The following is a 40,487-nucleotide window of genomic DNA, read 5'->3' as shown; positions in this document are numbered from 1 at the left end:
GGCGTGGGGGGGGGGGGCCGCCCCGCGGCGGCCACTACCGGTCAGTGCGCTGACGACCAACGGTCGTCAGCTACCGGGCTGACGTACGTCAGCTGCTGCACCATTCGCACTCAGAAATATCGATGTCGTTCGAGCGCACGTAGTAGGTCGTCTTCAGCCCTTCGCGCCAGGCACTCATGTGCAGCGCGAGCAGGGTGCTGGCGCGGATGGTGCTCGGCACATACAGGTTGAAGCTGATCGACTGGTCCACGTGGCGCTGGCGGCGGGCGTTCTGGCGGATGCTGGCGAACTGGTCCACCCGGTAGGCGCCTTTCTCGTAGTACGGGTAGGTCTCCAGCGACAGCCCCGGTGCGGCGACCGGGCGGCGGAAATCCTTCTTTTCTTCGTAGTAGAACGCGCCGTACACCGGATCGATCGAGGCCGTGGAGCCGGCGATCTGGGCGGTGCTCATGTTCGGTGCCACCGCCATCAGCCAGCCGTTGCGCAGCCCGTTGACGCCCACCTGCGCCGCCAGTTCCCGCCAGGCCGGGCTGTCATAGCCACGGGCGCGGAAGTACTCGCCGTTCTGCCACTCACTGCCGACGAACGCGCTGTAGCGCCCCTTTTCCTTGGCCAGGGTCATGCTGGCCTGGATGGTCAGGTAGTTGATGCGCTCGTAGAGGCTGTCGGCGTAGTCCTCGGCTTGGGCTCCGTTCCATTCGATCTGCTGCAGGGCCAGCAGGTGATGCCAGCCGAACGTGCCCAGCCCGATCGCGCGGTACTTGCGGTTGGTGATGGTCGCCTGCGGCACCGGCAGCTGGTTGAGGTCGATCACGTTGTCCAGCATCCGCACCTGGATCGGCACCAGCCGCTCAAGTACATCGCTGCTCAGCAGGTCCGGGGCGGCCGTCACCGCGCGGCCCAGGTTGATCGAAGACAGGTTGCACACCACGAAATCGCCGGCCTGTTTGGTCGTCACGATCTGGTCGCCGCTGATCATCTCCTGGATCATGCGGGTGGGGCTCATGTTCTGCAGGATCTCCGTGCACAGGTTGCTGGAGTAGATGCTGCCGGCATGCTTGTTCGGGTTCATCCGGTTCACTTCGTCCCGGTAGAACATGAAGGGATTGCCGGTCTCCAGCTGGCTGACCATGATCCGCTTGAACAGCTCGATGGCCTTGATCGTGCGCCGGCTGATGCGCTCGTCGGCCACGACCTCCTCGTACTTCGCGCGGAAGCTGCCCTGGCCGCGTTGCTCATCGTGGAAGTCCTGCAGGTACCAGCCCTTGATCCGCTTCACCTCATACGGGTCGAACAGGTACCAGTCGCCGCGCCGCTCCACCGCTTCCATGAACAGGTCCGGCAGGCACACCGAGGTGAACACATCGTGCGCGCGCAGGCGCTGGTCGCCGTTGTTCAGGCGCAGATCGAGGAAGGCTTCGATGTCGCGGTGCCAGACATCCAGGTACACCGCGATCGCACCCTTGCGCTGGCCCAGCTGATCTACGCTCACCGCGGTGTTGTTGAGCTGCTTGATCCACGGCACTACACCGCCGGAGGAATTGGCCACGCCGCGGATCGAGGAACCCGCCGAGCGGACATAGCCCAGATAGGCGCCCACGCCGCCGCCGTGCTTGGAGACCCGCGCCACGTCGGTGTTGGAGTCGTAGATGCCCTGCAGGCTGTCGTCCACCGTGTCGATGAAGCACGACGACAGCTGGCCGCCCACTTTGCCGGCATTGGCAAGCGTCGGCGTCGCCACCGTCATGTACAGGTTGGACAGCGCCCAGTAGGCCTCACGCACCAGCAGCATGCGCCGCCGCCGTGAGCGCTCGCCGTGCTCGTGTTCGTGCTGCATCAGGTACAGCGCGATGGTCAGCCAGCGCTCCTGCGGCAGCTCGTAGACGGCGCGCGAGTGATCGGTGGCGAGGTAGCGGGTGGCCAGCAGGTACAGGCCGTTGTAGGCGAACAAGGTGTCGCGCTCGGGCTCGATCATCTGCCCGGCTTCCTCCAGTTCGTCCTTGGAATAGGCCTTGAGGATGTCGATCGAATACACGTTGCGGTCCGCCAGGCTTTCCTGCAGGCCCACATACGAGCCGTACTTCAGCGTGGCATCGTAGAAACGGTTCTTGCTGGCGCGCTTGTACAGGCGGCGCAGATAGAGGCGGGCGGCGAAGTGCTCCCAGTCCGGCGCGGTCAGGTCGATGCGCGATTCCGCCTCGCGGATCAGCAGGTCCACCATTTCATCGGCGCTGAGCTGCTGGCGGCGTGCGATCTGCCCCAGCACGCTGCGCAGGTAATCGGCCACGTCCAGCTGCGCGAACTCGCCATGCACGCTGTGCACGGTGCGCTCCAGCCGCGCCTGGTCGAACGGCATGCGTCGGTTGCCGCCCTCCTTGGTGATCCACAGCGTCTCACTGCAGGTGGCCGCATCAACGGGGGTGTCCGTGGGCGGGGTGAGGGTCGAAGCGACGGTGTCGTCGGTGTTCATGCGTTCTCCATGCATGGCGCAGAGCCCAGCAGGCGGCGCGGCAGAGCCGTGCGGCAGCCGGACAGAGGGCGTGATTGGTGGGCAGGCCCTGCGTGTGCAGGAATACGTCGCCGCAGGCTCACATCGGTGGCGACGGGCCATGCTTCCAGGCGCCGGTCAGGTGGGCGCAACGGGGCGTTCAACAGCAACGCGGCGTTGCAACGGTGCACCGGGCCTGGCGGAAGCGGGGAGCCGATGGACACAACATAGTGGGGTGGTGTGAGCTCGTCAACCGTATATGTAGTGTCTTTTTGTCGCAGGGGTGGGGGGGGCTGCGCACATGAACACCCCATACAGATTGCACTATCAAACGCAAATGCGAGCCGTTATCATTTGATGAATCACAGGGCGGTGATGCGTTCGCAACCGGATGGCAGAACCGCGCGCGCGTCGGCGCACCGCGTGGTTCAACTTCTTATTGGCTGTGGTGTTCAATGTCTTCACGTCCTGTCGTTTCCGGTTTGCCCGCCCTCGTTTCCGCCGCGTTGCTCGGCACCATGGCGATGATGGCGTTCGTATCCGTGATCGGCCCGGTGGTGCGGGTGTTGGGCCTGGCCGAGTGGCATGCCGGCCTGTCGGTCACCGCGGCCGGTGTGTTGTGGATGCTGTCGGCGCGCCGCTGGGGTGCACTCAGTGATCGCATCGGGCGCAAGCGCGTGCTGCTGATCGCATTGGCAGCCTACGCGGTGATCTACGTGGCGCTGGCGGTGTTCGTGGATGTGGCGCTGACCTCACCGCCAGCGATCTGGCTCTCCGTGCTGGTCCTGGTCGGCACGCGTGCCCTGGTCGGGCTGTTCTACGCCGCCGTGCCGCCGACCGCCGCGGCCATCATCGCCGACCAGGCCGCCCCGGGGCAGCGCGGCAGCGTGATGGCCAAGCTTGGCACCGCCAATGCGCTGGGCATGGTGCTGGGCCCGGCCGCCGCCGGTTGGATCGCCTACCAGAATCTCTCGCTTACCCTGTATGTGGCCGCGTTGTTGCCGTTGTTGTCGCTGCTGATGATCTGGTGGCGCCTGCCGAATACGCCGCCCGTCGCGCCGACGCACACCGGCCCGAAACCAACGCTCGGCCTGGGCGATGCGCGCCTGCGCCTGCCATTGCTGGCGGTGTTCGCCGCGATGATCTCGGTCACCGTCGCGCAGGTGACGGTCGGCTTCTTCGCGATTGATCGGCTGCAGCTCTCCCCGGCAGACGGCGCACGCATGGCCGGGCTGGCCCTGACCGCCGTCGGTGTCGGCCTGATCTGCGCGCAGGGTCTGGTGATGAAGCTCAAGGACATCCGCCCGACGCGCTGGATCCTGGTCGGGGCGCTGATCTCCGGACTGGGCTTTGCGTCGGTCGCGCTGGTCAGTGTGCCGTGGCAGCTGCTGGCCAGTTATGCGATCGCCGCGTTCGGCATGGGGTTCGTGTTCCCCAATTTCCAGGCGCTGGCGGCCGATTCGGTGGAGGCGCATGAGCAGGGCGCTGCGGCAGGTACGGTAGCGTCGGTGCAGGGCATGGGCATGGTGGTCGGGCCGATGATCGGCACACTGTTGTATCGGTGGTCGCCGAGCGCGCCGTACCTGCTGGTGGGCGTGGTGCTGCTGATCCTGGCGGGCTCTGCCGCCCTGCATCGTGCGCGGGGTGCGGCATGAACGAGATGCTCGCCAGCGGCGTGGCCGATGAGATGACCGACACCGCCACCGCTGATGCGGCCGACGCCCCGTACTTCCTGCTGCGCAGCCCGCAGCAGGCGATGGAAGCGCACGGTGTGCGTGCGCGGCTGCCGTCCGGTGCCACCGCCACCTTGGCCGGGCGCGTTGCCGCGTTCTTCGCCGCGCCGCGCTCCGGCCCGCGCCTGCTGGTGGGGGCGGTACCGTTCGATCCCGAGCAGGGCGATGCGCTCTACCAGCCGGATCAGGTGTCTGGCCAGCCCACCGTGGTCCGCGTGGAAACGCCGACCCTCGTTGGCGATGTGCTCGCCGAACCGTCTGCCGATGCGTATGCGCAGGCGGTGGCGGCCGCCGTCACGGAACTGCAGCGCACCGACGGCCCATTGGAGAAAGTCGTGCTCGCGCGCAGCCTGCGGGTCACCACCGCGCAGCCGCTGCATCCGCGCGTGCTGGCCGCACGCCTGGGCAAAGACCCCAGCGTGGCGACCTACGTCGTCCCGGTGCCCGCAGCAGGCACGAACGACGCGGCCTGGCTGGTCGGCGCCACCCCGGAGCTGCTGGTCTCCAGGCGCGGTGACCGTGTGCTCTCGCATCCGCTGGCCGGCTCGGCCCGTCGTTCGGCCGATCCGGCCGAGGATGCACGCGCCGCGGAGACGCTGCTGGCCTCGGCCAAGGATCACGACGAGCATCGCCATGTGGTCGAGGCCATCGTGGCCGCGTTGGCACCGCTGTGCCATCACGTCGAGGCACAGCCGCGGCCGACACTGCACGCCACCGCCACCATGTGGCATCTCGGTACCCGCATCCACGGCACGCTGAAGGATCCTTCGGTGTCCTCGGCCGCCCTGGTCGCGCTGCTGCATCCCACCCCGGCGGTGTGCGGCACGCCGCGCCAGCCGGCACTTGAACTGATCCGTCAGGCTGAACCGGTCGCACGGGGCTTCTATGCCGGCGCCGTCGGCTGGACCGATGCGCAGGGCGATGGCGACTGGTATGTGGCGATCCGCTGCGCACGCGTGCAGGGCACCGAAGTGCGCCTGTATGCCGGGGCCGGCATCGTCGCCGAGTCCCAACCCGATCTCGAGGTGGCCGAAACGGCTGCCAAGTTCATGGCCCTGCTGACCGCGCTCGGCGTCCATGACGTTCGTCCTTTCTGATGTGCGGGAGCTGTCCATGAACGCATCCTTCTCTTCCGCCCGGGTGCCGCTGCGCCAGGTCTGGCCGCCGGCCCTGGCCGCGCGCTATCGTGCGGCCGGCCATTGGCGCGGCGAGACCTTTCCGGGCTTCCTGCGCGAACGCGCCGAGCGCTTCGCCGGCGATATCGCGGTGGTCGGCGGCGATACGCGCCTCACCTATGCCCAGCTGTGGCAGGAGGCCGGCCGCATCGGCGCCGGCCTGCTCGCGCAGGGCTTGATCCCGGGTGACCGGGTGGTGGTGCAGCTCGGCAACGTGCCGGAATTCGTGACCGTGGTCTGCGGGTTGTTCCGCGCTGGTTTGATCCCCGTGTATGCACTGCCCGCGCACCGCATCACCGAGGTTGCGCACTTCGCGCGCAAGGCCGAGGCCAATGCCTATATCGCTGCCTCCAGCTACGAGGGGTTCGATTACCGCACCCTTGCGCGCGAACTGCAGGCGCAGGTACCCGAGGTGCAGCACGTCATCATCGCCGGTGACGCGGCCGGGTTCACCGCGCTGGAGGTGCTGGCGGGCGATCTTGAACAGCTGCCGCTCGATCCCGACCCGCAAGCGGTCGCGTTCCTGCAGATCTCCGGGGGCAGCACCGGCCTGTCCAAGCTGATCCCGCGCACGCACGACGACTACCTGTATTCCTTCCGCGCCAGCAACGCGATCTGCGGCATCACCCAGGACAGCGTCTATCTCGTGGCGCTGCCGGCTGCGCACAACTTCCCGATGAGCTCGCCGGGGTTCTTCGGCACGCTGTACGCTGGTGGCCGTGTGGTGCTGAGCCCGGGCGCGGGCCCGGAGACCGCGTTCGGCCTGATCGCGCGCGAGCGGGTGACCTGTGTCGGCCTGGTGCCGCCGCTGGCGCTGCTGTGGGCGCAGGCGGCCGCCACGACCACGCACGATCTCTCCAGCCTGCAGGTGGTGCAGGTCGGCGGCGCCAAGCTGGTGCCGGAGGCCGCGCGCCGGGTGATCGCCGGGCTGGGCTGCACCCTGCAGCAGGTGTTCGGCATGGCCGAGGGCCTGGTCAACTACACCCGCCTGCACGACAGCGAGGAGATCACCGTTTCCACCCAGGGCCGCCCGATCAGCGAAGACGACGAGGTGCTGGTGGTCGACGACCACGGCAACCCGGTTGCCGACGGTGAGACCGGCCATCTGCTTACCCGCGGCCCGTACACCATCCGCAGCTATCACAACGATCCCGCCGCCAACGCACGCGCCTTCACCGAGGACGGCTTCTACCGCACCGGCGACAGGGTGCAGCGCCTGCCGGGCGGCTATCTGGTGGTGCAGGGCAGGGCCACCGATCACATCAACCGCGCCGGTGAGAAGATCTCCGCCGAAGAGATCGAAGACCATCTGCTGGCGCACCCGAGCGTGTTCGATGCGGCGGTGGTCTCCATTCCCGATGCCTACCTTGGTGAACGCAGCTGCGCCTTCATCATTGCCCAGGGCGAGCCGACCAAGGCCGCCAGCCTCAAGGCGTGGGTGCGCGGCCGTGGCCTGGCGGCGTTCAAAGTGCCGGACCAGATCGTGTTCGTCGATGCCTTCGGCACCACCGCGGTCGGCAAGATCAGCCGCCGCGAGCTGCGTGCCCAGCTGCGCGAACGTTTCATGCAACAGACAGGAGAAACGCGCTGATGGCGCTGCCCAAGATCCAATCGTACCCCCTGCCGACCCAGGCCGAACTGCCCGCCCCGCGCGGCGCGTGGCAGCCGCAGAGCGAGCGCCTGGCGCTACTGGTGCATGACATGCAGCGTTACTTCCTGGCCGCGTTCGCGCCGGATGCCGCGCCGCTGGCACCGGCCGTGGCCAACATCGCCCGCCTGCTCGCGCATTGCCGCGCCCGTGGCATCCCGGTGTTCTACACCGCCCAGCGGGGCAACCAGGATCGCCGCGACCGGGGCCTGCAGGCCGATCTGTGGGGCCCGGGCATGTCCGCCACCGAAGAGCACGAAGCCATCGTCGAGGCCGTGGCCCCGGCGCCGGGCGATCACGTGCTGGTCAAGCACCGCTACAGCGCGTTCCAGCGCAGCAATCTGGAGACGATGATGCGTGCGCGAGGCCGCGATCAGCTGCTGGTCACCGGCGTGTACGCGCACATCGGCTGCACCGCCACCGTCGCCGAGGGCTTCCAGCGCGACATCGAGAGCTTCATCGCCGCCGATGCCGTGGCCGATTTCTCGCGCGCCGATCATGACCTCGCCCTGCACTGGATCGCCCGTACCTGTGGCGTGCCGATGACCACCGATCACCTGCTGGAGACCCTCGCATGACCGCACTCACCCTGGCGCGCATGCGCGCCGATATCGCCGAGATGCTCGGCGAAGCGCCCGAGGACATCAGCACCGAGGAGAACCTGATGGACCTCGGCCTGGATTCGATGCGTGTACTGGGGCTGGTGTTGGCCTGGGGCAACACCGGCATCGCGCTGGAGTTCAGCCACCTGGCCGAGCACGCCACGCTCGGCGGCTGGTGGACGGTGGTGCAGCGCCTGCAGGCACAGGCGGCGGCCAGCGCATGAAGGCCCGTGCGGTACCCGGTGCGGCCGAGCCTATCGTTCGCGGGCTGAGCGAGGCGCAGGCTGGCCTGTGGTACGCGCAGCGCCTGGCGCCGGACAACCCGGCCTTCAACACCGCCCATGCGGTATGGATCGAAGGGGCGCTGGACGTCGCGGCCTTCGTGCGCGCCGCCGATCAGGCCGCGCAGGAAGCCGAGGCACTGGCGCTGCGCATGGTCGAGAGCGCAGAGGGCTTGCCCGTGCAGTGGGTCGATCCACAGCACACGCCGTCGCTGCAGGTGATGGATCTGTCCGATCAGCCGGACCCGGCCGCGGCGGCGCGCGAGGCGATGCAGCGCGACCGCCTCAACCCGGTCGATCCGGCCCGCGACCGGCTCAGCCAGCAGCGTCTGTTCCTGCTGGGCCCGGCACGCAGCGTCTGGTATCTGCGCGTGCACCACCTCGCCACCGATGGCTATGGCATGGGCCTGCTCACCGAGCGGGTCTGCGCGCTGTATGCAGGCAACGCATCACACGCCGCATTGGCGCCACTGGCCCCCGCGTTGGAGGAAGACACCGCGTACCGTGCCAGCGAGCGCCGCACGCGCGATGCCACCTACTGGCGCGAGCTCCTGGCCGATGCGCCGGCCGCCACCGGTCTGCAGGCCGGGCTTGCTGCCGCCGCACCGGATGCACTGCGCCACGTACAGCCGATGGCGCCGGCCCTGCGCGAGCGCCTCCACTCTGCCGCCGCCGCGATCGGCCAGCCCTGGCCGGACCTGTTGACCGCGCTCGGCGCAGAATACTGCCGCCGGATCAGTGGCGAAGCCGAGGCCATCATCGGCGTGCCGTTCATGGGCCGGCTCGGCAGCGTCTCCGCCCGTGTGCCGGCGATGGTGATGAACGTGTTGCCGCTGCGGGTCACGGCCGGGGAAGGCGGCGTCGATACCTTCGTGCGCGATGTCGCCCTGCGCCTGATGCGCGGCCGCCGCCACGGGCGCTATCGCGGTGAGCAGCTGCGGCGTGACCTGGGCTTGATCGGTGGCCAGCGCCGCCTGCATGGCCCGCTGGTCAACGTGCAGCCGTTCTATCGGCCGCTGCAGCTGGCCGGCGTCCATGCCACGCTGGAGGTGCTCTCCACCGGTCCCGTCGATGATGTGACGCTTGGCTTCCGTGGCGACGGCAGCGCCGTGCTCGATCTGGAGATCGAGGCCAATCCTGCGCTGTATACCGCCGCGCAGGTGCAGGCGCACGCCGCACGGCTGCTGCATTTCGTGTCGGCCGCGCTGCAGGTGCAGGCCGCTGGGGGCGACATCGCTTCGGTGCCGCTGTGCACGCCAGAAGAAGCGCAGCGCTATCTATATGACATCAACGCCACCGCGCACCCCGTGCCCGAGGTCAGCCTCGCCGCACTGATCACCGCGCGCATGCACCGAACGCCCGAGGCCGTCGCCGTGGTCTTCGGCACGCAGCAGCTCACCTACGCTGCGCTGGAGCAGCGCAGCCGTGCCTTGGCGCTGCAGCTGCAGGCGCAAGGCGTCGGCCGCGAGGCGAGGGTGGTGGTCGCGCTGCCGCGCTCGCTGGAGCTGATCATCGCCCTGGTCGCGGTGCTGCGGGCCGGGGGTGCTTACCTCCCGGTGGATCTGGCCCACCCGGACGAGCGCCTCGCTCGGATCCTGCGCTCGGCCGAACCGGCGTGCGTCCTGGCCCTGGAGCAGGACCGCGTCCGCTTCCCGGGCACCGCCGTGCTCCCCCCCTCGCAATGGCAGCACGCCAGCGACGCGGCACTCGGCACGGCACCGGCGCCCGCAGACGCGGCCTACGTCATCTATACCTCCGGCTCCACCGGCGAGCCCAAGGGCGTGTTGATCGAGCACCGCGCCATCGTCAACCGCCTGGAGTGGATGCGCGAGCACTATGCCTTCCAACCGGACGACCGCATCCTGCAGAAGACCCCGGCCACCTTCGATGTCTCGGTCTGGGAGTTCTTCCTGCCGCTGATCAGCGGGGCGACGCTGGTGGTGGCACCGCCCGAGGCGCATCGCGATCCCCTGGCGCTGGCCGCATTGATTCGCGAGCACGTCATCACCACCCTGCATTTCGTGCCGGCCATGCTGGCCGCGTTCCTGGCGGCCCCGGCCGCACGTGGGCTGCAACTGCGACGCGTGTTCACCAGTGGCGAAGCACTCGATGCCGCGTTGCGTGACCGCTTCCATGCCACCGTCCACGCCGAGCTGCACAATCTCTATGGCCCCACCGAGGCGGCCGTGGATGTCAGCTTCTGGCCGGCCAGCCGCGACGACACCTCCGCGCCGGTGCCGATCGGCCATCCGGTCTGGAATACCCGCCTGTATGTGCTCGATGCCCGGATGCAGCCGCTGCCGCCCGGCGTGGCCGGTGATCTGTATCTCGGCGGCGTGCAGCTGGCACGTGGCTATCTGGGCCGCGACGACCTCACCGCCGAGCGCTTCCTGGCCGATCCGTTCGTGCCCGGGGGGCGCCTGTACCGCACCGGCGATATAGCGCGCTGGCGCGAGGATGGGGCCGTGGAGTACCTCGGCCGCAATGACTACCAGATCAAGCTACGCGGCCTGCGCATCGAACTCGGCGAGATCGATGCCGCACTGCGCTCTGCACCCGGCGTCACCCGCGCCGAAGTGCTGCTGCGTGAGGACCGCCCGGGCGAGGCGCGGCTGGTGGCCTACCTCAATGCCGGTGGCCCGGAGCAGGAAACGCTGCGTACCCATCTGGGCGCGCGCCTGCCGGACTACATGGTGCCCAGCGCCTTCGTCGCAGTGGAACGCTGGCCGGTCACCGCCAACGGCAAGCTGGATCGCGCCGCGTTGCCGGCGCCCACCCAGGCAGTCTCCACGGGCGTGGCGCCGGTCACTGCAACTGAGCAGGCGTTGGCCACGCTGTTCGCACAGACCCTCTCGCTGAGCGCGGCGGTGAGCGCCGACGCCGATTTCTTCGCGTTGGGCGGTGACTCGCTCAGTGCCGTGCACCTGTTGCTGGCCATCCAGCAGCAGTGGCGCTGCGACCTCGGCCTGGGCGCGGTGTTCGCCACCCCGACCGTGGCCGGGCTCGCGGCACGGATCGATGCGCCGCCGGCTGCTGCCGATCATGGCCTCGCGCCGATGATCCGGCTGGCCAGGGGCGATGCCGCGCTTGCGCCGCTGTTTGTGATCCATCCCGCAGGCGGCATCGCCTGGAACTATCGTGACCTGGCCCGGGCGCTGTCTCCCACGCGCGAGGTGCAGGGCCTGCAGTCGCCCGTGCTCGATCCCGACCCGCCGCTGCCCACCAGCATCGAGGCCTTGGCCGCGGACTATGCAGCGCGCATTCTCGCGTTGGGTCGGCCCGGCCCGGTCCATCTGCTGGGCTGGTCGGTCGGCGGCATCCTCGCCCAGGCGATGGCGGTGCACCTGCGCGGCCTCGGCCATGAGGTGGGCGTGCTGGCGCTGCTCGATGCGTACCCCAGCGAGTGCTGGCGGGCCGAGCCCGAGCCGGACCCGATCGCCGCGCTGCGCGCCTTGCTCGCCATCGCCGGCCACGATCCGGATGCACACCCCGAGCTGGACACCCGCGCGCGCATCCTGGCCTTCCTGCGCCGCGGCGACAGTGCGCTGGGCAACCTGCCGGATGTCGTCCTCGATGGCGTGGTCCGGGCGGTCACCGGCACCAACCGCCTGATCCGCGCCCATCACCACACGCACTACGAGGGTCCGCTGCTGCACGTCCGGGCCGGCCGCGACCACCTCAACCGCCCGCAGTTGCAGTCGGCCCTGTGGCAGGCCCATGCAGCGCAGGTGGAGGCGATTGAACTCCCTTATCTGCACGCCGAGCTCACCGGGCGCGATGCCGTGGCGCAGATCGCGCCGTGGCTCGATGCGCACCTTCAGCGGCACGACGCACTCAGGACATCGGCATGAAACTCACCGGATTCGACGGCACCATCGCCCTGGTCACCGGCGCCAGCGGCGGCATCGGCGCGGCCCTGGTCACCTTGTTGCGTGACAGCGGCAGCATCGTGGTCGCCACCGATATCACCGCGCCCGTGCTCGAGCAGCGGGCAGGGCAGCCGCCCCTCCACGCCCGCGCACTGGATGTCACCGATTCCGGCGCGGTGGAGGCGCTGGTCGAGTGGATCGAACGCGAGATCGGCCCGATCGGCTTCGGCGTCAACGTGGCCGGCGTACTGCAGGTCGGCACCGTCACCGGCATCGATGATGCGCAGTGGCGGCAGGTCTTCGCGGTCAACACCGATGGCGTCTTCCACGTCTGCCGGGCACTGGCCCGGGTAATGAGCCCACGCCGGGCCGGTGCCATCGTCACCGTCAGCTCCAACGCCGCAGGCGTCCCGCGCCACGGCATGGCCCCCTACGCCGCCTCCAAGGCCGCCGCGACCATGTTCACCCGCTGCCTGGGGCTGGAACTGGCACCGCTGGGCATCCGCTGCAACATCGTCGCCCCGGGTTCCACGCTCACCCCCATGCAGACCGGCATGTGGGCCGACGACCACGGCGCGGAGCGGGTCATCGCCGGCTCGCTGGAGACTTACAAGGCCGGCATTCCACTGCGCAAGCTGGCCACCCCGGACGACATTGCCCAATCGGTGATGTTCCTGCTCTCCGACCAGGCCGGGCATATCGCCATGAGCGATCTCTACGTGGACGGCGGCGCGACGCTGCGCGGGTGACCGGCAGCCGCCGTCCTCCTTCCCGAGGCAGGGCGTTCAGGCGCAGACCGTAGCGCTGATCGTGGCTGGCAATAGTGATAGCCACTGCAGAACGCGAATTATGCAACTCGAGTCATAGAGGCCGGGCAGCGACTTCTCCTATCCTCAAGGTGTCCCCGGTCCTCGGGGAACGCGCTGCCTGCTGCGTCGTTGAGCGCCCCGCGACAAGGTCGCCCGCTTGACCCACACCGCAGTTACCGCCGCAGGACGCGGCGTGAGCAATCAATGCGCGCGCACCGATTCCAACGACGAGGTCTTTGCCATGAAACGCATCCTGCTGGCGGACGACCATCCCGTCGTCCGCACCGGTCTCCGCTCGGTTCTTGCTCACGTACCGGAGTGGGCGATCGTCGGTGAGGCGGCCGACGCCGCGCAGCTGGAGGATCTCCTGCTCCTGCACCCCTGCGAACTGGTCATCACCGATCTCTCGATGCCCTTCGGGCAACGGCCGGACGGCGTTCGGATGCTGGCCGATATCCGCCGCAATCATCCACGGGTGCGCCTGCTCGTGGTGACCTCCTTCAGCAATCTTGTCGTGCTGCGCGCGGTGGCGCGGCTGGGGGTTGAAGGCATCCTTGAGAAAACCTGCGCATTGGTGGTACTCACCGAGGCCGTCAGCACGGTCCTGGCGGGCGGCCGCTTTTACTCCGGCGATCTGGCCCAGCGGCTCAAGGCGTCCGCCACCGGCACGCGTGCGCTGAGCGCCAAGGAAAGCGAGGTGGTGCGGCTGATGGCACACGGCCTGAGCATCAAGCAGATCGCCGACATCCATCGGCGGACGGTCAGCACCATCAGCCGGCAGAAAGGCACCGCGATGAAGCGGCTCAATCTGAAATCCGACTACGAGCTCATGCTCTATGCCAAGTCCATCGGCCTGTCGCCCAGCGGAAGTTGAGCCGCGCAGAGTGCGAACAGGTTCGCCCTTCTCGAAAGTAACGGAATTTTATCAAGTTGTTGCATGGTGCCGCGCAACGCGGCTGCCTAGTGTGAGGTGCTGGTCGGGAAGGGCGCGCAGCGCTCCCCACGTTTCCCGGCCAGCCTCCCCAACTACAACACCAAGGAAAGAACCCGATGAACCTGATCACCAAGCTGTTCGCTGCCGCTGCCCTGGCAACCGCGTCGATGTCCGCCCATGCGGTACAGGCCGACATCACCGTCTGGGCCGATATCGACCCGACGCTTGCGCTGCTCAAGGCCGATGGTACCCCGCTGAGCGATGTGGTCGAACTGGGTTACCGTGCGGGTAGCGGCACCACTGCCGGCCTGGTGCCGTGGACCGACCAGGTGCGCGTGTTCTCCAACGACATCACCAAGGACATCACCGTGCGCCTCGGTTCGGCACCCAGCCTCATCCCGACGATGGCAGGCCCGACCGCAACGGCCGTGCCGCTGTCGGTCCATCTGAACTCGGTCGCGCTGACCGCCGCCGGCGTGGATTTCACTGCCGCCTCGCTGTTCCCGGGTTCCAACTATCCGGGCGCCTCGATCGTGCTGCCGCTGACGATCTCGCAGACCACCGCAGGCCCGATCGCCGTTGCCGGCCGCTATGAAGGCATCGTCAGCCTCGTCATGGTGCAGAAGTCGTAACAAACGCCTGTGCAGTGCAGCCGCCGCCTGACCGGGCGGCTGCGCTGTGGGCTACCTGCCATGCACACTCCTTACCTATCCTGTTCCCGCCTCGCCATGGCCATGGCTGCCGTGCTCGCCTGCGCCGCTGCGGGCGCGCGCCCGGTGCCCGCCGGATTCGAGGACCTTGTGGCCGGCCAGACCGAACAGCTCGACGTCCGTTTGATGGGGCGCTCGGCAGGCGTCTGGCCGGTGTTCGTCACGCCCGACGGCGTGCGCCTGCTGGATCCGGAGCCGGTGCTGACCGCGCTGGAGCTCAGTGAGGAGGCCAAGGCCGCACTCGTGCCGGCACTGTCGGCCACGCTGCCGCGCAATGGTCACCTCGCCTGCGACAACGTGGCGCCGGACAGTGGCTGCGGCTACCTGGCGCCCACCGATGACCCGACCAGCATCGGGGTGATCCACGATGAAAACGAAGGCGTACTGAATCTCTTCCCGGCACGCCAGTGGCTGCCGTCGGCAAGCCCGGTGCGTGACCGCTACCACCGCCCCAACGAGGCCGCGCAGAACGCCCTGCTGCACCAGCAGATGTTCAACATCAGTGGTGGCAGCGGCTACATGAGCCTCTCGGCGATGGGCACCGGCATGCTGGGGGTGTTCCGCGACGGACACATCGGCGTGGACTGGAGCTACAACCGGCAGCAGCAGCGCGGCCGTGGCAGCCGCGATACGTTGTCCTTCAATGACCTGTACCTGCGCAATGATCTGGCGCGCAAGCACTATGTGCAGGTGGGCCGCATGGACCGCCGCAACCTCTCCAGCGCCGAGGGCGGCAATTTCGCTTTCAGCATGCTGCCGCTGGACCGCTTCGAGGGGGTCCGCTTCGGTACCACCCAAGCCTATCTGGACCGGGCGGTGATCGGGCAGGGCAGCCCGCTGACCGTGCTGCTCAGCCGCAACGCACGCGTGGATGCCTACGATGGGCAGCGCCTGCTGCAGAGCTTCTACCTGGACAGCGGCATCAATGATCTGGACACCACGCGGTTTCCGACCGGCAGCTATCTGGTCAACCTGCGCATCTTTGAAGATGGCGTACTGGTGCGCACCGAAGACGCGCCGTTCAGTAAATCCGGTGCCACCTGGGATGAGGACAGCAGGCAATGGTTCGTGCAGGGCGGGCGGCTGATCACGCACGATGAGCGCGATCACCGCGGCGCGCTGCAGGCCGGCCTGCGCCTGCCGCTGCACCCCAACCTGGCCATGACCGTGGGCTCGGCCATCGTTGACAACATCGCCTACGGCGAGCTCCGCCTGGAGGGCCGCAAGGCGTTGGGCACCCATGAATTCACCGGCAGCAGTGCGATGCTGCGCGGCGATGACGGCAGCCGCGGCCTGCAGCAGCAGGCAACGTACCGCCATCGTGTGTCGGGCACGGTCTATCACCAGCGCATGCGCGGTGGGGCCTGCCGTGGCAACTACATCAACCCCGAATCGCTGGGTTGCAGCGATGCGCTCAGTGCCTCGCTGTCCACCCCGTTGGCGGGCGGCAACCTCTATTTCGGCTATACCCGCCGTACCACCTACACGCTGGGCCGCGAGCAGAACCTGCTGCCGTGGTTCGAGGGCGGCCTGCCGCCCGGCGCGCCGTGGCGCCCGGACGAGCGCGAAGGCCAGCTCACCCGCACGCTGCAGGCCAACTACAGCCGCAGCTTCCAGTGGCGGGGCATGAGCCTGGCCACGCGCACCGGCGCATTCACACAGCACACCGGCGCCAGCCAGGGCCCCCGCCGCGACAACGGTGTGTACGTCAACCTGGCCGTATCCCGCGTGGTCCGCACACCGATGACCACCCGCCAGGACCGCGTTGGGCTGGACCTGCAGCATGGCCGCGAGGAGCAACCGCGCGCCGGCTATCGCATCGGCCGTACCCGCCGCTGGGAGTGGGGCACCGGTTACCGCGAGCTGGGCGGCGAGTTCAATGGCCGCAGCAACGGGCAGAACAGTGCCAGCGCCAGCGTGCGCCAGCAGGATGATTACGGCGCCACCGCCGCCACTGCCTCGCACTACCGCAGCCGCGACCAGGGCGAAACGAGCTATACGGCCACGCATACCTCCTCCTTCGCAGTGGGCCGGGGCGGGCTGTTCTGGGGCAGTGAGTACGGCAGCGGGGCGGGTGTCGCCGTGCAGGTGGACACCCCCGAAGACATCGAACTCAACGGCCACGCGGCCGAGGTACGCGTGGCCGGTGCACGCCGCCAGACGCTGCGCTTCGGCCAGCGCCGCCTGCTGCCGCTAAGCAGCTACACCCTCACCCGTGCCGAAGTGCAGGACGTCAGCGCGCACGACGTTGCCGCCGCCGTGCGCGTGGAGGGGCAGGGCAGTGGCCAGTCCCTGTTCCTGCCGCCTGGAAAACTCTGGATGATGCCCATCGAACTTGACCTGACCTACACCTTCATCGGCAGCGCCCACGACGATGAGGGCGTCGCCCTCCACGGCGCACGCATCCTCAACGCGCCGTTGCCTTCGCTGGGAAATGACGGCGGCTTCATCGCCGATTTCCCGCAGCGCGAAAAGACCCTGTATCTGCTGCAGGAAAACCGCCTGATGGAGTGCCCCCTGCAGGTACGTGAGCGCCGCAGCGTGGTGTTCATGGTGGGCGCGGTGCGCTGCCAGCCATTGGCCGTTGACCGGCTACCGTCGAAGATCCAGCAGCAGGCGCGGGTGCAGCGGTTGCTGCGCGAGCAGGCGCTGGGCGAGCAGCTGCCTTCGGTGGCGGGGGCGCAGCCATGAGGGCGCTGGATTGGATCATGGCGCTGAGCATTCTGGTTGGCACAGCACTGCCGGCAAAAGCGCAGCGCCCGCCGGAAGTCAGCCCATCGGACAAGCATGAGCGCATCGCACTCACTTACGACCGGAGCGTGATGCCAGGGGATCAGATTCTCTTTCCGGCCCGAACGATCCTTGCGCACAGCTATGCGGAAGGCGATGGGTACGGCGGCGTGTACATGGTCTGTAGATCCAATTCTGACCCAAGTCACGGCCGATGCCCCACGGCGGACACGGGCGAGCCGGTGGGAAGTGGCAGTGAGATTCCGCTCCGCTTCCGGGAGCGTCGGAGTGGTTTGACCGTTGAGCTTTCGGTACGTGGCCATTTGTCTCGCATCGAACGCACACAAAACTGCTTTCGCGACTGGTGGCAACCGGCACGCTACCCCTTGTCCTCGTCAACGTCGGCGGTGTGCGTCGTCGATAAGCCAGTTGGAACAGGCGCAGAAATCACGCTTCCTTCGAGCGAGTTTGCCAAGCTTGTAGCGGGCCGGTGGGACGCCACGCTTGAGCTCACGCTGCAGAGAGAGGGCGGGCGCTTGGCAAGCTATACCTTCACCTTCGATCTCACCATCACCGACCACGACCGCGTCAGCATCTACTTCCCCCAGTACGACCAGGCCACCCCGCATGTCGGGCTCAACGTGAAGTACAACCCCGTCAGCACGCCCTCGTTGTCCGGTCGGCGCGATCTGGATATGTGCCTTTACGACGGCCTCGGCTCACAAAGCCCGTACCTGGAAATAAGCGTCACCGATACGGGCCGGCCCGCGCCCGGGCGCCCGCCCGAACGGTTCTCGGTCTGGAATGCGGCGGCCATCGGCAGCGACGAACGCGACCGGCTGGATTACACCGTCACCCTGCGCCATGCCGGCGTGCCGATCCAGATGCAGAACGGACGGCTGGAGCCCTTGAATGGCATCGATAGTGCGGAGCTGCGCCTGGTAGTGCTGCCGGGCATGTCGCTGCCGGTGTACTGCGTGCCCACGCCGCTGACCCTGGAGGTGCCGCGCGTGGATGCCTCGTCCAAAACCGAAGGCTACTACCAAGGCAATTTGACCATCGTCCTGAACGTTCCCACGGGCACGCCCTGATGGCCCCCCAACGAGACACCGTAATGAACAGCCCCATCGCTCGCCTGCAGGCCCTCCTTTTCCTGGCGGCGGCCGCATTGGCCGCGCCCGCAAATGCCAACCTGAGCGTGCACCCCATGCGCCTGCCGGTGCACGATGGCCATACCGGGCAGATCCGGGCGCATTCGCAGACCAGCCGCACCCAGTACGTGCAGACCCGGGTGCTGCGCCTCGAGCATCCGGGCACCGAAGAAGAAACCGAGGTCGAACTTGCACCCGGCCACCGCGATGGCGTGGCGGTCACCCCCGGCAAGTTCGTGCTCGCCGGGGGCGGCAACCGGCTGGTCCGGGTCATTCCGTTGGCATCGGTCCAGCAGGAAACGCCGTACCGGGTGTATTTCGAGGGTGTCCCGCCGCCGCGCGAAGAGAGTGCCGAGCAAGAGCCGGACAACCCGGTCGCCAACGTCGGCGTCAGCCTGGTCTGGGGCGCACTGGTCCACGTCATCCCGGCCCAGCCCGTACCGGACATGCGTATTGATGGGGGCGAACTGCACAACGTCGGCAACGTCCGCCTGGGCGTGACCAGCATCCGGGCGTGTACGGCCGCGACGCAATGCACCGAGCACGCCGTGGAACGCAGCGTGTATCCGGGTGCGCGCATGGCGCTGCCGTTCGATCCCGCTGGCACCTCGCAGATCACCGTGTCCTATCGCCTGAGCTACCAGGGGTATCGGGACCACCACCAGGTGCTCACGCCCTAAGACGGCCGCGCTGTATTCCGGTCGCCGCCGCAAACGGCGCGGCCGGGTATCTGCTCGCTTCCCTTCTGCTACCGCGGCACCGCCGTGGACGGCAACGCTTTGCCTTTTTCTTTTCTTGACCCATGGAGTACTTCAGCGTGAACCACATTTACCGCCTCATCTGGAACACAGCCCTTGGCTGCTGTATGGTCGCCAGCGAGCACACCAAGGGCCGCGGCAAGCGCGCCAGCGGCGCACGCGCCGTGGCAACCGCCGCCGTTGCGCTGGTGCTTTCGCTTCCGGTCATGGCTGCGAACGATGTTGCTGCGGACGATGCCGAAGAGCAGCTGCGGTTCACCGTGGTGCCGGAAGCCGTGATGTCGCCGTTCGCAGCGCAGGGCGTCGCACCACGAGCCGTCGCGGGCATCCTCAATGTCCACAATCAGACTGCGCTCACCTCCGATTCTTCCTACAAAAACGCGACGCTGAGCGGCGATCATTCCATCGTGCTCGGCTCGCGCTCCGCGGTGAGCGGCGGCTATTCGACGGCATACGGGAACCAGGTGGTGGTGAACGGGCCCGATGGCAGTGCCTTTGGTTTCGGTGCCAATGCCGATGGTATAGGGGCCACTGCGTTGGGTGCGAAGGCGCGGGCGTCCCACTTTGCGTTGGCGGTTGGCTACTCGGCCTCCGCCACGGGCACTGCCGACGTGGCGATTGGTAATAAAGCTGTAGCATCCGGCACGTACAGCAACGCCATGGGTTACTCGGCGACCGCCACAGGCGCGAACAGCGTGGCCATCGGCACCCTCGCCAAAGGGGCAGCCAGCAGTGCCGTCAGCCTCGGCAACCGCGCCGAGGTCGCAGCCGCGGCGACAAATTCGGTGGCTTTGGGGAGTACCTCGAGCGCTACGGCGGCCAACACAGTGTCGGTCGGCAACGCGACGCTGAAGCGCAAGATCGTCAATGTGGCCGATGGCGCGCTGACTGCCAGCAGCACCGAGGCTGTCACTGGCAAACAGTTGAACGCGACCAATCAAACCATCTCCACCAACGCGGCCAAGGTCCAGAGCCTTATTACCGAGGCATCGTCTACCGGCACGGTGCGCGTAGGTATCGGTAACGAAGGCGTACGCCTGGATGTACGGAACAAGGACAATCAGAGCCGCACGCTGACGGGCGTGAGCGACGGTGCGCTGAGCGCCACCAGCACGGAAGCGGTGACCGGCAAGCAGCTGCACGCCACAGACGGCAAGGTGACCGCCGTCGACAACAAGGCCGTTGCGGCGCAGACCACCGCCACCGCCGCGGCCACGGCCGCCAACAAGGCGCAGACCGGTGCGGACTTGGCCACCACCACCGCCAATACAGCCTTGGCAAAGCTGGCCAGCACGAGAGTCGAGCTGGGCGAGGGCGCCGCCGCGACCGGCACCCGCGGCACGGCCATCGGCACACGTAGCGCTGCCAGCGGGCGTCTGAACGCCATTGCACTCGGTACGGATGCCAAGGCCAGCGGCGATGCCTCGTCGGTGGCAATCGGCACTGAATCACACGCCGATCACCAATACGCCGTTGCCATTGGGCACCGCGCCAAGGTCACCGGCAACACATCCACCGCGATCGGGTATGAAGCGCTGGCCTCCGGGGCTGGCGTGACAGCCATTGGCCGGTCCGCCACCGGCAGCGCTGACTACACCGTGGCGCTGGGCCATAATGCCAAGGCAAGCGGTGCCAGCGCGATCGCATTGGGTCACGGTTCCGTTGCTACGGTAGCCAACACGGTGTCGGTTGGTAGCGCGAGCCAGCAACGCAAGATCGTCAATGTGGCCGATGGCGTGCTCAGTGCAGCCAGCACCGAGGCGGTGACCGGCAAGCAGCTGCACGCCACAGACGGCAGGGTTGCCGCCGCCGACAACAAGGCCACCGCAGCGCAGACCACCGCCACGACGGCAAGCACCACGGCCAACAACGCCGTTGCCAAGCTGACCAGCGCGCAGACTGCCTTGGGCAAGGACGCTGTCGCCACCGGTCTCAATGCCACTGGCGTAGGCATCCACGCAAAGGCCTCCGGGGCCAATGCCACTGCACTGGGCACCGGCGCTGAAGGTGCTGGCTCCTCGGCGGTTGCTCTCGGCGCGGGCACCAAGGCCATGACCTCCGGCGCCGTGGCGCTGGGACAGGCAGCCAGTGCCTCACAGGCCAATGCAATGGCCATGGGAGCACAGGCCTCTTCGACCAATAGCTACGCCACTGCGGTCGGCTATCAGGCCGCGGCCAGTGGCTCAAGCGCGGTAGCCATCGGCTCTGTCTCCAGCGCTGCGGCGCAACACTCGCTGGCGTTCGGCGACCGTGCATCGGTTGCTGCCACCTCCGCAGCGGGCATGGCCTTGGGCCGCGGTGCGAAGGTGGACGAGAACGCGAGCAAGGCCGTTGCGCTGGGTACTGAATCGGTAGCCACCGTGGCCAATGCGATCTCCGTTGGCAACGCGACCCTGAAGCGCAAGATCGTCAACGTGGGCGACGGCCTGGTGGCGGCCGGCAGTAGTGAGGCGGTGACCGGCAATCAGCTCAGTGCCACCAATACCAACGTAACCGCGGCCACCAACACGGCCAACACGGCGAAAGCCGACGCTGCCACCGCGCTGACCCAGGTCGGTGCCGTTGGTGGATTGATCCGCCAGACAGCAGCCAACGCCAATGTTCGCATCGGTGCCGAGAACACCGGCACGATCATCGATGTGCGCAACAAGAATGAAGCGGGCCGCAAATTGAGTGGCGTCGCCGATGGCGCGCTCAGTGGTACCAGCACTGAGGCGGTCACCGGCAAACAGCTGCATACCACCAACACCAACGTGACCGCTGCCGACAACAAGGCCACCGCGGCGCAGACCACCGCCACCGCGGCTGCCACGGCGGCCAACAAGGCGCAGACCGGTGCGGACCTGGCCAACAGCCTGGTCAGCCAGGTCTCGGGCACGGGCAATGTGCGCTTGGGCGCGCAGAACACCGGCCGTACGCTGGATGTGCGTAACCAGGGCGACCTGACCCGCACGGTGTCGGGTGTAACTGACGGTGCGCTGAGCGCTACCAGCACGGAAGCGGTGACCGGCAAGCAGCTGCACGCCACCGACGGCAAGGTGACCGCCGCGGACAACAAGGCCGTTGCAGCGCAAACCACCGCCACCGCCGCGGCCACGGCGGCCAGCAAGGCGCAGACCGGTGCGGACCTGGCCAACAGCCTGGTCAGCCAGGTCTCGGGCACGGGCAATGTGCGCTTGGGCGCGCAGAACACCGGCCGTACGCTGGATGTGCGTAACCAGGGCGACCTGACCCGCACGGTGTCCGGTGTGACCGATGGTGCACTGAGCGCCACCAGCACCGAGGCGGTGACCGGCAAGCAGTTGAACGCGACCAATCAGACCATCTCCACCAACGCGGCAAAGGTCCAGAGCCTTATTACCGAGGCATCGTCTACCGGTACGGTGCGCTTGGGTATCGGTAACGAAGGCGTACGCCTGGATGTACGGAACAAGGACAATCAGAGCCGCACGCTGACGGGCGTGAGCGACGGTGCGCTGAGCGCCACCAGCACGGAAGCGGTGACCGGCAAACAGCTGCATACCACCAACACCAACGTGACCGCTGCCGACAACAAGGCCACCGCGGCGCAGACCACGGCGACCGCCGCGGCCACGGCTGCCAGCAAGGCGCAGACCGGTGCGGACCTGGCCAACAGCCTTGTCAGCCAGGCCTCGGCTGCGGGCAATGTCCGCTTGGGTGCGCAGAACACCGGCCGTACGCTGGATGTGCGTAACCAGGGCGACCTGACCCGCACGGTGTCCGGTGTGACCGATGGTGCGCTTAGCGCCACCAGCACGGACGCTGTGACCGGTAGCCAGCTGTTCGCCACCAATGAAGTGGTCAAGAACCAGCAGGAGGTGGTGGCCGGCAACACCCGGCTTATCGGCGATAACCGCAGCAGCATCGCCACGCTGCGCACCGACCTTGATGCAGCGACGGCAGATCTGGACTACGCGGTGATGTTCAACAAAGAGCGCACCGTGGTGGATCTGGGTAACGCCCGGATCAGCGGCCTGGCGGCGGGGGACATCGGCCGGGCCGACAGCAGGGAAGCGGTGAACGGGGGGCAGTTGTTTGCCACCAATGCACGTGTTGGTTATCTTGAGGACCAGCAACGCTACGTAGCGGTGGGTTCAGACGAATACAGCGAAGCGGCCCGCGCTGGTTGGGGCGGTGTTGCAATCGGCACTGGAACCGAGGCAGCGGTTGATGGCGAGGGCGCAACCGCTTTGGGGAGCTTTGCAAAAGCCGCTGGTGACAATTCAGTTGCGCTCGGGCGTGCTGCACACGTACATGCTGGATCTGCTGGCGGCTTCGCGCTGGGTACTCTTTCTCAGGTTGCCGTACAAAATGGTGTCGCATTGGGGACCGCAAGTGAAGTCCGAGTTGGGGCTCAAAGTAGTGTGGCGCTCGGTTATGCGTCCATTGCGACCGAATCCAATAGCCTGTCAATCGGCAACTCCAACCTCAAGCGCCGGATCGTCAACCTCGGCGCTGGCATCGCCGACGATAACGCGACAACCGTCGCCCAGCTCAACGGTGCGCTGGATGGTCTCGGCGGCGGCGCCAGCGTTGACGCCACCGGCGCGATCACGGCCCCCGAGTATGTCCTGAGCGGTGGCACCTACGACAACGTCGGTACGGCATTGCTTGCATTGGACGCCGCCGTTGTCACCACGCAGGCCGATATGGATGCCCTGGGCAGCCAGGTCAACCGCCTGTTCCAGGAGGAGACCAGCACCCGCACCGACGGCCCCGGCCGCCTGAACCTGGGCGGTGCCCACGGCATGGTGCTGGGCAATGTGGCCAACGGTCTGATCGCCTCTGGCAGCCGCGATGCGGTCAACGGTGGCCAGCTGTATGAGGTGCAGAAGAACCTGCAGGGCCAGATCGATACGCTGGAAGGCCGCGGCAGTGAGCCGGTCGCGATGATGGCCCGGATGGGTACGCCGGTGGAAACGCCGGTGGACACCCCGGTTGCCAAGGTCGATGCGCCCGAGCCGGTGGTCAAGGCCGAGGGGGACAACGCCGTGGCCGTGGGCAGCGAAGGCAAGGAGCGCAGCGTCCGCCACGTGGCCAAGGGCACGGCCGATACCGATGCGGTCAATGTCCGCCAGCTCAATGACGTACTCACGCAGTCCAACGAGTACACCGATCTGGCGGTGGAGGGCTTGAACAAGCGCCTGGATGGCATGGACAAGCGCTTCAACCGGATGGCGGCGATGAGCAGTGCACAGAGTGCGATGGCGATGAACACCGCCGGCCTGAATACCTACAACCGCCTCGGCGCGGGTGTGGGCCATTCCGATGGCGAATCGGCACTGGCGGTGGGCTACCAGCGGGTGATGAACGAACGTGGCTCGGCCACCTTCAGCCTCAATGGCGCCTTCACCAACAGCGGTGAGAAGACCGTCGGTGTGGGCGTGGGTATCGGCTGGTAAGCGGCACCTAGCCCTGCGGCTTGTATAGGCTGCCCGGGTCGGTATGACTGGGCAGCCGGTAAGGGCGCTTGATCTGGCGCGGTTCGCTTCTGGCGGGCCGCGCCTTTTTCATGCGGCGTGGCGCGGCCATTTTTCATTGGTGTTGTATGGAAGTCGGGTGAGGGGTGCCATTAGCGTGATGGTGAGGCGCGCGCAGTCCGCGCGATGCCCCTTGCGCTGGAGGCGCGTGAATGAGTGATCGCACCCGGGGAGTGGCCGTGGCAACCGTTGGGGACGCCGGCCTATGATCGCTTCGCAGGCGTCTGGACGCGCCTTGGCCGGGGCTGGGCGGCCCGGCTCCGGGGGCGGGAGAGTGGCCCACCGTGTCGCACTGCGTGTGGTGTCGTTCGCCATCGCCCTTGCCGGTGCATGGGCCGGTTGGACACTGCTGTCCGCCCCCAGGCTGCAGGTGACTCCCGAGGCCGCGCACGTCTGGATGCTGGCGCTGGACGACCGCATCCGCAAGCGCGCGCAGGCAAGTTACGAAGGGCCGGAGGTGCTCCGCTTTCACCAGCGCGTCGCGAGGCCAGACACCGCGGAGGGCGCGGGCCCCGGGGCTCACCGAATACAGCAGGTCCGTGGTGTGCTGCTGGAGCCGGCCGCGTTGCGCTACCAGCAGAAACTGCTGCAGGACATCGCAGCCCTGATCCTGGCGCTGGACGAATGCGGCGAGCTGCACTGCCGTGAGGTGGATGCGTATGTTGCGATGCTGGGGGCGGTGCGCGAGCACAGTACCGATGCGGTGTGGCGCAGCGCGGCCCAGCCAGACTGGGGCGGTCCGCATGGCCATGAGGTGTGCCACATCCAGGACGTGCATGCGTACCGCGATACGCTGTGGGACATCGTCGGCATCCATGCCGATCTTTCCAGCCGCTACTATCACCAGCACCGGGCAGTGGCCGTGCTGCAACTGCTGCAGCGCCGCCTGTTCTGATAGCCAAAGGGGGTCCCGGTGCCCGTCTGCCTTTTGTGTATGCGTGGCAGGGCATGCGCCTCGAGAGGCGCGAAGGGTGAGCTATCGGCGGCTTGGCCGCGTCAGACTCATCAGGCAAGTGTCATATCGCGATCGCATTGGACCTCTTCGGTTCATCAGCGGATACCGGAACAACCAGACGGCCAGTACCAAGACGACACCGCCGGCGCCCCTTTTTACGGCGGGGATCAGATTTGCTGCGCCACGCTTTCCGTGGTCGGTTAGATAGTCAGTCCAGCGGTCAGTCCACCAGACGCTGCCCCCGTAAAAATGCTGCCGGGCATAGGCCAAGGCGTCCTTTGCTTCCGACAGCAACGGCCAGGGCGACTGCTGCTGGCCGTACGTTTCTAGATGGCTCAGTACGTGGCGTGCACGTCTGAGATGCAAACGGCGCAACGAAGGTGGTACGTCAGCCGGCCAATTCTGCGTGGCACAGCGTTCCATCTCGAGTTCAACAAGGTTGATGTCCATCTTGCCCAGCACGAGCCCATAAACAGCGAGGAATGCGTCCGCATGTCCAGTGGCGCCATAGCCGGCCTCGTAGAGAACGGCATGGGTGAGCTCGTGGGCCACTGTCAGCTGGAACGGGTATGCTCCCCACTGGACGAACTCGCGTTCACAGGCTTGGCCGATGGTGATCCTGCGGGCCTGCATGTTGAAGGTTGCTTTCGCAGAAGCCAGGCCTGGCTGGTCGAACACGAGCGTCGGCAGTTTTTCAGCCGGGAAGCCAAGATGCGTGGCTAGTTGATCATACAACGCACGCATTTGTGGGCGATGAGTGCCTGCTGATGCTGCCGCGAGCGGCAATGGTGTGTTCATCCCTCTTCCTTGGGCTGCCACGGCTGGACGTGACAGACAGGTTAGCGGTGCCGAGCAACGCAAGCCAGCGCCAGGCGCGTCCTGCGCACGGCAGCATCCTGTTGAAGAGGGCACGCCGGTGATAAGCGCGTGGGAGGCGATAACCGTCGCCCAACTGTAGGAGGTGCAGAAGAACCTGCAGGGCCAGATCGACACCCTGGAAGGCCGCGGCAGTGAGCCGGTGCGATGAACACCGCCGGCCTGAATACCTACAACCGCCGAGGAATCACCGCTCGCGCTGGAAGGTGAGGGCGGCGGCTTCGCCGACGTCAATCACTACAGCACCGCGCTGTGGGAGATCGTGGATATCCATGCCGAGATGACCGAGGCCTTTGAGCGCGAGCACCGTTTCGTGACCGTGCTTCAGTTGCTGCTCCGGGGCACGCCGTCCACACCGTCGGCCGGGGCCGGGGCCGGGCTGAGACTGGCCACCAGTGCCCAGACCTGCGCATCGGCGGGGTCGCCGTTGATGGCATGCGCTTTCAGGCAGCGCTGTAGTTCGCACAGGGTGGGCACGGTGTCCACGTCGCCCACCATCGAGGCCGCGCCCTGCATGCGGTGCGCCATGGCCAGCGCACCGCGCCAGTTCTGCACACGGATCGAAACCTCCAGCCCGGTCCGGTCGAGCTGCATCTGGTGATGGTAGATTTCCATCACGCTCACGCCTTGCTGTACGGGCACGACGGGCGCCTTCGCATCACGCACGGGTGCGCCGCTGGCGGCATCGAAGGCGACCCAGTCGATCGGCTTGCCCAGATAGACATCGACCCCGGCGCGGCGGTAGGCCGCGCGGTCCATCACGTCGGTGGCGGCGGAGACAGACAGCAGCCTTGCGGGCGGCCAATCGTGGCGGCGTTCGATCGCGCGGATCTCCTGGGCGATATCGCTGCCATCGGCGTCCATCAGGTCGCCATCCACGGTGATGATGCCAAACGGCCCCTCTTGATTCATGAGGCGGATCGCCGCGGCACCGGAGCTGGCGACGACCGTCTCGAACCCCAGCCCGCGCAGCCGGCGGACCATGATGTTGGCGATCGCGGGTTGATCCTCGATCACCAGTGCGCAGGCCACCTGGGGTGCAGAGGCCCGGAGGAGGGGCGAGGTCATCTCCGGCGCGGTATCACCGAGTTGCCCGCGTAGCGTGGCCACGAAGGTCGCGCCCGATCCTGGCCGGCTGGAGACGGTCACGTTCCCGCCTTGCGCGCGGGCGATGCGGCGGCACAGCGACAGCCCGATGCCGGCGCCGTGTTTGAGCTGGCCGGTGCGGGTGGCGCTGAAAGGCTCGAAGATGCGTGCCATGTCGTGGGCTGGAATCCCGGGGCCGACATCGGTCACGCGAAGCAGGACCGTTCCGGTGTGCCCGACGCCAGGCAAGAAGCACAGCCCGATCGTCACCTCGCCGTGGTCACTGAACTTGATGGCGTTGGAGATCAGGTTGCTGGCGATATGGTGCAGGGCGCGCGCATCGCAACGCGCCTGCAGCGTAGCCTCACCGTCCATCTGCAGCGCCAGGTGCAGCCCTTTGCAGCGGGCCAGCGGCCGCATCGCCGAGAGGCATTCGGCCACGATGCCGTGGGCGTTGTGCAGGAAAGCGGCATCGGCATGCTCGGGCGCATCACGGAACATGAACTCCAACGCGTTGGTCAGGGTGTGCTTCAGCGCATCGGCAGCCGACCGGGCCGATTGGAACAGCCGGTTGCGTTCGTCCGGGTCCGCCTCGGCCTCCAGCAGATCGATGGCTGAAATGACCGAGGCCGCGCCGTTGCGGACTTCATGATTGACCAGGGTCAGGATGCGCGCTGCACTGGCCTGGCGTGAGGCCAGTGAGCGCGCATTGCGCTGCGACTGGGCGACGGCCAGCAGGAACGCCAGCAGGAACAGGCCGAGTAGTGTGATAGGCACGCGGTAGTGGGACAGCACCGCCCGCAGTGTGGGTGGAGAGCGGTACAGCGTGTTCAACCAGCGCTCCAGGATGTCCTGGCGGGTATCCAACGGCAGCGACAGGAAGGTCTGGTGCGCCATGGCAATCTCGCCGGCGCGCTGCGGCAGCGAGGCCACCCGCATCTCCACCGGTGGGCCATCCGAAACCAGATGCACCTCCAGCCGCTCGCCGAAGCGCTTGCGCGCCAGCGGCGCCAGCACGGCATCCACACCGAGCGCGGCGTCGATGCCACCGCTGTCCACCGCCTCGAGCATCGCATCGACACTGGGCAGGGGATACACGTCGATACCGGGGAAGTGCTCAGCCAGATAGCCGCGATACTCCCCATGGCCGATCACGCCCACGCGCATCCCGCTCATCGCCGACAGCGCGCGAAAGGCCGCTGTCGGGCGCGTCACCATGACCGTGGTGCCGCTGTAGAAGGAGGGCGAGACCGCGGCGGTGTCGGGCAGCATCTTGGCGGTGGAGGGCAGGGAGAAGGCCATTCCGTCCACCTGCCCGTTGTGCAGCAGCAGGACTGCACGCTCGATGGAGGGCGCGGTGACCAGCTTCAGCGTGAGCCCGGACAGCGCCTCGACTGCCTCCAGATAGGCGCCGGGCCCGCCTTGCGCGGCATCCCCGGCCAGGCCGTGCTGGCTGGCCATCTGCGGGCCGATGGCCAGGCTGAAGGGCGTGCGCTGTGCCGTCGGGGAGGACAGGACCAGCCAGAGCAGGCTGCCGGCGATAGCGAAGGTGGCCGTGAGCCATGCCACGCGCCACGGGCTTTGTCGCCGGCCGGTGGTGCGCAAAGGGGAGGAAGCACGCGGGTCCATGCACCAGTCATCCGACAAAAATATCCCCCACAGATACGCCGGCATCGCACGGCGGGGTATGCAACAAGTACGAAAGTTCCACCCAGCATGGCGTCTCCGCAGGCCGCGTCACAAAGCCATACCCGTCGCCTCCCGGCGTTCATATGAACCCGATTTTCATAGTGCTTGCATGGCGATGCGGTTCCCGATTCGTCATGGTGATCGAAGGACGGGGCTGGCGTCAGCGCCCAGAGGGAATGGACACTCCATGGCAACACGCATTGTGGTCATCAGTGACCACCCGCTCACTGTGTTTTCCCTTTGTTGCCTGCTCGGCAGCGTGCCGGCGTGCCGGGTGGTCGACGATGCCGGCAGCTGGTCGGCATTCCGCGAGCGGGCCGGGGAGGATGAGCCCGAGTTGGTGATCCTCGATCTGCCTGCCTGCATCCGTCAGGGTGCGGAGGCAGTGGAGATGATCGGTGCTGTGCGTGGGCAGACCAGCGCGGCGGTCATGGTGTTGACCGACAGCGCCCACGCCGACGGGTTGGCGAACCTGCTGGACGCCGGGGCATCGGCCATCGTGCAGCGCCGCGCGCCGCTGGCGGTTTATCTGGACGCAATGACATCCGTCATTGCCGGGCGCCGCTATGTGCATGACGGCTGGGCGGAACGCACCTTTGACCAGGACGCACCGCGGCAACCCCCTTTGTCGGCGTTGTCGCGATGCGAGCGGCAGGTATTGGCGCTGATCGCCAAGGGCAACTCGGTCAGCGAGATCGCCGGATGTCAGGCCAAAACCGTCAGCACGGTGAGTCGGCAGAAGCGCACGGGGATGCGTAAGTTAGGCGCTGCCAATGACAGAGAGCTTTTCGATTTACTGCGTGCGCATCCAACAGATCGCTGACTGAATGGAAACGGCGCCAGGCTGAACAATTGCAGTGACGCCGCTGTGTTTTGCAAGTTCTTGCATGTACCTGCCCGCAGGCCGCTGCCACTCTCGCCGCACTTCCGCTGACCTGGTCCCGCTTTGAGCGGGCAACACCCCGTGCCGATACGCATGAGCCCATCGCTTTCCCATCGCGCGCCGCATCGGCAGCGTCGGGGAGGCGCGCGTGTCAGCACACTGGCGGCGGCGCTGGCCGGCTGCTGGCATGGTCTGGCCATGGCCAGTGGCAATGGGGCACCGGTGGAGCTGGCATTCAATGCCGATTTCCTCATGGACGGCGCCAGCGATGCCGATCTGGAGCGCTTCCGCCACGGTAATCCGGTTGAAGCGGGCGAATACGATCTGGACGTCCACCTCAATGACAGCTTCCTGGGCCGTCACGGCATCACGTTCCATCCCGGCGCCGATGCTCTGCGTGCCGAGGCCTGCCTGCCGCGCACGCTGCTGGAAGACGGCGGCGTCAAAGCCGAGCACCTGCAGGAGGACGTGCGCGGTTGCGTGCCGCTGGTCGGCCGCGTTGAACACGCCCAGGCGCATTTCGATACCCACGCGCTGCGCTTGAACCTGAGCGTACCGCAGCAGGCGTTGGAGACCCAGGCGCGTGGCACGGTCAACCCGGGGCAGTGGGACCCTGGTGTCACCGTCGGCATGCTGGATTACGACTTCAACGCGCAGCGCAATGACAGCGGTGTGGCAGCGTACGCAGGCCTTTCCTTCGGCTTCAACCACGGGCCGTGGCGGCTGCGCCATCGGGGCACATGGCGGCGGCACGAGGGCGACAGCGGCTACCAGGCCGGGCATACGTATCTGCAGCGGGATGTGGTGCGCTGGCGCAGCCAGTTGCTGGTGGGGCAATCCATGACCACCGGCGAACTGTTCGACAGCATTGCCTTTACCGGGGCGCAGCTGTCCAGCGATGAGCAGATGCTGCCCGATGCCCTGCGCGGTTATGCGCCCCTGATCCGCGGCATGGCGCGCTCGGCGGCTACCGTCACCGTGCGCCAGAGTGGTTATGTGATCCATGAGATCCGGGTGGCAGCCGGGCCGTTCCTGATCGATGACCTGTACCCCTCCAATTACGGCGGCGATCTTGACGTGGTGGTCACCGAGGCCGATGGCAGCGAGCAGCGCTTCTCGGTGAACTTCGCCGCGGTGCCGCAGGCACTGCGGCAAGGTGCCTGGCGCTACAGCCTGGCGGGGGGGCGTCGACGCACCTCCGGTGAGCACGATGGGCTGTCCGACCCGGTGTTCTTCCAGGGCACCTGGGGCAGGGGCATGAACAACTGGCTCACCCTGCTCGCCGGTACGCAGGCCACGCAGGGCTACCACGCCGCACTGGCTGGCGCGGCAATCAACACGTCCATTGGCGCGTTCGGCGCAGACCTGACGCACTCGCAGGTAACGCTCAACGGCCATGGCGTGCGCCGGGGCAACAGTGTGCGCGTCAACTACCAGCGACACATGGCCAGTACCGGCACCAACATCGGCTTGGCCACCTATCGCTACAGCAGTGGCGACTTCGTCACCCTGGAAGAGGCGATGCAGTGGCGCGCCAAGCCGGGCGACGCGTCCGGCCAGGCCATCCTGCAGCGCGCCAAGCGCCGCATCCAGCTGGATTTCTCGCAGCAACTGGGCACGCGCTCGTCCGCCTTCGTGCGTGCCAGCCATGTCAGCTACTGGGGCGCAGCCCAGGCACAGACCGACTACCAGATCGGCCTGCAGAGCAGCTGGCGGCGTGTCAGCTGGAGCCTGAGTGCGATGCGCGTGCGCTCGAGCACCGGCCGCCGTGATGACCAGTTCCAGGCACAGTTCGAGGTGCCGCTGGGGGGCGCCGAGCGCCCGGCCTCGGTCAGCCTGTCGCTGGCGCAGCAGCAGGGGGGCACCAGCCAGTATGTCAATGTCAGTGGCCGGGCCCCCGGCTCGCTGCCGGTCGACTACGGCGCGGGTCTGTCGCGCTCGCCCGATGGCAGCAAGAGCGCCAATCTCAGCGCGCAGCTGCAGACACCGCTGGCGCGCGTCAGTGCCGGCTACATGTACAGCGAGCACGATCAGCGGATCACCGCCGGTGCATCCGGTGCGGTGGTATGGCATCCGGGCGGCCTCAATCTGGGGCCATCGCTGGGCAACACGTTCGGCATCGTCCGCGTGGACGGTGGCAAGGGGGCCCGGGTCGGCATCAACGGCGCCAGAGTGGGCCGCAACGGCTATGCCCTGTTGCCCGGCCTGAGCCCGTACCGCTGGAACGAGGTGACCATCGCCGCGGACGGCCTGTCACTGGACCTGACGCTGCTGCAGAACAGCCGCCGGGTGGCCCCCACGGCGGGCGCAGCGGTGGCGCTCTCGTTCGAAACGCAGCAGCGGCACGCCGCGTTCGCCTACGTGACCCACCCCGACGGCAGCGCGCTGACCCACTTCGGCAGCCAGGTGTACGACAGCGAAGGCGCCGTGGTCGGCGTGGTGGGGCAGGGCGGCATTGTCCACCTGCATGCGCCGATCAACGGTTGGCTGACCGTGGGCACCGGCACCACGGTGCACTGTGCGATGCAGTTCAGCCAGGCCGAGGTGCGCAGGGAGCGCGGCCAGCGCTGGGCCGAATCGGTCTGCCAGGACAGCGCGACCACGGCCGGTGATGACCACCAGCCCCCTGCTGCACCAGCACCACCCGTAACACCCCTCATCGAGCAGGCCGCCTCCGCGGCTGATCTCACCGTTCCTCTTATTACTTCGACAGGATATCCATGACCACCACCTTCGCATACGCGGCCCGGGCGGGCACCGCGCTCATCGCCCTGGCGCTCACCGCCTTTCCGGCGGCTGCACAGAGTCGCGCCACCGCCAACTTCGCATTGACTGGCCAGATCGAGGCCGGCACCTGCGCCATTGGCGCAGTCAACCGCACCATGCCCACCGCCTCGGCCAGCGACTTTCCCAATGTCGCGGCCACCGCCGGCGGTGCGACACCCAGCTTTGATACGTTCAATCTTGCGCTGACCGGCTGCAGCGGCGTGACCGGTGCCACGATCACCTTTGGTGCGGCCGCCGATGCAGCTGATGGCCAGGCCGACGCGTTCAAGAACAAGGCAGCGACCAACCCGGCGCCGTATACCGGCCTGCTGTTGAAGGAGACCAACTGCGCCACCGGCGCAACCGTCACGCCGGGCAAGACCTTGAACCGCACTTTCGCCACCGCCACCCACAACGTGCCGTTGTGCGCGCAGTACTACAAGCTCGCGGGCGGGCTGGTCACCAAGGGCGCGATCAGTACGGCCTTCACTCTCACCGTGACGTTCCTCTGAGCCATGGCAAGTCTGCATCCGTTACTGCTGCTCGGCCTGGTGCTGCCCGGAGCCGCGCTGGCCCAGGCGGGGGGCACCGCCAGCTTCGCCATGGGCGGGCAGATCGAGGCCGGTACGTGCGCGGTGGGCTCTGTGGCCAGGACGTTGCCTGAGGTGACGGCCAACGTCTTTCCGCAGAGCGCAGAGGGAACCGCTGGTGTCCCATCCAGCTACACGGCGTTCGCACTTTCTCTTACCCGCTGTGCGGGTGTGCTGGGCGCGGAATTCGTGATGGGCACCCCTGCCGATGGCGAGCCAACGCATAGCAATCTGTTCCGGAACAAGGCGGCGGATGCAGCGCCGTTTGCCGCCATCTGGCTGAAGGCGGGCACCTGCGCGTCCTCAAGCACGATCACGCCCGGCGCGCCGTTCTCCCGTGATTTCTCCACGCCGGAGTACGAGCTGTTGCTGTGTGCGCAGTATGCCAAGTACCGCGGCGGCCTGGTGACCCAGGGCGGCATCAGCACCGATTTCACCGTGACGATTACCTACCGATGAGGGTCATGATGCGCATAGTGTGCCTCCTGCCGTTGCTGATGCTGGTGAGCGTGCTGCCTGCGCGTGCGCAGAGCACCGGCACATCCAACGTCGCGCTTACGGGCCGGATCCAGCCGGGCACCTGCACGGTGGCGGCGGTCAATGAACGCTTTCCAACCGTCATGGCGAACACGTTCAACAACAATCCCGCAAGCGAGAACAGCAATTCCGCCAGCTGGCTACCGTTCAATCTCACATTGACCGGTTGTGCAGGAGTGACCGGCGCAACGCTGGTGTTCGGGACAGCCGCAGATGCAGAGCCATCGCGCACGTCGATGTTCCGGAACATGGCTACGGCGGATGCCGCACCGTACGCGGCTATCTGGCTGAGGCCCACCGCCGATTGTGCCACTGGCGGAACCATCGCGCCTGCCAGTACGCGCAACGAAACCATCAGTGGGTCGAGCCACGAGGTGCCGCTGTGCGCGCTGTACGTCAAGCTTGCCGGCGGCGTGGTCACGCGGGGTGCGATCAGCACCCGCTTCACCGTCACGATCACCTACCAATGAGGGCGCGCATGACCCTCGCCAAGGCGCTGGTCACCGTGCTGCTCGCGGCGCCGCTGCCGGCGGCGGCACAGGAGATTTCGAGGGCGCGCATCGATCTCAACGGCACGCTCCTGGCCGGTACGTGCACCGCGACGGCCGTGTCGAAGAACATGCCCGCCGTGGGCGTGAATGCTTTCCCGCAGACCGCCGCCGGCAAGGGGGGGGCAGCGGCCAGCTATACCGATTTCACGATCAATCTGACGGCCTGCTCGTCCGTCACCGGCGCGACGTTCGTCTTCGGCACCGATGCGGACCGTCACGCCACCGAACGCGACAGCTTCCGCAACAAAGGCGCTGGTGGATCGCCCTACATCGCCATCTGGTTGCGCGGCAGCTGCAGCGCGGGGCCGACCTATCAGCCTGCGCAAGCCGTCACGAAGACTTTCACCACAGCGACCTATTCGTTTCCGCTGTGCGCTCAGTACTACAAGTCCGCTGGCGGCCTGGTCACGCAGGGCCCGGCCAGCACCAGCTTCATCGTCACGATCACCTATCAATGAGACCGGGATGAACCTTCTCAACTGCCTTCCGCTACTGGCCCTGTGCGCCTGCCCGTTGGCTGCGGCGCAGAGCGCCGTGCGCGTTGATCTCAATGGAAGCATCCAGGCGGGTACCTGCACGGCGGCTGCGGTGAGCAAGACAATGCCCGCCGTCAAGGCCAGTGCGTTCCCGCAGACCGCTGCCGGCAAAGCGGGGGTGGCGGCCAGCTACACCCCATTCGACGTCGCATTGACCGGGTGTTCCGGCGTGACCGGCGCGAACTTCGTGTTCGGCGCGGCTGCCGATGCCGAGCCCCAGCAGACCGACAGCTTCCGCAACAAGGCCACCAATGGTGCGCCCTTCACCGCCATCTGGGTGCGGGAGACGGCGGCGTGCAGCACCGGCGCCACCGTGCGCCCGGGAGCGACCCTGAGCAAGACCTTTGCCACGGCAACGTACACGCTTCCGATGTGCGCCCAGTACTACAAATTCGCCGGCGGCCTGGTCTCGATGGGGCCGCTGACCACCACCTTCACCGTCACGGTGACGTACCGATGAGCACGCATCTGCTTTCCTTGCTGGCGCTGGTTGGGATGCTCGCCTGCGGCGCCGATGCAGCGGCCCAGAACAGTGCCCGCGTCGATCTCAACGGCAGCATCGATGCCGGCACCTGCTCGGTGGCTGCCGTGAGCAAGTCCATCCCCGCGGTGGGTGCCAATGTCTTCCCCCAGGTGGCAGGCAACACCGGCTCGGCCCCGGCCAGCTACACGGATTTCGAGATCGCCTTGACCGGTTGCTCCGGCGTTACCGGAGCCACGTTCCAGATGGGGGCGGTGGCCGATGCCAGCACCCAGGCCAATGTGTTCCGGAACAAGGCCACCAATGGCGCGCCGTTCACCGGCTACTGGATCAAGGAGGGCACCGGCCGTTGTACGGCGGGCGCCACCGTCGCCCCGGGCGCATCCATCACCAAGAACTTCACGACTGCCACGTACCAGCTCTATCTGTGCGCCCAGTACGTGAAGATCGCCGGCGGCCTGGTGACGATGGGCCCGCTGTCCACCAATTTCACCGTCACCATCACTTACCGCTGAGGCCTTCCATCATGCGATTTCCTGCCTGCATTGCGATCATGGCGTCCGGGCTCCTGCTGGCTCCCGTGCACGCACAGAACGTCAGCCTGACCGGGACCGTTCGCCCGGGTACCTGCACCCTCAACAATCCCACCCACACCATGCCCGCGGTCAGTGCCGACAAGTTTCCGGCCACGGCCGGCGGTGGGGTGGCGGACAGCTACACGCCGTTCTCGCTGGCGCTGACGGCCTGCAGCGGCGTCAAAGGTGCGCGCCTCACCTTCGGCGCCGCCGCCGATGCAGCACCTGCACCGAGTGCCACGATCTTCCGCAACAAACTGACCACCGGCGCTGCCCCCAATACCGGCATCTGGCTGCAGCAGGGCGCGTGCTCGGCCACCGGTACCACCGTGGCGCCGGGCAGCACGCTCACCCGCACCTTCACCGGTACCCATACCGAAGCGTTGTGCGCGCAGTACACCAAGGTCGGCACGGGTGAGGTCACTGCGGGTGACATCAGCAGTACCTTCACCGTGACTGTCGATTACCAATGAGTCGCACGCGCGCCAGTGCAGCACCGCAGCGCGGCAGGGCGATCGCGCTGTGCATGATCCTCCTGCCGTGGCCGCGGCCTGCGTTGGCCGATGGGGTGGTCGATCTGGCCGGCAGCGTGCGTCCCGGCACGTGTGAGGTACACACCGAGGACCAGGCCAAACGGGTGGACCTGCCCAGGGTGCAGTTGCACGTGATCGGGGCGGCTACCGGGGTGGTGGCCGCCACGGCACTGGACTGGGAGTTTCGCCTGGTCAATTGCCGCGGCGTGCGCCGGGTCGCGCTGGTGTTTGCCGGCCCCCCGCATGCCGCCGGTCAGCCGCAATACGCCAACCACGGCACTGCCACCGGCGTGAGTCTGCACCTGGTGGAGCAGGGCTCGGAGGCTGTGATGCCGGCCGCCGGTCACCACGCCAGCCTGGCGGTGGCCAGCGGCGCGGCGACATATCAGGGCCGCAGCTACTTCTATCGGCACAACGGCAGCCCCCTCCAGCACGGCAGCTTCAAAAGCGCCGCCACGGTCGTGGTGACCTACGACTGAAACCTACGCGCCGATCTGTCGCTTGAGCAGGCCGGACCACTGCATATCCCTCAAGCCCACTTCAAAGGAATTTCCCATGAAACGACCCATGACCGCCCTGCTGTTCGCCGCCCTGCTGCTGCCCGCGCTGGCCTCGGCCAACACCATCGATTTCGACGGCGAGCTGGTGGCCAGTACCTGCACCGTCACGGCGGCGGCGAAGGTTGACGTCAAGTTCGGCAAGCTGGATGTATCGGCACTGTCGGCCGCCGGCAATGAGACCGGCCGCGCCTCGATGCCGATCACGCTCACCTGCCCGGGCGCAGCGCCCACCGGCACGGTGGCGGTGCGCTTTGAGAGCCCCACGCTTGGGGACAACGCCACCGGCAACCTGCGCCTGACTGCCGCCAGCACCGCCAAGAATGTGCAGATCGGTATCGACAACGCCGCCGGCACCCGCCAGATCATCAATGGCCTGCCGACCGCCGATTCGTTCGTGCCGATCACCACCGGTGCGGTGAAGCTGGACTACACCGCGGTCTACGTTGCCGTTGGCGGCGCGGCCGGTGCGGGCACCGCCAAATCCAATGCCACCTTCACGGTTGCCTATCCCTGATCCCACGCAGCCCGGGGCCGCAGCTGCGGCTCCGGCGAGGCGGGCGCCCGGCCAGGCCGGGCCTGACTGGAGTTTCCTCATGCATCGCTTTTCTTTCCGCCCGCTGTTGGCCGCTGCCTTGATGGCCGGCGCATCCATGGCCATCGTTCCCCACGCCCATGCCGGCGTGGTGATTGTCGGCACCCGCATCATCTTTGATGCCAACGATAAGGACCGCACCATCCAGCTCAACAACCAGGACGATGCGCCCGCCATGGTGCAGGCCTGGATCGATGCGGGTGACGCCGACGCCAAGGCCAGCGAGATCCGGGTGCCGTTCGTGCTGACCCCGCCGCTGGCGCGCATAGAGCCGCGGCAGGGCCAGTCGCTGCGGCTGCTGCATACGCCGCAGGCGATGCCGGAGCTGCCGACGGACCGTGAGTCGGTGTTCTATTTCAACGTGCTGGAGATTCCCCCGCGCCGCGAGGCTGCGCCGGATGAGAATCTGCTGCAGCTGGCCGTGCGCAGCCGCATCAAACTGTTCTATCGCCCCGTGGGCCTGGAGGGCAAGCCGCGCGAGGCGGCCGCCAACCTGCGGTGGAGCAGAGGGCGCGATGCCGATGGGGAGTACCTTGAGGTGCACAACCCCAGCCGCTATCACGTCTCGCTTGCGACGGCCTCGGTGGGCGGTGCCAGCGTGACCGAGCCGGGCATGATTGCGCCGGGCAGTTCGCTGCGGATGGCGCTGGACAAGGCGCCGGGTGCAGGGCAGGCCGTGCAGTTCGACTGGATCGACGATTTTGGTGGGCACCTGAGCGCGTCGGCGGCGCTGGCGCAGTGAGCAGGTGGGCCGCGGCAGGCCTGCGATGGCGCAGCTGGCTGGCCGCCAGTGTGCTGCTGGTGCTGAGCGCGCCAGCGTGGGCGGATTGCAATGCGAGCAACCCCGGGGTAAGAGCGCTCGCCGCGCCCACCAACGTGCCTTTACCGGCGATTGGCCAGACGGTATCGACCAGCAACGGCACCAGTTTTACGTTCTCAGGGTGCTCCAAGGGGATCCGTATTCACCTCACGATGTCGGCCGGGTCCACGGATGCGGCCACCCTGGCCCATTACGATACATACAGTGCCGATGTGTTCGGCGTGCGGGTTCGGGTGAACGGCGTCCTCAGGCCTCTGGGCACCACAGACATCATGAGCGCACCCTCGTCAGGGACCTATTCGGTGGCATTCGAGGTCATCCGGCGTAATGGCACCAGGGTTACTCACGACAATCGAGCGCCCAACATCTGGGTGTGGATCTGCGAGGTCAATGCGTATTCGGGCTGCCCCAGCGTAGACAGCAGGACGTTCCGGACCGACTTTACCTTCGGCATGCTGCCGGGGTTCTGCCGCCTGGCCAATCATGCTCCGCCTTTGGCGGACGTGCGCGCGACGGACCTGGGGGCAGTGAACAGTACGGTCACTGCCAATGCGGGGTTCATCATGCCGCTGACCTGCACGGGGGCGGTCACCATGACCACCAATGTGCGCTTTACCCTGCGTGATGCCCACACCACGGGAAGCACGAGCAACCTTCTGGCGGCGATCCCGGGCAGCACCACCAGCAAAGGGCTGCAGCTTCAGCTGTTGCGCAAGAATGCCTCGGGCACTTACGTGGTGCAGAACATGGGATCGAGCTGGACGCAGGCCAAGACGGCCGCCAACGTAACTGCGCCGTTGGATTTTGCCGTGCGCTACATCCGCACGGGCGCATTGACCCCGGGCACGATCGGCAGCGCGGTGACGTTGACGATGGACTATCCGTAGTGGGGGCGTGATGTGACCTGACAGCGAGTGGACCTATCCGAGCTATGACGCCGCCGCAACGCACTCGCATCATCCTCACGATGATTCCACGCGCTGCTGCTTACCCGCCTCCTAAGCTGGAGCTCCCATCAAGACGCTTCCCCCACCCATGACCACAGCACTGCAGGATCTCGACGCACTTGAACCCATCGATATCGATGGACTCAAGGCACAGGGCGTGCCGCCGGTCGCCCAGTACCTGGTGGACCAGGAAAAGTTCGTGTTGCTCGGCGGCAAGCGCGGCATCTATCGCCTGGCCGGGACGGAGACCGTCTGCTACTTCACCAGCCTGGATCAGATCCGGCTGCATCTGCTGGGGCAATCCTTGACCCGATTGACCGTGGAGCTCGCCTAGGCGGCGCCTCAGATTCCGCCGTGGCGCGGCAACGGCGCAGGCACGTTCAACTGGCCGCCTGCGGCGACATAGGCCGCCAGCGCTTCGCCCTGGCTGAGCAGATGCCGGTTCATCCTCTGCTCGGCGGCTTCGGCATCGCGGTTGCGGATGCATTCCATCAGTGCGCGATGCTCGGCCAGTGACTGGGCCATGCGGCCCGGGGTCAGCAGTTGCCGGCCGCGGTGCATCTTGAGGATGCGATGCAGATCGTGCGTCACCCGGATCAACCACGGGTTGCCCGCGTGGTTCTGCAGGCTTTCATGGATCAGGTAATTGTTGCGGTAGTACTCGGCAAGATCGCCCGCGGCGGCGGCGACCTCCATCGCGTCATGCAGGGCCTGCAGCTGCGCCACGCCGTCCGCATCGATACGCTTGACCGCTTCATGCACGCAACGGCCTTCCAGCATCGCCATCACCGGAAACAGCTGGTTGAGGTCTTCCAGGGTGAGCCGGGTGACGCGGCTGCCGCGGCCGGCATCGAGCTGGACCAGCCCTTCGGCGGCCAGCAGTTTCAGGCTCTCGCGCAGTGGGGTACGGCTGATGCCCAGTTCCTCGGCGAGCATCGGCTCATCGATCCATTCACCCGGCGGCAGTTCGTAGTCGTAGATCTTCTGGCGCAGCTGCTCGGCCACCTCTTCATAGAGCGGCACGCGTTTCTTCGACAGGCGGGGACCAGGGGCCAGGGGCATGGCAGGGCTTCATGGGCAGGTGTGCAGCATTCTACCGGGTCATGGCGGGGCCCCCGGTG

The 40,487-nt window shown here is 67.1% G+C and carries 32 protein-coding genes; 28 read left to right on the top strand and 4 right to left on the bottom strand.

The genetic code is table 11. The features are described from left to right. Nucleotides 1-88: 88 nt before the first annotated feature. On the bottom strand, nt 89-2,485 hold the full coding sequence (locus QMX81_RS10215) for a ribonucleoside-diphosphate reductase subunit alpha (protein WP_282261152.1): 2,397 nt from the start codon (nt 2,483-2,485) through the stop codon (nt 89-91). 458 nt (nt 2,486-2,943) lie between these two features. Between QMX81_RS10215 and QMX81_RS10210 the strand changes: the two genes are divergently transcribed. From QMX81_RS10210 to QMX81_RS10145, 14 genes are all read left to right on the top strand, one after another. After that, the gene (locus tag QMX81_RS10210) at nt 2,944-4,143 is read left to right on the top strand and encodes an MFS transporter (protein WP_282261150.1); all 1,200 of its coding nucleotides are present in this window, start codon (nt 2,944-2,946) and stop codon (nt 4,141-4,143) included. Then, on the top strand, nt 4,140-5,318 hold the full coding sequence (locus QMX81_RS10205) for an isochorismate synthase (protein ID WP_282261148.1): 1,179 nt from the start codon (nt 4,140-4,142) through the stop codon (nt 5,316-5,318). The genes QMX81_RS10210 and QMX81_RS10205 overlap by 4 nt, the downstream gene beginning before the upstream one ends. 16 nt (nt 5,319-5,334) lie before the next feature. Further along, the gene (locus QMX81_RS10200; RefSeq protein ID WP_282261146.1) at nt 5,335-6,987 is read left to right on the top strand and encodes an AMP-binding protein; all 1,653 of its coding nucleotides are present in this window, start codon (nt 5,335-5,337) and stop codon (nt 6,985-6,987) included. Beyond that, nucleotides 6,987-7,622: an isochorismatase family protein gene (locus tag QMX81_RS10195; RefSeq protein WP_282261144.1), complete on the top strand. Its 636-nt coding sequence runs from the start codon at nt 6,987-6,989 to the stop codon at nt 7,620-7,622. Before QMX81_RS10200 ends, QMX81_RS10195 begins: the two co-directional genes overlap by 1 nt. Continuing rightward, a complete protein-coding gene (locus tag QMX81_RS10190) occupies nt 7,619-7,870 on the top strand; it encodes a phosphopantetheine-binding protein (RefSeq protein ID WP_282261143.1) in 252 nt (83 codons plus the stop codon). The genes QMX81_RS10195 and QMX81_RS10190 overlap by 4 nt, the downstream gene beginning before the upstream one ends. Next, nucleotides 7,867-11,778, top strand: coding sequence for an amino acid adenylation domain-containing protein (locus QMX81_RS10185; RefSeq protein ID WP_282261141.1), 3,912 nt, complete (start codon nt 7,867-7,869; stop codon nt 11,776-11,778). The genes QMX81_RS10190 and QMX81_RS10185 overlap by 4 nt, the downstream gene beginning before the upstream one ends. Next, on the top strand, nt 11,775-12,545 hold the full coding sequence (locus QMX81_RS10180; RefSeq protein WP_282261140.1) for a 2,3-dihydro-2,3-dihydroxybenzoate dehydrogenase: 771 nt from the start codon (nt 11,775-11,777) through the stop codon (nt 12,543-12,545). The genes QMX81_RS10185 and QMX81_RS10180 overlap by 4 nt, the downstream gene beginning before the upstream one ends. 217 nt (nt 12,546-12,762) lie before the next feature. Continuing rightward, nucleotides 12,763-13,479, top strand: coding sequence for a response regulator transcription factor (locus QMX81_RS10175; protein ID WP_282261138.1), 717 nt, complete (start codon nt 12,763-12,765; stop codon nt 13,477-13,479). Nucleotides 13,480-13,655: 176 nt separating this feature from the next. Next, nucleotides 13,656-14,171 carry a fimbrial protein gene (locus QMX81_RS10170; RefSeq protein WP_259259932.1) on the top strand — a complete coding sequence of 172 codons (516 nt, stop codon included), beginning with the start codon at nt 13,656-13,658 and terminating at the stop codon, nt 14,169-14,171. Between the two features lie 102 nt (nt 14,172-14,273). Beyond that, complete coding sequence (locus tag QMX81_RS10165; RefSeq protein WP_282261137.1) at nt 14,274-16,940, top strand: TcfC E-set like domain-containing protein; 2,667 nt, start codon at nt 14,274-14,276, stop codon at nt 16,938-16,940. Between the two features lie 17 nt (nt 16,941-16,957). Continuing rightward, entirely contained in the window at nt 16,958-18,070 is a 1,113-nt protein-coding gene (locus QMX81_RS10160; RefSeq protein ID WP_282261135.1) for a CfaE/CblD family pilus tip adhesin, read from the top strand. Between the two features lie 23 nt (nt 18,071-18,093). Next, nucleotides 18,094-18,810: a pilus assembly protein gene (locus tag QMX81_RS10155; RefSeq protein ID WP_259259935.1), complete on the top strand. Its 717-nt coding sequence runs from the start codon at nt 18,094-18,096 to the stop codon at nt 18,808-18,810. Nucleotides 18,811-18,947: 137 nt separating this feature from the next. Beyond that, entirely contained in the window at nt 18,948-24,311 is a 5,364-nt protein-coding gene (locus QMX81_RS10150) for an ESPR-type extended signal peptide-containing protein (RefSeq protein ID WP_282261128.1), read from the top strand. A 352-nt stretch (nt 24,312-24,663) separates the two neighbouring features. Next, the gene (locus tag QMX81_RS10145; RefSeq protein WP_282261126.1) at nt 24,664-25,284 is read left to right on the top strand and encodes a hypothetical protein; all 621 of its coding nucleotides are present in this window, start codon (nt 24,664-24,666) and stop codon (nt 25,282-25,284) included. An 81-nt stretch (nt 25,285-25,365) separates the two neighbouring features. Here QMX81_RS10145 and QMX81_RS10140 read toward each other — a convergent pair whose 3' ends face one another. Then, nucleotides 25,366-26,142 carry a hypothetical protein gene (locus QMX81_RS10140; protein ID WP_282261124.1) on the bottom strand — a complete coding sequence of 259 codons (777 nt, stop codon included), beginning with the start codon at nt 26,140-26,142 and terminating at the stop codon, nt 25,366-25,368. Nucleotides 26,143-26,544: 402 nt separating this feature from the next. Continuing rightward, on the bottom strand, nt 26,545-28,875 hold the full coding sequence (locus tag QMX81_RS10135; protein WP_282261122.1) for an ATP-binding protein: 2,331 nt from the start codon (nt 28,873-28,875) through the stop codon (nt 26,545-26,547). Nucleotides 28,876-29,182: 307 nt separating this feature from the next. Between QMX81_RS10135 and QMX81_RS10130 the strand changes: the two genes are divergently transcribed. The 14 genes from QMX81_RS10130 to QMX81_RS10065 all read left to right on the top strand — a co-directional run bounded on the left by QMX81_RS10130 (nt 29,183) and on the right by QMX81_RS10065 (nt 39,700). Then, nucleotides 29,183-29,818: a response regulator transcription factor gene (locus tag QMX81_RS10130; RefSeq protein WP_282261121.1), complete on the top strand. Its 636-nt coding sequence runs from the start codon at nt 29,183-29,185 to the stop codon at nt 29,816-29,818. 153 nt (nt 29,819-29,971) lie between these two features. Continuing rightward, complete coding sequence (locus QMX81_RS10125) at nt 29,972-32,602, top strand: fimbria/pilus outer membrane usher protein (RefSeq protein ID WP_282261119.1); 2,631 nt, start codon at nt 29,972-29,974, stop codon at nt 32,600-32,602. Continuing rightward, entirely contained in the window at nt 32,599-33,156 is a 558-nt protein-coding gene (locus QMX81_RS10120) for a hypothetical protein (RefSeq protein ID WP_121036918.1), read from the top strand. Before QMX81_RS10125 ends, QMX81_RS10120 begins: the two co-directional genes overlap by 4 nt. Before the next feature lie 3 nt (nt 33,157-33,159). Beyond that, complete coding sequence (locus tag QMX81_RS10115) at nt 33,160-33,693, top strand: hypothetical protein (RefSeq protein WP_121036917.1); 534 nt, start codon at nt 33,160-33,162, stop codon at nt 33,691-33,693. Between the two features lie 5 nt (nt 33,694-33,698). Continuing rightward, on the top strand, nt 33,699-34,241 hold the full coding sequence (locus QMX81_RS10110; RefSeq protein WP_282261118.1) for a fimbrial protein: 543 nt from the start codon (nt 33,699-33,701) through the stop codon (nt 34,239-34,241). Nucleotides 34,242-34,249: 8 nt separating this feature from the next. Then, nucleotides 34,250-34,780: a fimbrial protein gene (locus QMX81_RS10105; RefSeq protein WP_183073632.1), complete on the top strand. Its 531-nt coding sequence runs from the start codon at nt 34,250-34,252 to the stop codon at nt 34,778-34,780. Between the two features lie 7 nt (nt 34,781-34,787). Next, a complete protein-coding gene (locus QMX81_RS10100) occupies nt 34,788-35,318 on the top strand; it encodes a hypothetical protein (protein WP_282261117.1) in 531 nt (176 codons plus the stop codon). Continuing rightward, nucleotides 35,315-35,854 (top strand): hypothetical protein, encoded by a 540-nt coding sequence (locus QMX81_RS10095; RefSeq protein ID WP_282261116.1) that lies wholly within the window; start codon nt 35,315-35,317, stop codon nt 35,852-35,854. Before QMX81_RS10100 ends, QMX81_RS10095 begins: the two co-directional genes overlap by 4 nt. A gap of 38 nt (nt 35,855-35,892) precedes the next feature. Beyond that, the gene (locus QMX81_RS10090) at nt 35,893-36,387 is read left to right on the top strand and encodes a fimbrial protein (RefSeq protein WP_282261114.1); all 495 of its coding nucleotides are present in this window, start codon (nt 35,893-35,895) and stop codon (nt 36,385-36,387) included. Continuing rightward, on the top strand, nt 36,384-36,926 hold the full coding sequence (locus QMX81_RS10085; protein ID WP_282261112.1) for a fimbrial protein: 543 nt from the start codon (nt 36,384-36,386) through the stop codon (nt 36,924-36,926). Before QMX81_RS10090 ends, QMX81_RS10085 begins: the two co-directional genes overlap by 4 nt. Nucleotides 36,927-37,002: 76 nt before the next feature. Further along, a complete protein-coding gene (locus tag QMX81_RS10080; RefSeq protein WP_152154291.1) occupies nt 37,003-37,521 on the top strand; it encodes a fimbrial protein in 519 nt (172 codons plus the stop codon). Nucleotides 37,522-37,600: 79 nt separating this feature from the next. Continuing rightward, nucleotides 37,601-38,341, top strand: a complete 741-nt coding sequence (locus QMX81_RS10075; RefSeq protein WP_282261109.1) for a fimbria/pilus periplasmic chaperone — start codon at nt 37,601-37,603, stop codon at nt 38,339-38,341. Between the two features lie 50 nt (nt 38,342-38,391). Further along, complete coding sequence (locus QMX81_RS10070) at nt 38,392-39,306, top strand: type 1 fimbrial protein (RefSeq protein ID WP_152154295.1); 915 nt, start codon at nt 38,392-38,394, stop codon at nt 39,304-39,306. A gap of 148 nt (nt 39,307-39,454) precedes the next feature. Next, nucleotides 39,455-39,700 carry a hypothetical protein gene (locus QMX81_RS10065; RefSeq protein ID WP_121036908.1) on the top strand — a complete coding sequence of 82 codons (246 nt, stop codon included), beginning with the start codon at nt 39,455-39,457 and terminating at the stop codon, nt 39,698-39,700. Nucleotides 39,701-39,708: 8 nt separating this feature from the next. Here the strand turns inward: QMX81_RS10065 and QMX81_RS10060 are convergent, their stop codons facing one another. After that, nucleotides 39,709-40,428 (bottom strand): GntR family transcriptional regulator, encoded by a 720-nt coding sequence (locus tag QMX81_RS10060; protein ID WP_121036907.1) that lies wholly within the window; start codon nt 40,426-40,428, stop codon nt 39,709-39,711. Nucleotides 40,429-40,487 lie beyond the last annotated feature (59 nt).

Source organism: Stenotrophomonas sp. PS02301 (genome assembly GCF_029959485.1).
In the GTDB taxonomy this organism is placed as follows: Bacteria; Pseudomonadota; Gammaproteobacteria; order Xanthomonadales; family Xanthomonadaceae; genus Stenotrophomonas; species Stenotrophomonas maltophilia_Z.
Note: the sequence above shows the minus strand (reverse complement) of the source record. Positions and strands in the feature narration are given on the sequence as shown.

Bases quoted from the DNA above. Each gene is read 5' to 3' on its own strand.
- QMX81_RS10215 (WP_282261152.1), bottom strand. From the start codon at position 2,485: ATGCATGGAGAACGCATGAACACCGACGACACCGTCGCTTCGACCCTC.
- QMX81_RS10210 (WP_282261150.1), top strand. From the start codon at position 2,944: ATGTCTTCACGTCCTGTCGTTTCCGGTTTGCCCGCCCTCGTTTCCGCC.
- QMX81_RS10205 (WP_282261148.1), top strand. From the start codon at position 4,140: ATGAACGAGATGCTCGCCAGCGGCGTGGCCGATGAGATGACCGACACC.
- QMX81_RS10200 (WP_282261146.1), top strand. From the start codon at position 5,335: ATGAACGCATCCTTCTCTTCCGCCCGGGTGCCGCTGCGCCAGGTCTGG.
- QMX81_RS10195 (WP_282261144.1), top strand. From the start codon at position 6,987: ATGGCGCTGCCCAAGATCCAATCGTACCCCCTGCCGACCCAGGCCGAA.
- QMX81_RS10190 (WP_282261143.1), top strand. From the start codon at position 7,619: ATGACCGCACTCACCCTGGCGCGCATGCGCGCCGATATCGCCGAGATG.
- QMX81_RS10185 (WP_282261141.1), top strand. From the start codon at position 7,867: ATGAAGGCCCGTGCGGTACCCGGTGCGGCCGAGCCTATCGTTCGCGGG.
- QMX81_RS10180 (WP_282261140.1), top strand. From the start codon at position 11,775: ATGAAACTCACCGGATTCGACGGCACCATCGCCCTGGTCACCGGCGCC.
- QMX81_RS10170 (WP_259259932.1), top strand. From the start codon at position 13,656: ATGAACCTGATCACCAAGCTGTTCGCTGCCGCTGCCCTGGCAACCGCG.
- QMX81_RS10165 (WP_282261137.1), top strand. From the start codon at position 14,274: ATGGCTGCCGTGCTCGCCTGCGCCGCTGCGGGCGCGCGCCCGGTGCCC.
- QMX81_RS10160 (WP_282261135.1), top strand. From the start codon at position 16,958: ATGGCGCTGAGCATTCTGGTTGGCACAGCACTGCCGGCAAAAGCGCAG.
- QMX81_RS10155 (WP_259259935.1), top strand. From the start codon at position 18,094: ATGAACAGCCCCATCGCTCGCCTGCAGGCCCTCCTTTTCCTGGCGGCG.
- QMX81_RS10140 (WP_282261124.1), bottom strand. From the start codon at position 26,142: ATGAACACACCATTGCCGCTCGCGGCAGCATCAGCAGGCACTCATCGC.
- QMX81_RS10130 (WP_282261121.1), top strand. From the start codon at position 29,183: ATGGCAACACGCATTGTGGTCATCAGTGACCACCCGCTCACTGTGTTT.
- QMX81_RS10125 (WP_282261119.1), top strand. From the start codon at position 29,972: ATGAGCCCATCGCTTTCCCATCGCGCGCCGCATCGGCAGCGTCGGGGA.
- QMX81_RS10120 (WP_121036918.1), top strand. From the start codon at position 32,599: ATGACCACCACCTTCGCATACGCGGCCCGGGCGGGCACCGCGCTCATC.
- QMX81_RS10115 (WP_121036917.1), top strand. From the start codon at position 33,160: ATGGCAAGTCTGCATCCGTTACTGCTGCTCGGCCTGGTGCTGCCCGGA.
- QMX81_RS10110 (WP_282261118.1), top strand. From the start codon at position 33,699: ATGATGCGCATAGTGTGCCTCCTGCCGTTGCTGATGCTGGTGAGCGTG.
- QMX81_RS10105 (WP_183073632.1), top strand. From the start codon at position 34,250: ATGACCCTCGCCAAGGCGCTGGTCACCGTGCTGCTCGCGGCGCCGCTG.
- QMX81_RS10100 (WP_282261117.1), top strand. From the start codon at position 34,788: ATGAACCTTCTCAACTGCCTTCCGCTACTGGCCCTGTGCGCCTGCCCG.
- QMX81_RS10095 (WP_282261116.1), top strand. From the start codon at position 35,315: ATGAGCACGCATCTGCTTTCCTTGCTGGCGCTGGTTGGGATGCTCGCC.
- QMX81_RS10090 (WP_282261114.1), top strand. From the start codon at position 35,893: ATGGCGTCCGGGCTCCTGCTGGCTCCCGTGCACGCACAGAACGTCAGC.
- QMX81_RS10085 (WP_282261112.1), top strand. From the start codon at position 36,384: ATGAGTCGCACGCGCGCCAGTGCAGCACCGCAGCGCGGCAGGGCGATC.
- QMX81_RS10080 (WP_152154291.1), top strand. From the start codon at position 37,003: ATGAAACGACCCATGACCGCCCTGCTGTTCGCCGCCCTGCTGCTGCCC.
- QMX81_RS10075 (WP_282261109.1), top strand. From the start codon at position 37,601: ATGCATCGCTTTTCTTTCCGCCCGCTGTTGGCCGCTGCCTTGATGGCC.
- QMX81_RS10065 (WP_121036908.1), top strand. From the start codon at position 39,455: ATGACCACAGCACTGCAGGATCTCGACGCACTTGAACCCATCGATATC.
- QMX81_RS10060 (WP_121036907.1), bottom strand. From the start codon at position 40,428: ATGCCCCTGGCCCCTGGTCCCCGCCTGTCGAAGAAACGCGTGCCGCTC.